The following is a 56,182-nucleotide window of genomic DNA, read 5'->3' as shown; positions in this document are numbered from 1 at the left end:
TGCGATCACTTTTCTGAATGCATCGATAGGTTTTTTATCGAAGCGTTTTACATCTACGAAGTTGTAGATCACTTCAATCTCTTTATGTATGGCAAATGACTTGTAGGTTTCTTCGCGCAGGTTCTGCGAAACGGCAGTGATGGCGTCGCTTTCATTGATCGAAAAAGTAACTACCGGCTCGTAGGTTTTGTCTTTGCCTACCAGTGTAATATCTGTTCCGTGTAATGTTGTGATAACCGGTATATTCCTGTTCGCCTTCTGTTTTACGATCTGTTTGGCCATATAGGCGGCAGATGCGTGGGGGATGGCATAATGCACATGCAGCAGGTCGAGATCGTAATTCATGATCACATCTACCATGGTGCTGGCAAGTGCTACTTCATAAGGCGGGTAATCGAACAAGGGGTAGGTTGGGACCCTTACTTCGTGATAAAAAATATTGGCATTGAAAACATTCAGTCTTACAGGCTGCTGGTAAGTGATGAAATGAACCTGGTGTCCTTCATCGGCCAGCGCTTTCCCTAACTCTGTTGCAAGAACCCCGCTACCACCGAATGTTGGATAACATACTATTCCTATTCGCATATGTTTTGTTTAACGTAATGAACAATCCTTTCCTCATTTCCAAGGGGCAAACCGGATGCAAGTAACAATTATTTCTCCATTTCACCGGCCCGCTCATAGAACTTGCAGAAATGTTACAAATGGTTAACTTTAACCGTATGAAAAAACTGCTGACCGCCGTTCTTCTCCTGCCCTTCATGGCCAATAGCCAGGTGCAGGACGATGCAACCATGATCAAGAAATTATCCGATGAGATCCTCCGTAACGGGCGTGCCCATGAACTGCTTTACCAGCTGACCAAACAGATTGGCGGCAGGCTAGCCGGTTCCCCGCAATCTTATAAAGCCGAGGAATGGGGCCGCATTACCCTCGAAAAAATGGGGGCGGATAAAGTGTACCTGCAGGAGTGTAAAGTGCCCAGGTGGGTAAGGGGCGGAAAGGATGAAGCCATCATCACTGCTGTGGATGCTACCAAAACTTCCCGCGGACTGGATGTGCTGGCTTTGGGTAATTCGCTTGGTAACGGGAAACCTGTTGAAGCTGAAGTGATTGCCATTGCTGATTTTGATGAGCTGGAGAAAAGGAAGGCGGAAGTAAAAGGCAAGATCGTTTTTTATAACGCAGGCTTTGATCCTACCAATGTAAAGCCGTTCATTTCCTACGGACAAACCGGTATTTACCGGAGAACCGGGGCGAGCCGTGCGGCTAAATACGGAGCAGTGGGCATACTGATCCGCTCAATGACAGAGTCGGTGGCCAATGACCCGCATACGGGTTCTATGTCGTACAACGATTCTTTCCCTAAAATACCGGCGCTTGCCGCAGGACCGCGTGATGCAGATCAGTTGTGGGACCTGAGCAAGCGTTCTTCGGTGAAAATGGCCATAACCACTTATGGTCATTTCCTGCCCGATACTATTGGGCATAATGTGATCGGAGAACTGAAAGGTTCGGAGTTTCCGGACCGGATCATTACCATCGGCGGCCACCTCGACAGCTGGGATGTAAATGAAGGTGCGCATGATGATGGTGCGGGTGTGGTGCATACGATAGAAGTGATGCGCGCATTAAAAGCGATTGGCTACAAGCCGCGTCATACCATCCGCTTTGTGTTGTTTGCAAACGAAGAGAATGGCATGCGTGGCGGTAATAAATATGCAGAAGAAGCAAAGGCAAAAGGAGAGAAACATGTATTTGCGCTCGAGAGCGATGAGGGCGGATTTACCCCGAGAGGATTCGGCGTTACGGCAGACAAAGCCCAGCTGGCAAAGATCAGGAGCTGGATGCCATTGCTGGAGCCTTACGGTACAGGAGAGATCAGCGAAGGCGGCGGCGGAGCCGATATCAACCCGCTGAACAAAACCTTTGGTATTCCTATCGCAGGCTTCCTGCCAGACCCGCAGCGTTATTTCGACATACACCATGCCCGCAGCGATGTATTTGAGAATGTAAATAAAAGAGAGTTGCTGCTCGGTGCTGTAAACATGGCAGGGTTGATCTACCTGATCGATAAATACGGGTTATAGTATGAATAAAAGAAAGATCATCTGGACCTTCTTTACCGTTTTAATAGTAGCGCTGGTAGTTTTTATCTACTGGCGTTACTATTTTGTGTTTGCAGAAGGCACCAAAGCGGGGCAGCTGAATACTTTTCAGCGGAAAGGCATGCTGTTCAAAACCTATGAAGGCAAGATCATTCAAAGTGGTTTCAGGGCCAATGTGCAGAGCAATGAATTCGATTTCAGCGTAACGGATGAAAGGGTAGCGCAGCAATTGCTGAACAGCTCCGGCCGTGAAGTGGAACTGCATTACAAAAGATATTTCGGTTCATTGCCGTGGCGCGGAATGCAGGGGTATATTGTAGACAGTGTTTACGAAGTACGCGGTGTTGAAGGTGAGACGATCATCAAGCCCAAATAACAGATCGGATCAAAAGGTCCGCCCCGACAACAGAGGTATTAAAATCTTTCCGAATATTGGTCAGCTTGCGTGGATCAGGAAAATAGCCAGCCGTTTATGAATATCTGTTGGCTGCTGTTTCCATTGCTTCACCGTTCTGGTACGGATATTTTCAGTTGATGCGGTAATGTCCACTGCGATGCAGATCCTGGTTTGTTCCTGGCAGCATTGCAGCAGATCGCCGGTCAGCGCATTGTTACGGTAAGGTGTTTCTATGAAGATCTGGGTGCAGTTGCGTTTGCGTGAATCGGCTTCCAGTTCCTTGATCTTCTTCTTTCTTTCAGCTGAATCGATGGGCAGGTATCCATGAAATTGAAAACCCTGGCCGTTCATGCCGCTTGCCATCAGCGCCAGCAGAATAGAACTCGGGCCAACCAGTGGTTTAATGGTAAAACCCTTTTCCTGTGCGGCTTCTGTAAGCAATTGTCCCGGATCTGCAATACCCGGGCAGCCGGCTTCGCTGATGATACCGATGTTTTTCCCGGCCGCAAGTAACCGGATGAATTCCCGGCGCACATTTTCCTCCGCTTTATGTATCGCTACCCACTGGTAATCGTCGATCACCATTTCACGCCATAGTTTTTTCAGGAAACGGCGGGCGGTCTTTTCATTTTCCACAAAGAATACCTGGCAACTTTTCACTGCATCCAGCACATAGGCGGGAATCGTTTCAATCGCTTCTTCATGTAAAACGGTCGGGATCAGAAAAACACTGCCTGCGCTCATGATTGTTTTTGTTCCTTTAATGGATAGATGCTGAGTGTGGCGGCGATCACTGCATATGCTGGTGCCAGTACCCAGCCCACAACGGGAAGCAGGTGCATGAGGTAAAATACAACCCCGTTCCCGATGGCAAGTCCTTTATGGTGACCAATATAGAAAATACTTTCAGCCGGTGTTTTGCGATGACGCTCCATACTGTAATCGAGCATGGAAAATCCATAGTAGTAACATTCTACCAGGATGGCCAGTATCGGTGTGAGCCAGCCGAATACCGGTATCAGTGAGAGGAACAGAATGGCCAGCAGGTAAACGGTTTGCCAGACGCTGTTACGTGCTGCGAGATATACGCCCCTGATCATGTCTTTTCCCAGCTGTCTGAAATTGAAAGGAAAGTCTTTGCCCTCGATGATGGCTTCGGTCTTTTCGCTCAGGTAAGCAAATAAGGGTGAACCCACAATCAGGAAAAGGTATTTGAAGAGCGAAAAATAAAACAGCATGAGCAAAAGCCAGAGCATGAGGCTTCCCATGGTGAAAACAAAACCCAGCAGGCCGTCGTTCATCCTGTCGAGCCAGCTTTTCAGGCCGGTTTTCAAGGCCATCCACTCGATAAAATCACTGGAAGTGCGGCTGAAAAAATACATGCCGATAATGAACAGGATGGTATAAATGATGCCTGGTATCAGGATCCATTTCCACAGTTTATGCTTCCGGATGAACCGGTGCGCCTGCGCGTAAGCCTGTATTGATATGATCAGCTCTTTTAGCAAATGGGGGGATATTGATCGGGTTAAAGTTAAGGGATTCAGTAAGTTTATGGTTATGAAACCTATAACGTTATATCATTCCGCAAAATTGCCTGCCGCTTTTTACAGGCGGAAAGATGTGGTGAAAATAGCCAGGGAACTGATCGGAAAAGTACTGGTAACAACCTTTGATGATACAGTAACTGCAGGCCGGATCGTGGAAACGGAAGCTTATAACGGTATTGTTGACAAAGCCTCGCATGCCTGGAACGGCCGCCGTACAGACCGCACCAGCGTGATGTACGAGGCGGGCGGACTTTCCTATGTCTATCTCTGTTATGGTATCCACCATCTCTTCAATGTAGTGACCAATACGGAAGACATACCCCATGCCGTACTGGTAAGAGCGCTGGAGCCGCTAACCGGTATAGAACAAATGCTGGCAAGAACGGGGAAGAAAAAGCCGGATCATTCCCTCACACGAGGCCCGGGAAATGTGGCAAAAGCCATGGGACTGAACAGGATCCATACGGGGCTGAGCCTGCTTGATAACACTGTTTTTATCGCTCAGGATGCGTTCAGGATCAAACCTGCTGACATTGGCGTTTCTCCGAGAATTGGTGTGGATTATGCCGCGGAAGATGCTTTATTGCCGTATCGTTTTTTTGTAAAAGGAAATCCTTATGTGAGCGGGAAAGTTATAAGTTAGCCGGCTTAAAATTTCGGACAGCTGATCGGCTTTTCCGTAGACGGTCTTCTTGTATAGATCAGCGACAATTCAATCCCGCCACGGTTTTGCGATGCGGTTTTTAAGGAAGAACTATTGTAATCATAGGTCATCCCAAACCTGAAATCACCGAACTCCAGGCCAAGGTAAGGAATGATGGCGTCTTTGAATCTTATCCAGCTGCCTGCATAAAGGCTTACAGATTTCGGTTCATCCGGATTGGCATTGAACTGTAATGCGCCGCCCAGCATGGTTTCAGACGCGCCGCCCTGCAACATCTGCATGCCACTGAGGTGAAGGGTAGTAGTAGGGCCTACCGGAAAATATCCGCCTGCATGAATAGTGGTACGCGGATCGAGCAGGTATTGTGCGCCGGAGAAATACTGTTTGGGCCTGTTGATATGATACATACTCACGCCAACGTAAAAGTTATTTCTTTCACTGGTGCTGCCGTTGTACAGAACCCCTGCGTTCACATCTACATAGCTCGATTTCAGCACGGCATTATTGAATACTTCGGAAGTTACACCTGTAAAGCCTGCATTGGTGAGCTGGTCTTCGAATTTCAGGCTGGGCACATCTATCAGCATATTGGCATAGGTAACCTGGAAACCGGCTCCCAGCTGGTGCATGCCGTCTTCATCCAATCCTTTATGATAGGCAGTGGAGACTGATGCATAGCTGAATTTTACTGCTCCATCGGAGCTTTTGTCATTATAACCCATGATTCCGACACCCCAGGTGTCATTCAGTGCAATTCGTTCCGGGAAAATCTGGAAATCGATGGAGGCAGTTGCTGTTGTATAGGCATTATTAATGCTTGGCCACTGGTTACGGTAATTGCCGGCCACACGGTAACTGCCAAAGAATTTACCTGTAAAAGCCGGATTGAGTGTAAGCGGTGATGAAAAAAACTGGGAATAATGCGGATCCTGCGCAGATACATGCACAGTACACAGTACTACAGCAAAAAAGCAGATTGATATTTTGGCCAGTTTTCTCACCACTTCAAAAGTACGTTAATCCGTTGAAGCCTGTTTTCCGTCTATCCAAATAACAGCTGTTTAACGTAACTTTCTGAAAACGCGGGAGAATGCCGCTACGACTGCATCTTACTACCAAATGCAAGGTCGCCTGCATCGCCCAGTCCGGGTACGATATAACCTTTGGCCGTTAGCTCATCATCTATATCGCCGCACCAGATCTTGATATTATTGCCACATTCGCGCCTGATGAACTCGATACCTACGGTGCAGGCGATCGCTACCACTACATGAATGTCTTTTGGAGAGCCCTCATTTTTCATGAACTGGATGGTCTTTACGAGAGATGCACCTGTTGCCAGCATCGGGTCGCTGATGATCACCATGCGTCCGTCGATGGGCGGGCAACTCATATATTCCAGGCTGATCTCGAAAGAACCGTCGCGATGATGTTTGCGGTAGGCGGAGATAAAAGCATTATCTGCCTTGTCGAAATAATTCAGCATGCCGTTATGAAGCGGAAGTCCTGCCCGCAGGATGGTGGCCAGTACCGGGTGCTGTTCCAGCACTTTACTTTCGTGCACTCCCATCGGCGTAGGAATTTCAACCGTTTTCCATGCCATTTCCTTGCTGATCTCATAAGCGGCCACTTCGCCGATTCGTTCCAGGTTGCGGCGGAACCGCATACGGTCGCCCTGAACGGAAATATCCCTCAATTCAGATACCCAGTTGCTTACAAGACTATGATGTTTGCTGAGGTTTACTATCATGGCTGAAAATGCTGGTTAAAGCCCAAAACTAAAAGCAATCGGCTGTAATAGAAAATTTATATTGAAACGGACAACGTCAGCTTAAACATTTGTTTTGCAATTATTTCATTATTTTAACCGGTAAAACCCTGAAAATGAAAAGGATCACAGGAATATTGCTGATAATATGTATAGCGCTGGCCTGTAAAGAGAAGGCCGGGGAAAAGAAATTCGATAATAACAGTTACGAACAGGTAAAGGAAACACTGGCAGACAAAGAAAAGAACAATCCTGCAAGCTTCCTGGTAGTGAACAGTCACGACAGGAAAAACCTGATCGGGCAAACGGTTGTAAAAGGTACTATTCTCAATAAGGCAACGATCAGCTGGTACAAGGATGTTGAGCTGCATCTGTCGTTCTACAGCAAAACGGGAGTTAAACTGGATGAAGGGCTGGAAACGGTTTACGATTACGTAGCACCGGGTAAGATCATCAAATTCAAAACAAAATATTTTGCGCCCAGGGGCACAGACAGTGTTGCAATCAAAGTGGTAAAAGCGGTGGGCGAGATCAGGGAATAAAACGGAACGCATCCCCATCGAACAATCCCTTATCGCTTAGTTTAAGATGTGGTATCACCAGCAAGGCCATAAAGCTCAGTGTCATGAACGGTGCCTGTAATCCGGAACCCAGCTGCTTGGCCATTTTGTCAATTGCCGTATAAGCTGTTGCTACTTCATAGCCATCCTTTGTACTCATGAGTCCGGCCACCGGCAGATCAAGTACGCTTTCTTCTGTTCCTGAAACGCAGCTCACACCACCTTTTGCAGCAATGACGAGATTGATAGCGCGTGCCAGGCTTTCATCATCCGCACCAACGGCTACAATATTGTGACTGTCGTGTGCAACGGAAGATGCAATGGCTCCCTTTGTGAAGCCGAAATTCCGGATGAAACATTTTGCGACCGGCGCCTGGTGATAACGGTTCACGACCACGAGTTTCAGAATATCATTCGCCGTATCGCTTTGCCACTGCCCGTTTTCCAGTTTGCCCGGCAGGTCGAGACGATTGGTGATCAGCTGTCCGTCGAGCGCTTCCATAACCGGGATCAGGCCTTTTTCTGAAGGATATTCATGTTCATTTACCTGCAGGTCTTTCACAGAGACCGCTTTACAATCGAAATGATTGATCGGTTTGCAATCCACAGGTTCTATCAGGCTCAGGCCTTTGTCTGCCACAAGCTGCCCTTTGATGTAGGTCTGCAGGATATTGAAATGCCGCAGGTCTTCCGCAACGATAAAGTCCGCATCATCGCCCACACGCAATAATCCAACCGGCAATGCATAATGCTCCACAGGATTTACGCAGGCAACCTGCAATACTTTAAAAAGACCGGTGCCCTGCGCTATGGCCCTTGCACAAAGCTGGTTGATATGTCCTTCGAGCAGGCTGTCGGGGTGTTTATCATCACTGCAGAACATCATCTGCCCGGCATGTTCGTTCAGTAATGGAGCAAGCGCTTCAAAGTTCCGTGCGGCGCTGCCTTCGCGGATGAGGATCTTCATGCCGTAACCGATTTTGTCGAGTGCTTCTTCGGCTGTAAAACATTCATGGTCGGTGGAGATTCCTGCTGCGATGTATTGTTTGGCCAGTTCGCCCCGGAGGCCGGGTGCATGACCGTCTACCGGTTTTCCTGCTGCATGTGCGGCGGCGATTTTTTTCATCACTTCTTCATCGCCATGTAAAACGCCCGGGAAATTCATCATTTCGCTCAGGTAACGGATCTCTTCCTTGGCCAGTAAAGCGGTCACGGCTTCGCTGTCGATAGCTGCGCCGGCCGTTTCAAAAACAGTAGCCGGAACACAGCTGGGTGCGCCGAAATTGAATTTAAAGGGTGTCTGTTTCCCGTTGGCGATCATGAATTCCACGCCTTCCACGCCGCAGACATTGGCAATCTCATGCGGGTCGCTGACGGTGGCAACGGTACCGTGTACCACAGCGAGCCGGGCAAATTCAGAGGGTATCAGCATGCTGCTTTCGATATGCACATGGCTGTCTGTAAAACCGGGCAGGATATAATGGCTTTCTTGCGCCAGGGATTCCAGTTGCTGAATAGCAGCAATTTTACCGTCTGTTACCGTGATCTCGGCCGGATATACAGAACTTGTCCATACATCTGCCAGATTTCCTTTTATTTTGAATGAAGGTCTGTTCATGGGAAAATATCAGAAAAAAAATATAAATCACCGCCGTCTATAGCGCGTATCTCTTTCAAACATTACATTTGGTAAAATTAAATATTAAATACAGCAGTTCTATGAAAAAAATAATAATGGCGAGCCTTGCCTGCTTTGTGTTCAGCTTTACGCTTATGGCGCAGACAGCTGAAGAGGTCGTTGCAAAATTTGAAGCAGCGGCCGGCGGACGCGAGAAGCTGGAAGCCATTCACAGCTTACAGGTGGAGAGCGTGATGAAAATGAGCATGATGCGCCAGGACTTCACCATCAATATCAATTCGATCAAAGAAAAAGGAAAACTTTACCGCAGGGAAATGAGTGGTATCATGGGAATCGGGAATTCTTTCTCCATGGTTACAGACACCGCAGGTTATAGCTACATACCGGCAATGCCAGGTTTTGGCGGCGGCGGTGGCAGCGAGCCTGCGCTGATAAAAATGACAGATGCCGAACTGAAAGCACAGCAGTTTGAACTGGATTGCGCCGGGATGTTTGCGCCTTTGGTGAATTATGCAGCAAAAGGGGGCAAGGTTGAACTGGCAGGCACAGACAAAGTGAACAAGCAGGAATGCTTTAAAGTGAAGCTGACACTGGCTTCCGGCGGACAGCTTACCTATTACATCAACAGCAAAGACTATTCCGTGATGCAGCTCGATGCAGCGGGAGAAATGGCGGCCAATATCACCGGTTTCGGCAGCATGATGAAAATGATGGGCAACGACAGGGTGAGAAGTATGAAAGCTTCCATCGGTTACAGCAATTACAAAGACCTGGGCGGTGTGCAGTTTCCTATGAAACAGGTGATCGCGATAGGGCCTGTTGAAACGGTGATCGAACATTCGGATATCAAGATCAACGAAGCGGTAGATCCTATCTGGTACAGGCTGAAAAAATAATGGATTTAAAATAAAAAGCGATCCTGTTGCATGTGCAGCAGGATCGCTTTTTTTATGCTATTGAACGATCAGTCATCAAGCAGGTCCGGTCTCCGGTCGCGCGTGCGTTGGAGAGATTGTTCATGACGCCAGTCGTCAACTTTTTTGGGATCGCCCTGCAAAAGGATGTCGGGTACTTTCTCGCCGCGGAAATCAGCGGGGCGCGTATAAACAGGAGGAGCCAGCAGGTTATCCTGGAAAGAATCGGTAAGGGCTGAGGTTTCATCGTTCAGTACACCCGGCAATAATCTGCCGATAGCGTCCACAACTACGGCCGCAGCCAGTTCGCCGCCACTCAGTACATAATCGCCGATGGAGATTTCCCGGGTAACGTAGAGCTGGCGTATGCGTTCGTCGATTCCCTTGTAGTGCCCGCAGATGATCAGCAGGTTGCCTTTTAAAGAAAGGCCGTTGGCGGTGCGCTGGTCAAAGGGTTTGCCGTCGGGTGTCATATAAATGATCTCATCGTACGGCTGTTCCTGCTGCAGTTCATCAATGGCGTTGGCCAGCGGTTCGCACATCATTACCATGCCGGCGCCACCGCCGTACTGGTAATCGTCGACCATGCCGTATTTGTTCACAGCCCATTTCCTCAGCTGGTGAACGCGGATCTGTAACAGGCCTTTTTCCTGAGCCCGCTTCATGATACTGTGGGTGAACGGACTTTCAAGGAGTTCCGGCAGCACGGTGAGAATATCGATCTTCATCATACTGCAAACATATTAAAACTATACGTGACGGGCTTGACGGGGAGTTGTTAACTTTGCGCCGCAAGACAAACAGTAAGCAGTATGAACCGGATCGGTACGGTTTGCCTGCAATATTCTCTTTCTCCATTCAAACAGGCACTATGCAACATGAACGGGCTTTTTTGTTCGATATGAACGGAACAATGATCAACGATATGGCATTCCATGTACGCGGATGGCATAAACTGCTCACAGAACTGGGCGTTTCAATAACCCTGAAGGAAATGCAGCTGCAGTGCTACGGCAAAAACGAAGAACTCCTCGAGAGAATGTTGCCCGGCCGTTTCTCAGATGCGGAAAAGCAGACGATGATCATGACCAAGGAAAATATCTACCAGGAAGAGTTCCGGCCGCATATGCAGCTGATCAACGGCTTGCATGATTTTCTCGGAAAAGCAAAGAACGCCGGTATCAAAATGGCAATAGGTTCCGCGGCCATCATGTATAATATCAATTATATCCTCGACGGACTTAATATCAGGCATTACTTCGATGCAATAGTCAGCGCGGACCACGTAACGATCAGTAAACCAGATCCTGAAACTTTCACCAAAGCAGCAGACCTGCTCGGTGTTCCTTATGAGAATTGTATTGTGTTTGAAGATGCGGCAAAAGGTGTTGAAGCGGCATTGAACGCAGGCATGAAATCTGTGGTGATCAAAGGGTTTCACGAACCGGAAGAATTTGATTACCTGCCCAATATCATTGCCATGATCGATGATTATACAGATCCGGCACTCGACGCGCTTTTCCCGGTGAGTCTGTAACGAATGGCGTAACTTTCGGTGGTCAATCTTTTTTATGCCTTTACAAAGCCAGCATACAGGAAGTTTTGAAGGGAAGGATATCCGGCTATATACGTTTACAAATGCAAACGGGAGCCAGGTTCAGGTTACAAATTATGGCGGCATCGTCAGTTCCTGGATCTGTGCTGATAAACAGGGCAATCATTCAGATATAGTGATCGGTCTTGGTAAACCGGAAAATTATATCCAAGGCCATCCTTATTTCGGCTGCCTGGTGGGTCGTTATGCCAACCGTATTGCAAACGGCCGGTTTTCGCTGAATGGGAAGACCTATAACCTGTCTGTTAACAATGGCCCCAATCATCTTCATGGTGGGGTGAAAGGATTCGACAAGGCCGTATGGAATGCAGAGACGGCGCATGATTCGTTGTTGCTTCGTTATGTTTCTCCGGATGGTGAAGAGGGTTATCCGGGTAATCTAACCGCCGATGTCCGTTATTCGTATTCGGATGAAAATGAACTGAAGATTCAATACCGTGTCACTACAGATGCAGATACACCGGTCTGCCTTACCAATCATTCTTATTTTAACCTTAGCGGAGATCTTGACCGGGGCATACTCGATCATTCCGTATGGATCGATGCGGATCATTATACGCCTGTAAATGAAGTGCAGATTCCTACCGGAGAAATTGCACCGGTTGCAGGAACAGCGTTTGATTTCAGAATTCCCTCAAAAACAGGTGCACGTATAGCGGCTACAGAAGGTGGTTATGATCACAATTTTGTGCTGAATAAAAGAGCTGGCAATAAAGCTGCTGAATTGAAAGACGCGCATAGCGGCAGATTGCTGGAAGTGTTTACAGATCTTCCCGGATTGCAATTCTACTCGGGGAACTTTCTTGATGGAACCCTGACAAATGCAGCGGGTAAAACGATCCGCAAACACAGCGGCGTTTGTTTTGAAAGCCAGTTCTTTCCCGATTCTCCCAACCAGCCCGGCTTTCCGGATGCAATTTTGAAAGCGGGGGAAACCTGGGAATCCGTTACTTCTTATAAAGTAAGCCTGTACGATCTTTAATCCATAAAACCTCCAAGGTCACGGCGCTGTTTCTTGGTGGGGCGGCCGATCTTACTCAGCCTTTTACCGGTCTGGTAGGTGGCGGCTTCAAAAGTAACCCTGTCGAGCTCTTCTGCCGGTGTGAGGTCAAGGTAGTTTTGTATGGCTTCGCGGTACTGCACACGATGATCCAGCAGCCCGGTAACTTTAATCACCCAGCGGCGTGCTTCGGTCTTTACATCGTATTCATCGCCGAGGTTAACGGTCTTCGATGCTTTGACTGACGTGCCGTTCAGTTTCACTTTCCCTTTATCGCATGCATCGGCGGCCTGGCTTCTTGTTTTGAAAAGACGGATCGACCAGAGATATTTATCAATGCGCAGTTTTTCTTTTGCTTCTCCCATATCCTGAAAAAGAGGGAAGGCCTGTGAAGACCTTCCTGTATTATTATTTCATTTCTGCATAGAACTTGTGGAAATAAGGAATGGTCTCAATTCCCTTATAGAAATTGAACACATCGAATTTCTCGTTCGGGCTGTGCAGGTTATCGCTGTCGAGGCCAAAGCCCATGAATACGATTTTCAGCCCGAGCTCTTTTTCAAAAAGCGAACAGATCGGAATACTTCCGCCACCGCGTACCGGGATAGGATCTTTACCAAACGTGGCATTGATCGCTTTCTCGGCAGCTTTGTAAGCATCTGAATCAATTGGTGTCATATAAGGCTCGCCACCATGATGTTCTTCTGCTTTTACAGTAACACCGGCCGGAGCAATGCTCTTGAAATAATTGAGCACTTTCTCGGTAATCTTTGCTGAAGACTGGTTAGGTACCAGGCGGCAGGAGATCTTGGCATATGCTTTCGATGGCAGTACGGTTTTTGCACCTTCCCCTGTATAACCACCCCAGATGCCATTCACTTCAAGGGTTGGCCTGGTTCCTGTTCTCTCATTGGTTGTATAACCTTTCTCGCCCCAGAGGCTGTCTACTCCCAGGTCTTTTTTATACTCTTCCTCGTCATATGGAGCCTGTGCCATTTTTGCTCTTTCTTCCGGTGTGGCTTCCACCACATCATCATAAAAACCGGGAATGGTAATATGATTGTTCTCATCATGACATGATGCGATCATTTTAGCCAGCATGGTTGCAGGATTGGCTACCGCACCGCCATACACACCACTGTGCAGGTCGCGGTTAGGACCGGTCACTTCCACTTCTATATAACTCAGTCCGCGTACACCGATATCGATGGAAGGGTTTTCCATACTCAGCATGGAAGTATCACTGATCAGGATCACGTCTGCCTTCAGCAATTCTTTATTGGCTTTTACAAAAGTGGCGAGGTTCGGGCTGCCGATCTCTTCTTCGCCTTCGATGATGAATTTCACATTGGCAGGCAGCTCACCTGTATTTACCAGTGTTTCCAGCGCTTTCACGTGCATGTAGAACTGGCCTTTATCGTCGCAGGAGCCGCGCGCAAATATTTTTCCGTCTTTGATCACCGGCTCGAAAGGGCCGCTGTGCCAGAGTTCCAGCGGATCCGGCGGCTGCACGTCGTAGTGACCGTAAACAAGTATGGTAGGTTTGGATGGATCCACATTTTTTTCTGCATAAACGATCGGGTGACCGGCAGTAGGATAGATCTCAGCTTTATCCGCACCGGCTTCAAGCAAGCGCTGCTTTACAGCATCGGCGCAACGCAGCATATCTTCTTTGTGCTCACTTCTCGCACTCACACTGGGAATTCGTAAAAGGTCGAGTAATTCGTTCAGGAAGCGGTCTTTATGCTGCTCCTGGTAATCTTTCCAAGCCTGCATGATTTCAATTTTTAAATGATGGAATAAGGCTGCAATTTACGCTTATTTACAGAACCGGGCGTTACTGCTCCATTGTTCCCGAACGATGTTTTTCGTTGGAAATAACATTGGTCAGCGTCCATTCCAGCCGTTCTGTAAAGAGATGCTGGCGAACCGGACAATCGTCCTTGATGCAGATACTGCAGCTGAATGGCAGGCAGCCATCCGTATGTACAAAGAATTCAATAGCATCGCCGAATTGCTGGCGGGTCAGTTCAACCAGGGCGTCTATTTCGCGGTGGGCTTCGTGTACGTTGAGGTACCAGGGCACGGTAAGGTGGCAGTCCACATGTAACAGGCTTCCGTATTTGATCACACGCAGGTTATGCAGATCGATCCAGTTGGGATGCCTGTGGTTGTTCAATACCCGGATGAACTTTTTCAGCAGCTCCGTATCAGCTTCATCCATGATGCCTGCAATGGACGAACGGATGATCCTGTAGCCGTTATAAATGATGAAAATGCTCATTAATAAAGCGATCACTTTATCGAGCCAGTAAAGACCGGTTACCAGTACAACAACCAGCCCGAGTATAATACCGATCGTTGAATAAGTATCTATCTGCAAATGTTTTCCGCTTGCCATGAGGGCTGCAGAATTATTCTTGCGGCCGATGCGCAGGCACATGCTTCCCGCCACATAATTTACAACAGCAGTAATGCCCACCACCCACAGACCTGTGTCGAGTCTTTGTACAGGATTAGGCTCAAGTATATTCAGGACCGTTTCATAAACGATCATGATACCTGCTGCCGTAATCAGCGCGCCTTCTGCCGCAGCTGAAAGGAATTCGGCTTTTCCATGCCCGTACGGATGATCGGTGTCCCTGGGTTTGGCAGCCACATAAAGACTGTACAAGCCGATGAAACCTGCGATCACATTTACAATACTTTCCAGCGCATCCGTCAGGATAGCCATGGAATTGGTATAATGATACGCAACGATCTTGGCACCAAAGAGCAGCAGGCTCAGTATGCTGATCCATAACTGGATGCGGTAATTCTGTTTTGCTGCGGATTGCAATAGTTAAATATTTCTGTAAGGAAAGGAATCAACAGGCTACCATAAAACATCCTGCCATTCAGGTGTTTTGTCGAATGTAGCTTTTGCAAAAGGACAAAGCGGCATTACCTTGATCTGTTTTTCCCTTACAAAAGCGACAAGCTGCTCCAGCAGTTTTTTGCCAACACCCTGGCCTTTCAGTGACTCATCAACTTCTGTATGTTCAATAATGAGCTTGGTTTCGCCGGCCATTACATAGACCATTTCACCAAGCCTTTTCCCGTCCTGCTCATATACAAATGCGCCACCCTTCTGATCTGTGATATGTTTGATCTCCGACATAACCTGTTTTTTGGTTTGATAATGAATTGACATAACGAAGATAATCAATGCAGGCAAAACACATATTATGTTACTGCTGTTCGAGGAAGGGCATTACTGTTTTGATAAATGTATTGAAGTCCTGGATATGCGGGATATGGCCTATTCCCGCCAAAGCTGCCAGCTTGCTCCCCGGTATCTGTTCCTGTGTGCGTTTGCCCAGCTGAGGATATTGCCCATGCATCAGTGCAGCCTCTTTACTCAGCCGGTTCTTTCCAACAATAGTGCGGTCTTCCTGCCCGATCACCAGTAAGGTAGGAACTGCAATTTTACCGAACTCATAACATACGGGTTGCTCATAGATCATCTGCGAACTCAGCGCATTAGCCCATGCCGCCTGTGTGAAATGGCTGCTCTTCAATATAAATGCCTGTGCTGCAACAAGTGGTTCATATTCCTCTTTCCAAACGGGATAATAGGTTTTCTGGTAATTGCGGTAAGATTCATAGGTGGCAGCCAGTTCGGTCTTATAAGCTGAATCCAGTGGCTCATACGGAACAAATGTTCTGTAATCTTCAAGGCCGATGGGGTTTTCGAGTACCAGGCTTTTCACTCTTTCAGGATACATCAGTGTAAACCTCGTGCCTAACATGCCACCCATGGAGTGGGCGATTACCTGCACTTTGTTTACCTGCAGACCATCGAGCAGCTTCCTTGTATTTTCTGCCAGCATGTGGAAACTGTAATGAATACCGGGCTTGTCAGATTTGCCCCAGCCCACCTGGTCGGGAACAACTACCCTGTAGCCTTTCGCCGAAAGAAAGCCGGTCAGCTCTTTCCAGTAAAATCCGTTGAAATTTTTTCCGTGTAACAGTAGTACTGTTTCCCCGTTCGGCTTCTCCGGCATTACATCCATGTAAGCCATTTTCACCTGCTGTTGTTCAAGTGTCAGGTTCATGTAACGAACAGGGTATCCGTAATCGATCACAGGCTCCTGTGCTTTTGAAAACAGGAAGCTGAAACAGCCCAGCAGGAGCAGGTGGATATACTTTTTCATACAAATGTTTCCCTGCTGCTGCACTTATCATGCCATACCGTTACTGCAGCTCAAATGATTTTACAGCCTGTTCTATGCCGTTGATGATCACGGAAACCTGCTGTTTACCGGGGTAGAATACGCGGGTGGTAATGAGGCGGAACGATTGCTGCCTTATGATCTGCAGGCTCTCGCCGGGCTGACAGTCTTTTTCGCTGATCTTGAATACCTTCTTCGATAAAGTATTATTCTGACGCCTGTAATAGATGGCATACTCTATCCTGATATGCTTCGCCTGGCTGCTTTTGTTCTCCAGCGTAAACGAGAAGGCTAAACTATCGCCGGTCTTTACCACCGGTGTAAGCACTTTGAATTTTGAAACCTGGATGCCATCGGTATCGAGACCATAATAATGCAGGATTTCCGGATGACCCTGTTTCAGTAATGTACGGCTCCCGTGTTTGATGATGGCATTGGTTTCCTTGTTATTGCTGCGCCATTGATGTGCTATGCCGATTACAATATGAGGATTGTCTTTCGCAATATCGTTGATATGATTGGCCACGCTTTTCCGAACCCATTCTGAAGGATCATTTTTCAGGTTCTCCAGTATCGGCAACGTAGCGGAAGGGTCTTTTTTGAGCGCGGGTATTGCCATTGCCCACGGGAGCCTGGGCCTGCTTCCTTCGCTCGCGAGCCTGCGCACGCTGTGTTCTTTATGCCTGGACCAGGCCAGCATCTGGTTCATCATCCTCTCGCCATATTTCAATATAAATGGCCTTACCGCGAATTCGCAGCTGATGAACTGTGTAACGAATTCTATGGATTGTACGGCTTCCTCAAAATCATCGATGACGTAGGTTTCGATATAGTCAGGGAAAAAAATAAATTCCAGTCCGCCTGCAATTTGCCGTTTACGCAGATGTGTGATGCTTGCTTTGATCAGCTTCGCAGCTTTTTTGTACTCTTTCGGCATAAACCTGTGCAACACGGCTGTAGTATGCTTCATCCTGTCTTTCAGTTCCTTTTCTTCCCAGTTACCCGAATAGATCTGTTTGATGAATTCCTGCTTATTAAAACCCGGAATGGTTTCGGTAAATGTGTCGCAAAGTTTGTTGTAGAAAGGCCGCGAGTACAGGTCTTTAAGAGCGCTCATTTTTTGTGATGTTTGATGGGGTGATGCTGTTATTTCTTCCCGGTCTGCCTTTGTTTCAGCTGCAGGAAGCTTACCGTCAGCAAAAGAATAGCCGGTAACATGGCAAGCAGGAAAATGACGATCACCAGGAATTTACCTGTCTGCAGTATCGGAATGGCCTGCATGGCAAGTGCCACCACAAAGAGCAGCGAACATGCAATGCTCACGATATCATCCCGCTTTGAATGGTGGCCACGGATGCCTGACAAAATCAGGTACAGCGATGCGAGTAAAAATGGTCCTGCAACAAGCAGACCCTGCATACCTTTACTGCTGAAATCGGAGAGCAGTGCGCCAAGAATAACGCCAACAGGAACCAGCGTGGTGCCGAATGGGATCAGTACCAGCATCAGCGCAAGCGGCATCAGTATTTTAATGATACGAAGAAACATGTTTTGAATTATTTCAGGTGGTTGATGGTCTAGTATAACGCAATTGCACAAGACCGGTGTCGAATGATTTTGTCTGAACCAGTTGCAGTTTCCGGGCTAAGCCTGTATCACCGAATAACTTTGTGCCGCCGCCAATTACTACGGGGATAAATGAAACGATGTAATCGTCTATCAGATCCTGCTTCATCAGCTGCTCTATCACTGAAGCCCCGCCATCCACAAAAATGGTTTTACCCGGTTTTGCACGCAGCGTTTTTATGAGTTCTTCAGGATCGCCTGTATGAAAACGGACAGAACCGGCATCCGGCTTTGGTTTATGCGTGATCACATAACATTCCCTGGTGCCGTATGGAAAAGGCATATCCATCTGCATCACTTTGTCATAGGTTTTACGGCCGAGCACTACCGTGTCTACATTGGCCATAAAATCGGCATAGCCATAATCCTCACCTTCTTTTTCAACAAGGGCGAGAAATTCGAGGTTGTCATCAGGTCCGGCTATGAACCCGTCCACGCTCGATGCAATAAAAAGCGATACTTTTCTTTGTTCCATTTCAGTTAAAAATAACAAAGTTGCAGCCAGTGCCTTCCATGGCCTGTTTCAATATAATGATATCAGGAACGAACTGTTTTTATACGAGCTCTACTCTGTAATTGATCTTGCAGTGTTTGGCCAGCATGGCAGATACACCGCAGTATTTTTCCTGTGATAAGGATACAGCCCTGTTTACTTTATCGAGCTCTTCTTCTTTTGCATCGCAACGGTAAACCATGTCGATGTATTTGAATACTTTGGGGTGATCTTCCGTCTGTTCCGCTGATGCTTCTATCTCCAGTTTGGTGAACGCTACTTTCATTTTGTGAAGGATCTCCACTACATCCATACCGCTGCAGCCCGCTACCGATGCCAGCAGCATCTTTTTAGGATTCATGCCGCTGCCGAGTCCGCCGCCTTCTACTGATGTGTCTATCCTTACTGTATGCCCGCTATCCGCCGTTGCGTCAAATGCAAGCGCTTCTACCCACTTTGTGGTTGTTGTTAACATGGTTACTGTATTGGTAAGTGAAATCTTATGCTTTTTCGAATCTTGACTGAACGAAATCCCAGTTGACTATGTTCCACCAGTTGCTGATATAATCAGGACGCTTGTTCTGGTACTTCAGGTAATAAGCATGTTCCCATACATCGAGGCCGAGTAACGGGGTTCCTTTCAGATCGCTTACATCCATTAGAGGATTGTCCTGGTTAGGTGTGGAGCCGATTGCCAGCTTTTTATCTGCGGTAAGCACCAGCCATGCCCAGCCGCTGCCGAAACGGTTTTTGCCTGCATCGGAAAACTGTGTTGTAAAGGTCTCATACGAGCCGAAGCTTTGCGTGATCGCATCTGCAAGTTTGCCCGATGGTTTGGATGCCGCGCCCGGTTTCATGCACTGCCAGAACAATTCATGATTATAATGCCCGCCACCATTATTTCGCATCTTGGCAGAATACTTCGAAATATTGCGAAGCACATCTTCCAGTTTTGCACTGCCGGTATCTACTTTTTCCGCTGCACATGCTTCAGCCAGGTTTTTGGTATAAGCAGCTGCGTGCTTAGTGTAATGGATCTCCATTGTCATCGCATCTATCACGGGTTCCAGTGCATTGTAACCGTAAGGAAGCGGCTGCTGTGTGAAACCTGCCGCTGCTGCAGGGCCGGTTCCGGCCTGTAGTACGGCTGGTAATATAGTGAACGACAGTCCTGCTGCCACACCGGCTTTACCTGTTGTTTTGATAAAGTCGCGGCGGCTTGATGTATTTTCAGACATAATAGAGGATTTTAATCGGTTTGCTTTGAGACCCTAAATTTAGACAAAAAGCGGCGTAACTGCCGGAATGTTCTGTAATAGAATTCCTGGTTGAAGAGCTGCGAATCGCCCATGGCTTTGTAAGTGAGAAAGAATCCCACCGGGATCAGGATCAGCGTAGACAGCCACATACCCATGAACGGACTCATCTGTTCGGCGCGGGCAAATTTTTCGCCAAAAGTGTTGAAGAGGTGAAAAATGACAAAAAAGATGATCGCAAAAACGAGCGGTGTTCCCAGTCCGCCTTTACGGATAATGGAACCTAACGGTGCCCCGATCAGGAATAGTACCACGCATGCTACCGAAAGCGTGAACTTACGGTGCCATTCTATTTCATGCAGTTCGAGCGACTGGTATTTCTGCGTATAATCATTGGCAAGCAGGCCAACGTTCGATTTGATGCTGCCGATCTGGCTGATTGCGCCTTCCTGGATATTCAGACGCAGGGAATCGGGAATCAGGGCATTGAACTTTTTGGGTTTTTTCAGCGTGGAGCGGTCAACCTTTGCCCAGCCGGTATCTGAATAACGGGCAAAACGGATATAGGGATTCACATCCGTAACCATTTTTTTCAGGTAATAGCGGTCCATGTCGTTGAGAGAATCGATGGCATGGTTGAGCTGGCGGAGGCTGAGCATTTTCGGATCGTAAAATGCGGAGTCGCCGGTTTTGTTCATCTGGAAACTTTTCAGGTCGAATATCTTTTTATACTCTTTGAACCCAAGCCTGATGAACTCCGTATTGGTTGTGCCGCGCGGACCTCTTTCCTGGTAGCGCCAGCCATTACGCAGGATGAATTCCAGGTATCTTTTATCCGGTGTTACACGCATGATGCCGCTTTCGGCCAGTAGCATGTTATCCTGGAGACCATAATTCTTCTCGAAAAGCACCACATCGTGAATAATGCTGTCGTTCTTTTCTTTCTTACCCAGTTTGATCACATATCCATCTATCTTATCATAAAAAACACCTTCCTTGATATCGATAGCAGGCTTCGAAACGATGATGTCATATTTTAAGGCCGATAGCTTTAACTGCGTAACAGGGATGATATTGTTGGCGAAAAGAAAAGCAAGCCCGCTGATGAAAATCGTGATCACAAGCAAAGGTCTCATGAAACGCAGCAACGGGATGCCCGCGGCTTTGATGGCAACCAGTTCAAAGGATTCGCCGAGATTACCGAAGGTCATGATGGATGAAAAAAGCAGTGCCAGCGGTAATGCCATCGGTACCCAGAAAAGTGCAACGAGGCCCACCAGTTTCAATACGGTAAAAAGATCGAGACCTTTACCAACCAGGTCATCGATATACAGCCAGAAGAACTGCATGGTCAGCACAAAAAGCGAGATCGTGAATGCCGCAAAGAAAGGGCCGACAAAGGACCGTATAATGAGTATATCTAGCTTTTTGATCAAACTATATTAATTTAAGCAACAATTTATAACAGGCTGTAATAACTATTGCATGGATGGCGCAAATGTAACATTTTCACAAGAGGAAAGAGAACTGCTCAATGATGCCGGTCTTATTTTAACAAAGAACCGCATTATCGGGAAGATAACCGGCATGCTGGGCGAAACAGCGAACCGGTTCCGGGAAATGGCGGCAGTCTTAGCCGGTGCTGCCAACGGAGAACGGATCCTTGCTGCATCTCCTAAAGTATCCAAAGGCGAATCTTACGAAGGGTTGCCCTGGGCCATGCTCGACTATCCGCGCTGTTTTACCGTAACCGATGTGTTTGCGATCCGCAGTTTTTTCTGGTGGGGTCATCACGTAAGTATCACGCTTCACCTGGCAGGGAGCTTTATTCCTGCGTTCGGTAAAAGCATTGAAGCATATTTCAGCGATCCGGCGCTGCGTGAGGGATGGTATATCAATGTTGGGCAGGATGCATGGCAGCATCATTTCCGGCAGGACAATTATATGCCATTGGGCAGTTCAGGCCTTGTTGTTCCGGAAGGAGAGGGCTTGCTCAAGCTGGCAAAAAAAATCCCCCTGGCAGAATGGAATGGTAACGCCACTTTTTTTACAGAAAATTATGCAGCCCTGTTAAAAATGCTGGGCTGCCGGCTTATGCACCCAGACGATGGAAAAGCTCTTTAACCTGGTAGCCCCATAACTGGCTCTGGTCTTTGATCTCGTTCTTCTCTGCAAAATCCTTGATCACAAGGATGGTCTGGTTAGAGATCTCTGTTTTTTCTATTTTGAATTCGAAATATTCGTTCTTGTCGCTGTGCTGCCAGTGGAAGCGGATGAATTTATCCTGCTCTTTATCCAGCACATCTGCTTTATCCGGTGTTCCGCCATTCCAGGAGAAGCTGTATACATTTTCCCATTCGTCTACCTTGTCCGCAAACCATTCCTGTAAGCCTGCAGGACTAGCCAAAAACTCATATAAAATGGTGGGAGAGCATCTTACCGGGAACTCAAGGGTAAATAATTGTTTCTTACTCATACATTCTCTTTAGCCTACAATCTTTCATAGGCCTGCAATAATATTAAATAATCCATACCGGTCAAATGTTTTTTTGATCCGGTATCGCCCTAAAAGGGTGGAAGGAAAGAGTAACCCTATTGTTTTTATTTAAACATTTGATAATCAGTTATTTATAAAAAATATTTTTTTTGACCGGATTAAAAAAAATCTTAAATTGCCTGTTAGAAATGACGTATCAAAGGATGGCTTTGCAATGCATGGCCGGGGCTTCTTCTCAAAACCAAAACAACCATACATACAATCCTAAACTGCTTTGCTATGAGCATGCGTCAATTGAAGATCACGAAATCGATTACCAATCGTGAATCACAGAGCCTCGAAAAATATTTACAGGAAATCGGAAAGGTAGATCTGATCAGTCCCGAAGAGGAAGTGCAGCTTTCTATGCGTATACGCGAAGGATGCCAGCGTTCGCTCGACCGTCTTATCAAATCGAACCTGCGTTTTGTGGTCTCGGTTGCCAAGCAGTACCAGAACCAGGGGCTTACCCTGCCCGATCTGATCAACGAAGGCAATCTCGGTCTGATCAAAGCCGCGCTGCGTTTCGATGAAACACGCGGGTTCAAATTCATTTCCTATGCAGTATGGTGGATCAGGCAGAGCATTCTGCAGGCACTGGCAGAACAAAGCCGTATCGTGCGTCTGCCGCTGAATAAAGTAGGACTGACCAACCGCATCAGCAAAGCTTATCAGCAGCTGGAACAGGAATTTGAACGCGAACCTACTCCGCAGGAACTGGCCGATATGCTGGAAATAGGAATAGATGAAGTAACCACCACCATGAATGCCGGGTTCAGGCATGTGAGCATGGATACACCGCTTTCCGAAGGGGAAGAAGGAACACTGATGGATGTAATGGAAAACCCCAACGCAGAAAAAACCGATGAGAACCTCGTACACCACGAGTCGCTGCGTATGGAAATAGACCGCAGCCTGCAGACCCTCACCGAAAGGCAGAAAGAAGTGGTCTGCTTTTTCTTCGGTATCGGCGTTGATCATCCGCTCAGTCTGGAAGATATCGGCGAGCGCTTCAACCTCACAAGGGAAAGGGTAAGGCAGATCAAAGACAAAGCCATCACCAAACTGCGCAGCACCAGCCGCTGCAAGCACCTGAAAGTGTACCTGGGCTAGCCCTGATGATATTTTAGCAAAAGGTGCAATTGTACATTATATTTGCACTCCGAAAGTGAATATAGCTTCTGTTATATTCACTTTTTGATTTATATCAAGGCGAAAAAGCAACAGTATGTTTAATTCACTCAGCGAAAAGCTTGAATCTGCGTTTAAAAACCTCAAAGGCGAGGCCAGGATCAATGATCTCAATATTGCCAATACCGTTAAGGATATCCGCAGGGCACTGATCGATGCTGACGTTAACTTCAAGATAGCAAAGGAGTTCACCGATAAAGTGAAAGACAAAGCCGTGGGTGAGAAAGTGATCAATGCGATCAGCCCGGGCCAGCTGATGGTGAAGATCGTGCAGGATGAACTGACCGAACTCATGGGTGGCAGCGAGGCAGCTTTCAATGTAACAGGTAATCCTGCCGTGATACTGATCGCCGGGCTGCAGGGTAGTGGTAAAACTACGTTTACCGGTAAACTGGCCAGCTATCTCAAAACTAAAAAGAACAAATCTCCTTTACTGGTTGCGGCAGACGTTTATCGTCCCGCGGCTATCGATCAGCTCACCGTACTCGCCGGACAGGTAGGCGTGGATATTTACAGTGAACGCGAAAACACTGATCCTGTTTCTATCGCACAGAATGCGATCAAAGAAGCGAAAGCAAAGAATAAAAATGTTGTTATCATAGATACGGCAGGGCGTCTTGCAGTGGATGAAGCCATGATGACCGAAGTGGCCAATATCAAACAGGCAGTGTCTCCGACCGAGATCCTGTTTGTAGTGGATTCCATGACCGGTCAGGATGCTGTGAATACTGCAAAAGCGTTCAATGACCGTCTTGATTTCACGGGTGTGGTACTAACCAAACTCGATGGTGATACACGCGGTGGTGCGGCTCTTTCCATCAAATACACAGTGAACAAACCGATCAAGTTTGTGAGCAGTGGCGAAAAAATGGATACGCTGGACGTGTTCTACCCGGATCGTATGGCGCAGCGTATTCTCGGTATGGGTGATATCACCACGCTCGTGGAAAAAGCCCAGGCCCAGTACGACGAAGCCGAAGCGAAAAAACTCGAAAAGAAGATCCGTAAGAACCAGTTCGATTTCCAGGACTTCCTGGACCAGCTGCAGCAGATCAAAAAAATGGGTAACCTGAAAGATCTGATGGGAATGATCCCCGGTGTGGGAAAAGCCATCAAGGACGTAGATATTAACGACGATGCATTCAAAGGCATTGAAGCGATGATCAAATCCATGACCCCTTATGAACGCTCTAACCCCGATGTGCTTAACCAGGAGCGTCGCATGCGTATCGCTAAAGGAAGCGGAAAAGACATGGCCGAAGTAAATGCTTTCATGAAGCAGTTCGAGCAGATGAAACAGATGATGAAAATGATGAATAATATGCCGATGGGCGGTCGTTTTCCGGGGATGAAAAGATAATAACCCCGTTTGTCCCATTCTGTTTCCGGTTTACAGGCCTTTGCCGTACTCTTGCGGCGAAACTATTCCTTATGAAGTCCTTGCGGATCCTTCGCAGGATGCTGGTAATCATCATCGGTATATTCCTGGCTTTGAAGGGTATTGGCCAGAAGATCGTACTGGCTACAGATATCAATACTTTTGTTGAGCTGGACCTGTCGTCCGGCTCATGTGCCATACTGCCCCTGCAGAATCCATGTATGAATCAGACATCAGGCCAGATCTTTTCCGTTGCACTGCATAAGGATACGCTTTACTATTCCACTACCGCAGGCCTTTTATACAGTACGGTGCTGAACCAGCCCGGCACCTGTAAGCTGCTGGTCAATTCCGGCATTTCAAATGCGCTCACCGCGGATAAGAACGGCCTGCTTTACTGGATGCGCGGTACGGACCTTGTTCAGTACGATCCGCATCATGGTGTGCTGAGAACAATCGGCACTGTTCCTTATCCTTCGGCGGGCGACCTCATTTTTTATAACGACAAATTATACCTCGCTTCGCAGGGGCTGGTAGAGATCAACATCAATAATCCTGCAGCAAGTGTGGTATACATGCAGACTCCCAATCATGATTTTTTCGGATTGGTAAGTATTCCCGTTTCCTGCAGTAATAATAAGATCTACGGCATAGAGCCCGACAGGTTCGGCACCGGCAGTAATCTGGTTGAAATAGACATGGACAATAAAAAAGTATTGAACACGCTCTGTTCATTACCGGAAAGTATCTGGGATGCAGCCAGTATTACAGAGTCTGGCCTGTTGCAGGGAATTCAGGTACAGAACCTGGCGGTACAGGCACAATGCGGCACCGTGCCGGGTAATGTGCTGGTGCAGGCAGCAGTGGCTTCCAACGCAGGCATTGCCTATACACTGAATAATATCACAAATGCCACAGGTTATTTCAATCCGCTTGGTCCGGGACAATATTCAATCCATATGCGCAGTGCAGACGGTTGTGCTGCAGATACAACGGTACAGGTAAAACAGTTCGATGCGCTCGACCTGACAATGGTTACTACAAAAGATACCTGTGCATCCGGCAACGGAACGCTGAAGATCACACCGCTGAAAGGCTCGTCGCCATTCAGTTTTAGTGTTCAGGGCCAGCCGGCAACAAGCAGTCCTGATATTACCGGTCTCCCTGCAGGTGCTTACCGGCTGAATGTAAAAGATGTGAACCGGTGTAACCTCGATACGACTTTTACAATTGGCGCAGTAAGTCCGCCGGTACCGCTCGACAATATCAAAATACTCGCTGCATCCTGTACACCAACGGGCGGGGAAGTAACGCTGACCTATTCATCTCCCGCACCAGGTTTGCTGGGAGCAAGCATGGATGGTGGTGCAGTGCAGGCAACACCGGTTTTCGGAGGGCTTGCAAGCGGCACGCATCGTTTGCAGATCGTAACAACATCGTGCAGGTACGATTCCATCATTACCATAGCTGTTCAGCCGCCAGTTGTGCCCGTGATCAGTTTCACTAATACCATACCGGGATGCACAGGAAGGAATGACGGCGCGTTTAAAATGAATGTAAGCAATATCACATCGCCATTTACGGTAAGCGTTAACAACAGCGCATTTTCAGCTGCAACCACTTATACCGGTCTTGCCGCAGGACAATACAAGGTGGCCGTAAAAGACGGAACCCAGTGTATCTGGAATGTGCAGCATACGCTGAATGATTTTGTGATCATACCTCCGGTTATCAGCCAGCAGATCACTCCCGCAGAATGCTGGCGTTCGCAGCCGGGTAAAGCAAAACTTACGGTTACAGGTGCGGATGCGCCCTATTCGTATGAAGTGAACGGCCGGAATTATCCTTCGGGGCAGGAATCGACCCTCCCTGCAGGGAATTACCAGGTTATTATCCGCACTGCAAGGAACTGTCCTGTAGATACGGTACCTGTCGTGATCCTGCAGCAGAACACCACGGGAGCGCCATGCGATACGGCTTATGTTCCAACGGCATTTACACCCAATAACGACGGGAAGAACGACCTGCTGAGACCTGTTGTGAACGGCGGAATCGTATCGTTCATTTTCAGGGTATACAACAGGTATGGCCAGCCGGTGTTCACCACCACTACGGCAGGTACGGGCTGGGATGGCAGGCTGAACAACCTTCCGCAGCCGGCAGGAACCTACGTATGGTATCTGGAATGCATTGATAATCAGCAGCGGAAAAGAGAGTTCAAAGGAAGCGTAGTGTTAATAAGGTAAGAGAATTATTAACGTTTTCACTAAATACTGAGTTGGAATTTTAAGCCCGAACACTTATTTTTGCCGTCCGTTAATTAATTTCCTAACGCCTTTAAATTTCTATTTAACATGGCAGTAAAAATGAGACTACAAAGACACGGCAGCAAAAAAAGGCCTTTCTACTTCATCGTAGTGGCTGATGCACGTGCACCAAGGGATGGTAAGTTTATCCAGAAGATCGGAACTTACAACCCGCTGACTGTACCGGCAACCATCCAGTTAGACCGTCAAAAAGCACTGGAATGGCTGAACAAAGGTGCTCAACCAACTGACACCGTTCGCCGGATACTCTCTTTCAAGGGAGTGTTGTACCTGAAACACCTGTTAAGGGGTGTGAAGCTGGGACTGTTTGATGATGCTACAGCTATGACCAAATTCCAGGCATGGCACAATGAGCATGAAGCAAACATTACCCGTCGTAATGATGAGCACAAAAAAGCACAAAGAGCCCGTAAAGCTTATGTACCTGTTGTTAAGAAGGTAGAAAGCAAGCAGGAAGAAGCTGCTGAAGGTGCGGCTGAAGCTTAATGGGACCATGACACATAATTCCTTTAGAAATGCCCGGACAGCAGTCCGGGTATTTTTTTATAGTTAATGACAGTAATTTGCGGCCATGAACGAATACATTCATATTGGCAGGATGGTAGCCAGCTTCGGACTGAACGGAGAACTGATCCTGAAACATGCACTGGGTAACAAAGCCTTGTTTAAAGGCGTGGAGGTGCTTTTTATCGAAGAAAGAAAAGGCAGCTATCTACCTTATTTTATCGAATCGGCGAAAGCAAAGAACGAAGAAGAGACCTATATAAAACTGGAAGGTGTGCAGACCAAAGAAACCGCTAACCGGCTTACTTCACGCAATGTATGGCTGCAGGATGCAGACTTCCGCAAGCTGGCAGGAAAAGCAGCACCGATAGCCCTGATCGGTTTTAAAGTGATCACGGATGAAGACGAAGATCTTGGTCCCGTAGAAGAAGTAATCGAACAGCCACACCAGGTACTGCTTCGTGTGAGCCTGAATGGTAATGAAGCACTCATCCCGTTACACGCTGAAACACTGGACCGGATTGACCAGGCAAAAAAAGAGATACACGTCAGTTTGCCGGATGGACTGCTCGATATTTACAGGTAGGCAGATCTAAGCCGCAAGGTTATCAAATACAAGTTCTGTCAGCTCTCTGGGTTTTTCCCCGGCAGTCACCAGTGCACGGCTGGCCTGTAACACATGTCTGAAATTATGTGCAACCAGGAAGCTGAATACATCACCAAGCTTCAGTTTGATAAAGGGAGCGATAGAAATCGGAACCCTTGCTTTATTGAGATCTGTCTGCGATGCAATACGAAGCAGGTTCAGCAGCTGTTCCTGCTGTTCTATAAATTCTGCAATCACTTTAAAACTGTCTGCATTCGTTACAGGCTGATGGTCTTTAGGTGCTTTCATTTTATTCGCTTTTACACCTTCGGGTTTGGGGAGCATCATCATTGTGAAATAATTACCCAGCCAGCCGCTGCGGAAAAATACAGCAGGAGGATTGGCCGTACTTTTCTGCAAAGCCTTACGAAGTTCAGGCAGGTAATACCGGCCGTAGCTGTTCAGGTGCTGCAGGCACTGGTTGGCACTCCATTTTTCGGGCGCCGCTTTATGTGCAAAGCGGCTATGGGGCAGCATCTGCCATTCACTTACGGCAATATCGAGGAATTGTTCGGTCTGTTCCTCCAATGCGAGGATCAGTTTTTTAGAAGAATAAACAGGCATAAGAATTGTTTTTATGACTGTAAAATTCACCTTGGAATGCTGCACAAATCTTGGTGAATACCAAGATTTTAAATTCACAGTTTTACAGAGCCGAGCAGCTTGCTGAAGTTGGTGGCATCGATGCCGAGGTAGGAAGCCAGGTATTTATGTGGGATCAGGCGCAAAACATGCGGACTCCTTTTTAATAAAGCGCGGAATTTCTGTTCTGCAGTAAAAGCCTGTAATTCTATTTGTCTTTCAAGCACACCTGCAAGCGTCATACTTACTGCTGTACGCACGAAGGTTTCAAAACTGTGATGTTTTTGCATCAGCGTGTTCATTTGCTGGAAAGATGTGCGGATAAAACTGCTTTGGGTAAGTGTTTCAAAATAAAAACGGGACGGCTGCTGCAGCAGGAAAGAATCGGCAACGCCTGAAAAAGAAAAAGGATAGCTGAATACAATGGTTGCTTCCTTGCCACTTTCTGTTGTATAGAATGCCCTTTGTACACCTTCCGTTACGAAGTACAGGTATTTTTCTGTATCACCTGCTGCGGTAAGTAAAGTTTTCCTGGCGGCGGTAAAAGGTCGCCAGCAGGCAGCAAAATCTTCCCATACCGCTTCACTGAGCGGATGAATGGAATGGGTAAATTGTCTGAGCTGTGCAATCTCGTCTGTCATTACCACCAAAATACAGAAATGAAAGGCAACCTTTAAAAGAAATATAATTTAAAAGCAGCTTACGGGCTATTCTCTAACTTGCAGTAACATGAATGCGCCGCAGCGATATATTGCCCATTTCGACCTTGATTCGTTCTTTGTGAGTGTGGAAGTGATGAATGATCCTTCGCTCAAAGGGAAAGCTGTGATCGTAGGCGGCTCGCGGGAGCGTGGCGTGGTAACATCCTGCAGCTATGAAGCGCGCAAATTCGGTGTAAGGAGCGCCATGCCCATGCACCAGGCCATGAAGCTTTGCCCGCATGCCATTGTCGTACGCGGCACAAGGGGCGAATACAGCCGTTACTCGCGCTGGGTAACCGAGATCATCGCAGCAAAAGCTCCCTTGTTCGAGAAAGCTTCCATCGATGAATTTTACCTGGATCTGACGGGGATGGACAAATACTTCGATCCCTACAAATGGACCATCGAACTACGCCAGGAGATCATCGACAGCACCGGGCTACCTATTTCCTTCGGACTGGCTACGAATAAAATGATCGCCAAGATCGCTACCGATGAAGCCAAGCCGAACGGCTATATCTTCATCCGCCCCGGCATGGAAAAACAATTTCTGGCGCCGCTGCCCGTTAATAAATTCCCGGGTGTGGGGGAACATACTTTCCAGGTACTGAAAGAAATGGGCCTGCATACCATCCGCGATATCAGCGAAACCCCGGCAGCGCTGCTCGAAAAAAAACTTGGCAAATACGGACCTGAATTATGGCGTAAATCGCAGGGTATTCATGAAGGTATTGTAAATCCTTACCACGAAGCAAAATCGATATCCACCGAAAATACATTCGAGGAAAACAGCGCAGATGTGGCTTTCCTGCTGCAGGAACTGGTACGCATGACCGAAAAAGTGGCTTATGAATTAAGGCAGGATGAAAAGCTCACAGGCTGTATTGCTGTCAAGATCCGTTATCCGGATTTTGAAACCACATCAAGGCAAACCACCATCGATTATACGCTGCGCGATGATGAACTGATACCGGTAGCGATAGACCTGTTCCACAAATTATACCGCAAAGGGAAACCGGTACGTTTACTCGGCGTACGACTGAGTGAGCTTACCAATCACCCGGTGCAGGGAAGCCTTTTTGAAGATGCCGGAAAGAAAAACCAGCTATATAAAGCGATCGATGATGTAAAAAGTAAATTCGGGAAAACTGCACTGCAGAAGGCCAGGACAGTAAACAAAGGAAAGTAGAGATAATTTTATTATTTTTAAAGTCTACTTATTTGGTAGGATATTATTACTTTTACTTTAAAATCAACAGTTATGAGCTTACGTTTAGGCGATATAGCGCCGGATTTCAGCGCCAGCACTACCGCAGGCGATATCAGGTTCCATGAATTCCTGGGCGATGGCTGGGGCGTTCTTTTTTCGCATCCCGCAGATTACACGCCGGTATGTACCACAGAGCTTGGCAAAACAGCATTGCTGCAGGGTGAATTCGAAAAACGCAATGTAAAAGTGCTGGCGCTGAGTGTAGACCCGCTTGACAAACATCATGGCTGGGTAAACGATATCAACGAAACGCAAAATGTGAACGTGGGTTTCCCGATCATTGCAGACGAGGATAAATCCATCGCGAATGCCTATGGTATGATCCATCCGAATGCTTCCGAAACTTTCACAGTGCGGTCGTTGTTCGTGATCGGTCCGGATAAAAAAATAAAACTGATGATCACTTATCCTGCATCTACCGGCAGGAACTTTTACGAAGTACTGCGTGTGATCGATTCTTTACAGCTTACCGCGCAATACAGCGTGGCCACACCTGCCGACTGGAAAGAAGGTGAAGATGTGATTGTTGTGCCTGCCATCAGTACGGAAGACGCCATCAACAAATTCCCGAAAGGGGTTAAAGTAATAAAACCATACCTGCGTTATACTCCGCAGCCGAATAAATAATAAGTACTGATGCATAGAAGGAACGTGGCTTGCAGCTGGTCTGCAGGCCACGTTTTTATTTCAGCCTCTTCCGCCATTCACAGAGTTTTCTTATCTTACCTGTATCAAAATACACTGCATGAGAAAACTCTTCTGCCTCTTAACGGCACTGGTCATTACATGTGCCATGTACGCCCAGCGCACTTATATCTACTGCGGCCGTTTCATCGATGTTAAAAAACTGGAAGTTCAGAAAGAGATCACCATAATTACGGAAGGTAACCTTATCGCTGATGTACAGAAGGGTTATGTGGCCGCTGGAACCGGTGATAAAACGATCGATCTGAAAGATGCGACCGTGATGCCGGGATTGATCGATATGCATGTACATCTTGAAACGGAAACCAACCCTAACCGTTACATGGAAACCTTTACGTTCAACCCTGCAGATTATGCATTTCAGTCTGTTGTATTTGCGGAAAGAACCTTACTCAGCGGATTTACCACGGTAAGAGATCTCGGCGGTTCGGGCGTGAACATTGCTTTGCGCAATGCGATCAATAAAGGACTGATCAAAGGTCCGCGTGTTTATACTGCTGGCAAATCCATTGCAACAACCGGCGGACATGCTGATCCTACCAATGGCTACAGGCGCGATCTCATGGGTGATCCTGGTCCTGAATACGGCGTGATCAACGGTGCGGATGAAGCTGCAAAAGCAGTACGCCAGCGCTACAAGGAAGGCAGCGATGTAATCAAGATCACAGCTTCGGGTGGTGTGCTGAGTGTTGCAAAAAGCGGCGAGAACCCCCAGTTTACCGAAGCTGAAATGAAGGCCATTGTTGCAACTGCGAAAGATTACGGATTTAAGGTAGCTGCCCATTGCCATGGTGCCGAAGCCATGAAACGTGCAGTGCGCGCAGGTGTCAGTTGCATTGAACATGGTACTTATATGGATGATGAAACCATGGAGCTGATGAAGCAGTACGGGACGTATTTTGTACCCACCATTATTGCAGGAAAATCCGTGGCCGACTCTGCCAAAAAACCGGGTTATTTTCCGCCGCTCGTAACACCCAAAGCACTCGCCATCGGTCCTAAAATACAAGGCACTTTTGCCAAAGCTTACAAAGCAGGTGTTAAGATCGCTTTTGGCACGGATGCGGGCGTTTATGCACACGGGCGCAACTGGCTTGAATTTGTCTACATGAATGAAGCAGGTATGCCTGCGCTTGAAACCATTCGTGCTGCTACTTTACATGCTGCTGATCTGCTCGGCACATCCGATATCATCGGTTGTATCGAAAAAGGAAAACTGGCCGATATTATTGCTGTAAACGGCAACCCGGCTACCGATCTCAGCAGTATGGGCAAAGTGAAATTTGTAATGAAGAACGGCGTCGTTTATAAACAGGATTAACGTGCGGCCGACCATTTTTTCAACTGCTGCAATACTGCACGCAGGTCTTTTGGGAGTGGCGCTTCCAGCTCAAAACGTTCATTGTTCAATGTAAATGAAAGTTTGTGTGAATGCAGTGCAAGCCTCGACAGGATAGGCCGTTCTTCTTCATCTGCTTTGGATAATTTGAATTTCTTCTTCAATGCAGAAAGCAGGACAGGAGAAGGGTCGCCATAGATCTCATCGCAAACAATAGAATGCCCGATATGCTGCATGTGCACCCTGATCTGGTGTGTGCGGCCGGTATGTATGCGGAACTGCAGCCAGCTGTACTGCCTGAATGTTTCCAGTACTTCGTAATCGGTTAAAGATGCTTTCCCTTTTACATGCGTGATCATCTTTGCCGTTTTGCCGGGATGCTCCATGATCGGCGCGTCGATGCTGCCGCTGCTGTTCATGAGAATGCCATGAACCAATCCTACATAATATTTTTCTACATCCCTTCCCTCAAATAATGCGGAGAGCTGTTTGTGGCTGTCTTCGTTTTTTGCAAAAACAATAATGCCGCTTGTGTCTTTATCGAGGCGGTGAATGGTATAGATCTGGCCGTATTTCTCTTTGAGGATGTCTTTCAGTGATATTTCCTCGCCTGCCCTGTCGGGAATACTGAGTAATCCTGATGGCTTATTCAGGGCAATGAACTGGTCGTTCTCTGCAATGATATCTGGTCTCATAAATGATGCTTGCTGTACAGGTGTGTAATGATGGATCAGTCTTCTGCTTCGATTTGTTTTGCGTTGCTTTTGCCCGGTGCATTTTTATTGTTGCGTACAAAAGATTTGTTCATGTATTTCAGCAGCCTTACTTCTTTTTCGGTAAGGAATCTCCATTTGCTGCGATCCACATTCTTTTTGGTAAGGTTTGCAAACATCACCCTGTCAAGCGCTTTTACATCGTAACCAAGATGTTCAAAGATGCGTCGCACGATCCTGTTCTTGCCACTGTGGATCTCAATGCCTACAATGCTTTTATCTTTCGCATCGGCATAACCCACTGCGTCGGCGGTAATCACGCCATCTTCCAGTGTTATGCCGCTGAGGATGGATTCCAGGTCTTTTTTGGTAACGGGTTTATCGAGTGTTACCTCGTAGATCTTTTTTATTTCAAAAGAAGGATGTGTCAGTTTCTGTGCCAGTTCACCGTCGTTGGTGAGCAGCAGCACTCCGGTTGTATTACGGTCGAGCCTGCCAACAGGGTAAATCCTTTCCGGTATAGCGCCTTTTACCAGGTCCAGCACCGTTTTTCTTCCCTGCGGATCATTGGATGTTGTGATGAAATCCTTGGGCTTGTTCAGCAGGATATATACGGCGTTCTTCTGCAGGAATACCTGCTTTCCTTTTACAGTTACTTTATCTTTTGCGGAAACTTTATAGCCCGGTTCGAATACCTTGTCGCCGTTCACGACCACTTTTCCTTCCTTCACCAGTTCGGCTGCTTCCCTTCTTCCGCAGACACCGGCATGTGCAATGAATTTGTTCAGCGGCATCTGTTCGCTGCTGATATGCTCATTCTTCTTATCGGGCTGATGATCTGTTTTCATCCTGTTGTCCGTTCTTTGCTGACGGCGTGGTTCTTTGGATGATGCAGCAGGTCTTTCGGTTCTGCCTTCCGGACGTGCTGCTGATTTTTTGTAACCGGCAGGACCGGCTTTTGAACTGTCTGCTTTTCTGTTAAAGGGTTTATCGGTTGTTCTGCCTTTGCCATGGGCCGGCTTGCGTGATGGTTCCTGCTCCTGGCGGATCCCTCTCATCTTTTCGATCTTCTTCTGACGCATTTCCTCACCCGCGGCACGGGCTTCAGCCTTTATCTTTTTCTTTTCCTGGCGGATGGCTTCTTTGATGGCACTTCCTTTCTTCTTATTGGCAAACTTGCCAAAATTGTCGGTTCTTTTTTGCATGTGTTCTTTTTTGCTGTTTTTCAACAGGAGTACAAAGGTACTGTATAAAAAATAAACCCCTCCTCACAGGGTGAGAAGGGGTTACCGGGGGGTATATTCAAATCACGGTCTATCTGGTTCTTTTGTCAAAACGCCTGTCGCCGCCTTTCCTGCCATTCATTGAAAATTCTTTCAGCTTTGCTTTCTGTTCTTCTGTAAGAACGGAAGATGTGGTTTCCTGCTGTGTTTTCAGCAAGGCTTTCATCTGCTCTCTTTTCTGCTCGCGGCCGAGAGATGTATTTTCATGCAGTGCCTTTAATTTCTCCTGCGTACTTGCCTGGCTGGCTTTAATCTTATTCACCTGTTCGTCGCTGAGCCCCGCAGCCAGCTTCATTTTTTCCAGTCGCGCCGCGCCCTGGGCCTGTGCATTGATCTGCATGCGTTTACGGTGATCAGCTATTTGTTTTTTCTGCTGGTCCGTATAAATACCCTGGAGTTCATCGTGCTGTTTTTTCTGCAACGCGCCTGCCTTTGCCCTGTATTCGGCGAGGGTTTGTTTGTCGTTCTTTTTCAAGTCGTCAAACTGTTTCCTGTACGACTGCCTGATCTTACCTGCCTGCTCACGCTGTGCAGGTGAGAGTGCAACGGGTGGTATTCCCTTGCCACGAAAACCGTGTCTTCCACCTGCGAACTCATGCCTTCCGCCTGGTTTGCGTTTGTCGAAACGGGGACCTGGTTTACCGTCACGTTTGTGCATCGGCATTACATGTGTTGAATCCTGTCCGGGTTTTCCCTGTCGTGCGGGCGGACGCTGTGCTGTTGCAAATAATGCGAAAACAAGTAAACTGCTGCTGAGTAAAACTATTTTTTTCATGGTTTCATTGCTTTGTTTCAATGTATCTGACGCATGCTGACAGTACGGGTTTAACGCGGAAACTGCGCAATACATATCTTAACGAAGCATTATAGGCGAATGCCGCAACTGTGCCGGTAATCGCTTATCAGGCAGGAATAGACTCTTTATTTGCAAGCTGACCACAGGCAGCATCGATGTCTTTGCCCCTGCTTCTGCGAAGTCTTGCATTCACACGGTTAGATTCCAGTACCTGCATGAAATGCTGTATGCTGTCCTCGTCCGGTTTGGTGAACTTGAATGCATCTATCGGGTTGTATTCGATAATATTGACAAGATCGGCCGGAACCTGGCGGTATATTTTAACAAGTTCTTCCGCATCCTTTTCTCCATCGTTCAGGTCTTTGAAGAGAATGTATTCGAGTGTGATCTCGTTACCGGTCTGCTTGTAGAAGTAATTGAGTGCTTCGATCAATACTTTGATATTGTTCGATTCATTGATCGGCATGATCTGGTTCCGTTTCTCATCATTTGCAGCGTGCAGCGACAATGCCAGTTTGAAACGCACTTTATCATCGCCCAGTTTTTTGATCTGCTTGGCAACACCTGCTGTAGATACCGTAATCCTTTTAGGGCTCATGAAAAGCCCGTCTTCAGAAGATATTTTCTCTATTGCCTTCATCACATTGCTATAATTGAGCAATGGCTCGCCCATGCCCATGAAAACAATATTGGTCAGTTTCTGTTCGTATACCTTTTCACTTTGCTGGTTGATGAGTACAACCTGATCATAGATCTCATCGAAGCCCAGGTTGCGTTTACGGTCCATATAACCCGTTGCACAGAATTTACAGCTCAGGCTGCAGCCTATCTGCGATGAAACGCAGGCTGTTTTCCGGTCTTCTGTAGGGATCAGCACACCTTCCACCAGGTGATCATCGTAAGTTTTGAAGCGGCTTTTAACGGTACCGTCCGCACTGTATTGTGTGGCATCAACCCGTAATGCAGGCAGGGAGAAGCTGCTGCTCAGCCTGTTACGCAGTTCCTTGCTGAGATTGGTCATGGCCTCGAAGCTGTGTGCATGCTTTTGCCAGAGCCATTCCTCCACCTGTTTGAGGCGGAATTTTTTCTCACCTGCTTTTTCAAACCAGGCGCCAAGCTCTTCGGCAGACAAGTGCCTTATATTCGGTAACTGCGTATTCATACTGCAAAGATAGCATCATCAGGGTATTTTACTGTTTTATACTGTTCATATGAAATCCTAATAAACTTATCTTGCAGCGCAATTCACCATACCTGTTCGCCAGGAAACGATTAAGCATATGAAAACCTGTTATGTTATAGATGCGGTAAGAACACCAATCGGCCGTTACGGCGGGAAGTTAAGCACCATCAGGCCCGATGACCTGCTTGCTCATGTGATCAGTGCTATTTTAAAGCGTAATCCCGACGTAGACCCTGCTGCCATTGAAGACGTGATCGCAGGTGCCGCTAACCAGGCCGGCGAAGACAACCGTGACGTGGCAAGAATGGCAGCATTGCTTGCAGGCTTACCGGTAACAACAGGCGGCAATACCGTGAACAGGTTATGTGCCAGCGGCTTACAGGCCGTAATGGATGCATCGCGCGCCATCATGTGCGGAGAAGGTATGTTTTATATTGCAGGCGGAGTGGAAAGCATGACCAGGGCTCCCTTCGTAACAGCAAAAAGCGAAGCAGCCTGGAGCAGGAAAACAGAAACATTCGATACAACCATCGGCTGGCGCTTTGTAAATAAAAAGCTGGCAGAAATGTACCATCCGTACAGCATGGGTGAAACAGCTGAGAACGTGGCCAAACAATGGCACGTAAGCAGGGAGGAGCAGGACCGTTTCGCACTTGCTTCGCAGGAAAAATATGCAGCTGCATTGAAGGCAGGAAAATGGGACGATGAGATCATTCCTGTGGAAATGATCAACGACAGGCTGATCAGCTGGTTTGCGCAGGATGAACATCCGCGCGAAACATCACTTGAAAAACTGGCATCGCTGCGTCCTGCTTTTGCAAAAGACGGTACCGTAACAGCAGGAAATGCATCCGGCATCAACGATGGCGCAGCAGCCATGCTGCTGGCCAGCGAAGAAGCGGTGAAACAATTCAACCTGCAGCCGCTGGCGCGGGTAGTGAGCATGGGTATCGCAGGCGTGGATCCTTCCATCATGGGCGTTGGTCCCATTCCCGCAAGCCGCAAAGCTTTACAGCGCGGCGGATTAACAGTAAAAGACCTTAACCTTGTAGAGTTGAACGAAGCGTTTGCATCGCAGAGCATTGCGTGTATGCGCGATCTTGAACTGGATCCTGCCACAGTGAATGTAAATGGCGGATCCATTGCGATCGGTCACCCGCTGGGCTGCAGCGGAGTGCGCATCTCGGCAACTTTATTGCATGAAATGAAACGTGGCCGTCATAAATACGGACTCGCCACAATGTGCGTAGGTGTAGGCCAGGGCGCTGCTGTGATTTACGAAGGACTTTAATTATTTGTAATAAGTTTCGTCGAGGTAAAAAAGACCATCGGATTTCTGCCAGTACCAGAATTTCTTCCGGTATACGCAGTATTTCCCTTTCGCGCTTTTGGAAACGTATTCTTCCGGCACATACAATACTTTGGGAGGGATCATCTTGAAACGATAGATGAGATTCTTCTTCTGCACGGGCGTAAATGAACGAGCGATGATCCTGTAGTTGGCTTTTGATGCAATGGATGCAGGCAGCTTATCTTTTGAGGTAATGACCTTTCCATCCCCATCGATCACGATCATCGGGCTCGCAGCAGTACTTACTTCGGCATCTGCAGAATCAACCACAGGCGGCGTTGGCGGAACCGGAGATACCTGCGTTGGCGGAAGGATCACTGTAACCGGCGGCTCTTTTTTTTGTGTTGATTTGGACGGAGTTGTTTTTTTAGAACAACTGGCTATGAGCAGAATAACCGGAAGATATAAGTAAAGGAGTCGCTTCATACCTGTTTTTCTCCCAAACAACCCAATATTGTGCCAGAGGTTCAGATAACAGGCATAAAATACCGGCAGCAAAGCATTTATCTTAAATAATGAATGATATGCTGCCGGTAGAATGCGGGGTGTTTTTTCCCCAACTTTTGGAAAGTTTTAAAACTTTCCAAAAGTTTAAAAGTTAAATGCTGACTTTTTCATACAGCGAGGCCTGCGCCACTGTTTCCTGTTTGCCTTCTTTCAGGTTCTTGATCACACAGGTATTTTCTGCGAGCTCGGTACTGCCGATAATTACAACAAAGGGGATCTGTTTTTTCTCCGCGTATTTGAATTGCTTGTCGAACTTGCTGTTCTCATGATAGAGTTCGCAGGCAATCCCTGATCCGCGTAACTGCTGCATCAGTTCAAAAGCTTTTTTACTTTCTGCATCGCCAAGATTAAAGAAAAGGACTTTACTGCCGGTCTGTACTGCTTCCGGGAATAAGTTCAGTTCTTCCATCACATCATAAATACGGTCCACGCCAAAGCTGATACCTACACCGGGTACATTCGGAACGCCGAAAAGACCGGTAAGGTCATCATAACGGCCGCCGCCGCCGATGCTTCCCATCTGCACATCCAATGCTTTTACTTCGAAGATGATGCCGGTATAATAATTAAGGCCGCGGGCAAGCGTAAGGTCTGCCACCAGGTTATGCTGCTGACCGGTGTAGCCCAGCACGAATTCGATCTCTGCAATACCTGCGAGGCCTGTGGCATTGTTGCCGATAAGCTGGCGGAGCTGCTGCAGTTTTTCTTCGTTGCTGCCGCTGATGGAAAGGTATTGTTCGATCCTGGTCACCTGTTCTGCAAGCAGGCCTCTTTGTAATAATTCTTCTTTTACTTTCTCCAGCCCGATCTTGTCGATCTTGTCGATAGCGATGGTAATATCAACCATTTTATCACTACCACCGCAGAGTTCAGCAAGTGCAGCCAGTATTTTACGGCTGTTGATCCTGATCTCAACACGCACACCGAGTTTTTCAAAAACGGTAGCGTAAATATTTGAAAGTTCTACTTCATTCAGCAAACTGTTACTGCCTACCACATCTGCATCGCACTGGTAGAATTCGCGGTAACGGCCTTTCTGCGGGCGGTCTGCGCGCCATACAGGTTGCACCTGGTATCTTTTGAACGGCAGTGTAAGCTGACCGTAATTCATCGCTACATAACGGGCAAAAGGAATGGTAAGATCATAACGTAACGCCCTTTCGGTAATACCTTTTGTGTTTTTTCCATCGAGCACTTTTTCGAAATCGGCGCGCGCCTGCTCGTGTTTGGCGGAATTGTCGAGCCCGTTGTTGAGTATTTTGAAGATCAGTTTATCACCTTCTTCGCCGTATTTACCCATCAGGGTATCAAGGTTTTCCATGGCCGGTGTTTCCAGTGGCTGGAAGCCGTACAGTTCAAAAACAGAACGAATGGTATTAAAGATATGGTTTCGTTTACGAACCACAGCTACGCTGAAATCCCTTGTGCCCTGTGGTAATGACGGTTTGCTCATATAGTACAATTAATAATTGGTGAGGAATATTTGGCGATCACCTGCTGGCAGGCTTTATCCAGCATATCATAAACAAGATGATAATCTTTTTCGGTGCCATACCACGGATCAGGAACATTCCTGTTTTCGCCCGGGTATGATTCGTTGAGCAGTAAAGAAACTTTTTTATCATTCCACCTGCTGCCACAGATCTTTTTTACATCCTGGTAGTTGCTGGAATCCATCACATAGATATGGTCAAAATTGTCTATATCTTCTGCACGGAACTGTCTGGAACGCTGCAGAGCTATATCCACGCCATTGAGCGAGGCGATTTTCTGCGACAGCACATGCGGGGCTTCCCCGTTGTGGTAACCGGAAGTACCAGCGCTGTCTACTTCCCAGCCCAGCCCCAGCTTCAGGGCTTTATGATGCAGAATGCCTTCTGCCAGCGGGCTGCGGCAGATATTACCCAGGCAAACCATAAGTATCCTCATAACCGCAAAGATAATAGCACACAGGGAGTTTTGAAGGGAGAACACTAAAGAGCTGTTAAACACGGGAAGCTGCCGTATTCACCCGTACATGGATTTATGGAAAAAAATCATATAAGCATCTCTACTTTGGAAACAGGTTGATTTGTTTGAAATTGGGTTGCAAATTCTACGAACCGAATACAATTATTAACTAAATTGCCCACCCGGGTTTTAACAAATTGTAAAATGGCGAACGATTTTAGAGAGAAACAGCAGAAAAGTTATACTTTGATGCGCAGGGTATATGACTTTGCAATGGCGTTGTTGATCCTTGGAATGGCTGTTGTTATGTTATTTGCAGAACAGCTCCGGATTGAGCAGCTGAGCGGCATCGATAATATGTTCCGTTACCTGTTTGGAGGCATTTGTGTATTGTATGGCGGATTCAGGTTATACAGGGGATTCAAGAGCGATTATTAAGATGAGAAAAGCTGGTTTGTTATATGGAATTGTGCTGGGAGGGATGCTGTTGATCTTCAACGCATGCAAAACGACCCCGGATAAAGCTGATAAAAGGGATACCCCGCAGGAAGGCAGTATTCGGATTAGTGTGGATGAAAGTTTTAAACCGGTGATTGAAGAGCAGCTGCACGTGCATCATTCTTCTTTTCCCAACACCAATATCCATGTAACCTATACGTCTGAAGCAACGTGTTTCCGCGATCTGCAGTCAGACAGCACCCGCATGATCATTGTGGCACGCGGGCTGAACAAACAGGAGAGCTCTTTTTATAAGGATAAGTTATCATATACACCGCAGTATGCCGTGCTGGCATACGATGCTGTAGCTGTAATTATAAATAAGGACGCAAAGGACAGTCTGTTCACCATGGAGCGGCTGAAAGCGATCCTTTCCGGAAAGGAAAAAATTACAGCAGTGATGGATGGCCAGAATGCAACCAGTACCGTACGTTTCCTGAAAGACAGCGTTTTGCGCGGCGGTAATTTCGGAAGTAATGTTGTGGCAGAACAGAACAGTCTCGGTGTGATCAACCAGGTATCGCAGCGAACAGATGTGATAGGCTTTGTAGGCCTCAGCTGGGTAGGCGACAGCTACGATCCGGCACAGCAGGAGTATATGAAAAAAATAAGACTGGGTCTTGTAGAATGTGTTAATTGTACCGAGAAAGGCTTCTTTGCAAAGCCTTCACAGGCAACTATAACATATATGCAATACCCTTTGGCACGTCCCTTGTACTACGTGCTGAAAGAAAACACAGCCGGGCTTGGTACAGGATTCATGAACTTCATGAGCCTGGAAAGAGGACAGCTGATATTCAGAAGCGCCTTTCTTGCCCCGGCAATAATGGCCCTGGATAAAAGAACAAGTAGTATTAAAGATTCAGATTAATAGAACAACTATAAAAACAGACAAATGAAGAAGATCGTTTTATTGATGATGGCTGCGCTGATGCTGGGAAAGTCGCTGATGGCACAACTCGCTGATGGGATCAAGAACCTGAGTTACGAGAAGTACAACACGGCAAAAGACCTCCTGAAGAAAGCGTATGATGCCAATCCAAAGGATCCGCAGACCATATACTGGTATGGACAATCACTGGTAGCCAGTGATCTGGCTCCTACCAAAGATGCTATTAAAGCAGCAAAAGATGTATATCAGAAAGCTATGCAGGAACTGGGCAGCGATGCCTGGCTGCTCGTAGGTATGGGCCATATGGAAATCCTGGAAGGCGGCGATATCAATGCTGCCAAACAGAAATTTGAGCAGGCAATCACTGCAACAACAGAAACAAAAGGTAAAAATAAAGGCAAGCCGAATCCTTCTATCCTGAATGCGATCGGTCGTGCGAATGCAGATGGCGACAGCAAACAGGGAGATCCTGCCTATGCGATCGACAAACTGAAACAGGCCGGCGCTATCGACCTCACCAATGCTGATATCTTTATCAATATGGGTATCAACTACCAGAAAATGGGTGGTGAATACGGTGGTGAAGCGGTAAAAGCTTATACAGAAGCAATTGCACGTGATCCTAAGAACGCCAGAGCGAAATACCGTATCGGCCGTATTTACCTGAGCCAGAATAACAAGGAATTGTTTGAGCAGTTCTTTAACGACGCGATCGCTGCTGACCCGGCTTTCCCGCCAGTATACTATGCATTGTATAACTACTATTCTGACAAGGATATCAACAAGGCAAAAGAATACCTGGATAAATATGTAGCAGCAGCAGATAAAGATCCGCAGAACGATCTGTTCCTGGCAGATTACCTGTTCCGCGCGGGCCGTTACAGTGAGAGTATTGCAAAAGCGAAGGAAATAGAAGCCAGCGCCGGAGCAACACCGATCCCTGCACTGCAACTGGTATATGCATATAACTACGACAGGAGCGGAGATTCCGTACAGGCGAAAGCAAACATCGAGAAATATTTTGCAACCATTCCTCAGGAAAAGATCAAACCTGCAGACTATGAGCTGGCGGTAAAGATCCTGTCTAAATTCCCCGGAAGCGAAGATGCAGCGGTAGGATATATCGAGAAAGCAATGGCCAATGATACATCAACCGAGAACCGTCTGAACTACACCAAACTGGCAGCAGGCCTGTATGCGAAAGCAAACAATCCCAAAAGTCAGCTGGTATGGCTGAAGAAAAATGCAGCACTGAAGAAAGAAATGAGCAATACGGATTACTATTACCTGGTTGACGCAACCGTTAAGGCGGGCGAACTGGACGAAGCCGCTAAACTGAGCGCTGAGTACATCCAGAAATTCCCTGACCAGATCTATGGATACCGTTTTGCAGCCCAGGTAGCAATGGCACAGGATGTAGACAGCACCAAGGGAACAGCAGTACCTTTTGTAGAGCAGTATATCACATTCCTGTCTAAAGACCAGGCGAAAAATGCGAACCTGATCAAAAGGCAGTATTATTATATCGCAGTATTATATGCAGATAAAATAAAAGATTATACAAAAGCACTTGAAACTGTAGACAAAATCCTGGCGATCGATCCGGAGGACAGTTTTGCCAAGCCGGCAAAAGAGCAGCTGACAAAAGCACTGTCTAAACCACCTGCCCCTGCCAAACCTGGCCCTAAATCAGGCGCAACCAGCGGCACCAGCTCCAATGCAAAAGCAAATGGCACTGAAAAATAAATTGATAAAAAACTCCCCAAAAACGGGGAGTTTTTCATTTATATGCCTCGCTGGCTTACATTTGCGTGACAATTAATGTTTTAACATGAACTGGCCATTTTTGTTGTTAGATGCGGCTGATAATAATTCAGTTGCAAATTATTTCCCGATCGGTATCCAGTTGATCTTTGCCGCAGGCTTTGTGGCAACGATGATTGGTGTATCACAGTTGCTGGGTCCGAAGAGGAAAACTGCCGATAAACTTGAAACTTTTGCGAGTGGTATCGAGAATCATGGCGATGCAAGGCAACCGGTAGCGATCAAGTATTTCCTTGTAGCGATCCTGTTCGTATTGTTCGATGTGGAAGTGATCTTCTTTTATCCGTATGCAGTAAACTTCCGCGAGCTGGGCTGGAGTGGTTTTGGAGCAGTTCTGATGTTTGTTTCTTTCTTCCTGATAGGCTTTATCTATATCATCAAGAAAGGTGCCCTTAAGTGGGAGGATTAACAATATGATTAACAGTTGGCAGCCGGCAGGGCATGATCGTTGTGCGATTGTAAGTGATAACCGGTTTGCTGAATTAATATAAAAGATTATGGCACGTCCTGTAAGATTTAATATTCATCCGAAAGAAGGAGACATCAACAGCGCTGTTGCAGTGGCGGAAGCCCCTGCAGGCTATTCCGGTGATGGCTTCTTTACAACCAAGCTGAGCGATGTGGTTGGCCTTGCGCGTAAGAACTCGATCTGGCCGCTGCCTTTCGCTACGTCCTGCTGTGGTATCGAATTCATGGCTACCATGGGTTCGCATTATGATATCTCGCGTTTTGGTTCCGAACGTGTGGGCTTTTCACCACGTCAGTGCGACCTGCTGATGGTGATGGGTACCATCGCCAAGAAAATGGCACCGGTACTGCGTCAGGTATACCTGCAGATGGCTGAGCCACGCTGGGTACTGGCAGTAGGAGCCTGCGCATCGAGCGGCGGTATCTTCGATACTTACAGCGTACTGCAGGGTATTGACCAGGTAATACCGGTAGACGTTTATGTTCCTGGATGCCCGCCAAGACCCGAAGCGATCCTGGATGGTTTTATGAAGATCCAGGAACTGGTAGGTCAGGAAAGCATCCGGCGCAGGAACAGTCCGCAATACCAGGCATTGATGGACAGCTACGGAATTCAGTAATCTTTTGTTTCCCCTGAGAAACGGAGGGAAATAAAAGTCATTCATAAAAAACAAGTATCCCTGCGGGGTTTGGGTATGGAATTAAGCAACCAATATATTCAACAGCGACTGACAGAGAAGTTTGGCGAACAGGTCTTCAACTTTGAAGATACCTACGGTATGCTCAGCTTTGAAGCGCCCAAAGATCAGAACCTGAAAGTAATGCAGTTCCTGTACGATGATGCAGAACTGCAGTTTCGTTTTATGACAGATCTCTGCGCCGTAAACTACCCGGATCAGCCGGGCCGGGAACTGGCAGTAGTGTACCATCTGCATAACCTGCGCGACAATGTACGTATCCGTTTCAAAGTATTCACAAGTGTGGCGGAGCCGGATGTGTATACTGCATCCCAACTCTTCTCCACAGCCAACTGGATGGAGCGCGAAACCTATGATTTCTACGGAGTGAATTTTGTAGGGCACCCGAACCTGAAGCGGATCCTGAATGTAGATGAGATGGATTATTTCCCTATGCGCAAGGAATATCCGCTGGAAGACCAGACCAGGATCGACAAGGATGACGAAATGTTCGGAAGGGGATAATAAATGCGGTGATAGCTGAAGAGCAGATAACCGCTGAAGTGAGTGACACAACAAAGTTGAACAGATATTTTTAAGCTGGTAACACAATAAATGATGTTAACACAGGATCAACATATTAAGCTGCCGGAAGGCTCTATAGAAACACAGACCACAACGCTGAACGTAGGGCCAACGCACCCTGCAACACATGGTGTGTTTCAGAATATCATGGAACTGGACGGCGAACGTATTGTTTCTACAGAACAGACCGTGGGTTATATCCACCGTGCTTTTGAGAAACTGGCAGAACGCAGGCCGCTTTACCAGATCACGCCGCTGACAGACAGGCTGAACTATTGCAGCAGCCCGATCAACAACATGGGCTGGCACCTTACCTGTGAAAAATTGCTGGGTGTTAAAACACCAAAGCGAGTAGACTATCTCCGTGTGATCATCATGGAGCTGGCGCGTATCTCGGATCACCTGATCTGTAATTCAATTGTAGGCGTGGATACCGGTGCGTATACGGGCTTCCTGTATGTAATGCAGTACCGCGAGCTGATCTATGAGATCTATGAAGAAGTGTGCGGCTCGCGCCTCACAACCAATATAGGCCGTATCGGGGGCTTTGAAAGAAACTTCAACAATACCGCGTTTACAAAACTGGAAAAATTCCTGAAAGAGTATCCGAAAGTGCTGAAGGAGTTCGAGAACCTGTTCTCCCGCAACCGCATCTTCATGGAGCGTACGCAGGGCGGCGGTGCCATCAGTGCGGAAAGAGCATTGAATTATGGTTTTACAGGTCCGAACCTCAGGGCCGCAGGTGTAGATTACGATGTGCGTGTGCATGCACCATACAGCAGCTACGAAGATTTTGAGTTTACGGTTCCGGTGGGTACTACGGGCGACAACTATGATCGCTTCCTGGTGCGTAATGCAGAAATGTGGCAGAGCCTTTCCATCATAGAACAGGCATATCAGAAAATACAATCATTCACCGGCGCGGAAGCGGAAGTATACCATGCAGATGTGCCGGAATATTATCTTCCTAAAAAAGAAGATGTATATACGAAAATGGAAGCGCTGATCTGGCATTTCAAGATTATCATGGGTGAAGTGGATATGCCGAAAGGCGAAGTATACCAGTCAGTAGAAGGCGGTAACGGTGAACTGGGTTTTTACCTGATCAGCGATGGCGGAAGAACGCCGTTCAGGCTGCATTTCAGGAGGCCCTGCTTTATCTATTACCAGGCTTATCCCGAACTGGTTACAGGCAGCATGCTGAGCGACGCGATCGTGACCATGAGTAGCCTGAACCTGATTGCAGGTGAACTGGATGCATAAGAAGAACCAAGAGAAACACATAAACGAACAACAAATAATTAACCAGCAATGGTGAAATTTTCAGAAGAACAACTGGCAGAATTCAATCGCCTGGTAAGCCGCTATCCGGAAGGAAAACAAAAAAGCGCCCTGCTGCCGGTATTGCATCTTGCACAGGACAGCTTTGGTGGCTGGCTGAGCGCCGAGACAATGGATTATGTGGCAGAAATGCTGCAGATCTCTTCCATAGAAGTGTATGAAGTAGCTACTTTCTACAGCATGTACAACCTGAAACCGGTAGGCAAATACATGTTTGAAGTATGCCAGACCGGCCCGTGCATGCTGCGTGGAAGCGATGATATCATTGCCTATATCGGCGAGAAGCTGGGTATCAAACCGGGAGAAACTACCAGCGATGGTATGTTTACGCTGAAAACCGTAGAATGCCTTGGTGCCTGTGGTTATGCACCGATGATGCAGCTCGGCAAACATTACCGCGAACACCTGACCAGAGAAAAGGTAGACGCGATCATTGAAGAGTGCAGAAGCAAGGCTGCGAACATGAACTAAAGCAATAAAATGAAACAACTTTTAACCTTTATACTGATGCTCGCAACCGCCGGTGCCGTGTTGGCCCAGGGCGGTAAGGAGCAGAAAGTGATGAATAAAATAAAGGCACTGAACAAAGCTGTTTTTGCAGATAAGGACAGCGTGGCGCTGAACGCGCTTTTGTCGGATAAAGTGAGTTTCGGTCATTCTACCGGTAAGCTGGAAGACAAACAGGAAATGATCAGGAACGCTGTAGCGAACACCATGACCTATGAGGATTTTAAAATGGACAGCGCTACGGTATTCATAGAAGGCAATACCGCCATTGCAAGGCATATTTTAAAAGCCAGGACAATGGACAAAGGAAAAGAAGGCGTTTTACGTTTGGGAATATTGCAGACCTGGGTAAAGAAGAAAGACAAGGATTGGGAACTGGTAGCAAGACAAGCCGTAAAACTGCCATAATTATTCGGGTGATAAATAAGATTCAGTCAGGTTATGAGTATAAAACTATTATTAGAGAAAGCACACGTAGAAGGCATCCGCTATTTTGATGTCTATCGCCGTGAAGGTGGCTACCGCAGCGTGGAGAAAGCGCTGAAGGAAATGGGTCCTGAAGCGATTGTGGAAGAGGTGAAGAAGAGTGGCCTCCGCGGACGTGGCGGTGCAGGTTTTCCTGCGGGCATGAAATGGAGTTTCATTGCCAAGCCCGAGGGTGTTCCGCGTCACCTGGTATGTAATGCCGATGAGAGTGAGCCCGGTACTTTCAAAGACCGCTACCTCATGGAATTCATTCCGCACCTGCTGATCGAAGGCCTGATCGTATCTTCTTTTGCGCTCGGCTCCAATGATACTTATATCTACATCCGCGGCGAATATGCCTGGATCGTGGATATCCTTGAGCAGGCGATCAGCGAAGCAAAGAACAACGGGTTCCTGGGTAACAATATCCTGGGTACCGGTTTCAATTGTAACATACATGTACAACGCGGTGCAGGTGCTTATATCTGTGGCGAAGAAACCGCGCTGATCGAATCACTCGAAGGTAAACGTGGTAACCCGCGTATCAAACCTCCGTTCCCTGCCGTACAGGGCGTATGGATGCGTCCCACAGTGGTGAATAACGTGGAAACACTTGCGGCGGTTGTGCCTATCATCAATATGGGTGGTGAGGAATACGCCAAGATCGGCGTAGGCCGTTCTACCGGAACCAAGCTGATCTCTGCCTGCGGCAATATCAACAAACCCGGTGTTTACGAGATCGACATGACGATATCTGTAGAAGAATTTATTTATTCAGATGAATATTGCGGTGGTATCGCCAACGGTAAAAAACTGAAAGCATGTATTCCGGGTGGTTCATCGGTGCCGATTTTACCAGCAAACCTTCTGCTCAAAACAGCCAAAGGTGAAACCCGTTACATGAACTATGAAAGCCTGAGCGACGGCGGTTTTGCCACAGGCTCCATGATGGGTTCGGGCGGTTTTATTGTGCTGGATGAAGACCAGTGCGTGGTACGCCATACACTGAGCCTTGCGCGTTTCTATCGTCATGAAAGCTGCGGACAGTGTTCGCCATGCAGGGAAGGAACCGGCTGGATGGAAAAGATCCTGAAGAACATCGAATACGGAAAAGGAAAACTGAGCGATATCGATCTGTTATGGGATATCCAGCGCAAGATCGAAGGAAATACGATCTGTCCGCTGGGTGATGCAGCAGCATGGCCTGTAGCCGCTGCGATCAGGCATTTCCGTGATGAATTTGAATGGCATGTGCTGCATCCGGAAGAAGCGCAGCAAAGGAATTACGGACTGGCGCATTATGCCGACCCGATCCATGTGCCAGCAACAGCGTAGTGAAAAAAGAATAATCAATGGATACACTGCTTTTGAAAAGGGCAGTAAGAAATAAAAGAATATGTCGGAACAGCAACTCTTTAAAGTAACCATCGACAACATCACCATCGAAGTACCGGCAGGAACAACCATCCTGAATGCGGCACGCCAGATCGGTGGTGAAGTAGCGCCACCGGCCATGTGCTATTACAGCAAGCTGGCAGGCAGTGGCGGTAAATGCCGTACCTGCCTGGTGGAAGTAAGCAAAGGCTCAGAGAAAGATCCGCGCCCGATGCCCAAGCTGGTAGCTTCCTGCCGTACCACCGTTATGGATGGAATGGAAGTGAAGAACATCACCAGCGAAAAAGTAGTGGATGCAAGAGCAGGTGTAGTAGAGTTCCTGTTGCTGAATCACCCGCTCGACTGCCCGATCTGCGACCAGGCCGGCGAATGTCACCTGCAGGATCTGAGTTACGAACATGGCAAAGAAGGTACCCGCTACGAGTTCCAGCGCAGAACATTTAAAAAGCACGATATCGGACCTTATATCCAGCTGCACATGACGCGTTGCATTCTTTGCTACCGCTGTGTATTCACTGCAGACCAGCTCACCAGCAAAAGAGAGCATGGTGTGCTCGACAGGGGCGATCATGCGGAAATTGCAACATTCATCGAAAAGAGCCTCGACAACGAATTCATCGGCAATGTGATCGATGTTTGCCCTGTGGGTGCGCTCACCGATAAAACATTCAGGTTCAAGAACCGCGTATGGTTCCTGAAACCTGTTGAAGCACACCGTGATTGTCCTACCTGCAGCGGTAAAGTAACCTTGTGGAACAGGGGCGATGAAGTATACCGTGTAACGGCAAGAAAAGACCAGTGGGGCGAAGTGGAAGAATGGATCTGTAATACCTGCCGTTTCGAAAAGAAACAGACAAGCGACTGGGTGATCGAAGGCCCGCGTCTTGTAGACAGGCATTCTGTGATATCTCAGGGACACTATGCAGGTTCGGTAGGTATGCATAAACCTGCTGAAACGTTCGCAGCGGTGAACGATGGCCGCAGTCCGAAGCTGATGATGGACATCCATGATGTGAGTAAAGTGAACAGGAACGAAATAACGCTGAGCCTGATCAACGGCCCTGCGCATTCAACAAACTTTAATTCTACCAAAGACTAATTGTAAAATAACTCATGACACTACTTGCTATTGATTGGGGATTATTGATTGAAAAGCTGGTGCTGATCGCAGTGGTTGTTTTCGGCAGCCTTGGCATTGCGTTGTATACCACTTTTGCAGAACGTAAAGTGGCAGCTGTGCTGCAGGACAGGCCAGGTCCAAACCGTGCCGGTCCGTTCGGGTTGCTGCAGCCGTTTGCGGATGGCCTCAAGCTTATCATGAAAGAAGAGATCATTCCCAATACATCCAACAGGGTACTGTTTATTCTCGGCCCCGGGCTGGCCATGACGGCAGCGCTGATGACCTGTGCGGTGATTCCGTGGAGCAGCCATGTGGAGATGTTCGGCAGGAAAATAGAACTACAGATCGCAGATATCAATATCGGGATCCTGTACATCTTCGGTGTGGTGAGCATGGGTGTTTATGGTATTATGATCGGAGGTTGGGCATCTAACAATAAATTCTCGCTGATGGCGGCTTTGCGCGGCGCATCACAGGCAATCAGTTACGAACTGGCTATGGGGCTTTCGCTGATCGCAGTGCTGATGCTTTCCGGTTCGCTGAGTCTGAAAACAATAGTGGAAGAGCAGATGGCACAGGGCGGACTGTGGAATATCGCCTACCAGCCGCTGGGCTTCCTGATCTTCTTTGTGTGTGCGCTGGCAGAATGTAACCGTACGCCATTCGATCTGCCGGAAGCGGAGAATGAACTGAACTTCGGTTACCACCAGGAATATTCGTCAATGAAACTTGGTTTTTATCTTTTTGCCGAATATGTGAATATGATCATGAGCAGCGCGGTGATGGCCTGCCTGTTTTTCGGAGGCTACGATGTACCGTTCCTCGATGAAAGCACGCTGGCACCGAATATCGCGGCTATAATAGGAGTAGCGGCATTGCTTACCAAGATCGTGATATTTATATTTGTGTTCATGTGGATCCGCTGGACAATCCCGCGTTTCCGTTATGATCAGCTGATGAACCTGGGCTGGAAAACAATGATCCCGCTGGCATTGGTGAATATGCTGATCACAGGGGCAGCGATACTCTGGAAAGCAGGTGTATAGGAGCCAGATAAAATTGGTATCAATAGGCGATAAAAATATTTTTGCAATCATTTAAATTCCCATGAGGAACAGGTTATGCAGGCATTAACAAACAGGGCACAGGCAGTTAACAGGAAACCCATGACGATCATGGAAAAACTCTACCTGCCTTCTATTGCCAAGGGAATGGGCATCACGTTCAGTCATATATTCAAGAAGCAGCCTACTATTCAGTATCCCGAAGAAAAACGCCCGTTCAGCCCGGTATTCCGCGGCTTGCATGTGCTGAACCGCGACGAAGAGGGAAGGGAGCGTTGTACGGCCTGTGGTTTATGTGCTGTAGCCTGCCCGGCAGAAGCCATCACCATGGAAGCGGCAGAGCGTTTACCGGGAGAAGAAAACCTGTACCGTGAAGAGAAATACGCGGCGAGGTATGAGATCAATATGCTGCGTTGCATTTTCTGCGGACTTTGCGAAGAAGCTTGTCCGAAAGATGCGATTTATCTCAGTGAAACATTTGCACCGGCCAATTTTGCAAGAAAAGGATTTATATACGGTAAGGATGATCTGCTGATCCCCGATCCCACAAAAGATCCGGCAGGATTCGCCGCGGCAAAAGGAGAAGGTCAGTAATCCAGGAACCGGACATGTAGATCAATACATATTTATAACAACTTACAGACCGAAGCTAATTGCTATAAAATGAGTACGATTCAAATATTATTCTTTTTTCTTACAGCGCTGGCGCTCTTCAGTGCGATCATGGTGTTGGTAAGCAAGAACCCGGTGCACAGTGTATTGTGGCTGATTGTGGTATTTTTTGCCATATCGGGTCATTATGTATTGCTGAATGCGCAGTTCCTGGCCATTGTAAACCTGATCGTATACGCAGGGGCCATCATGGTATTGTTCCTTTTTGTGATCATGCTGATGAACCTGAACAGTGAAGCTGAACCCCGTAAACATATCTGGATGAAAATGGCAGGCGTTATCTCAGGCGGCTGTTTCCTGATGGTACTGGTATCGCTGGTACGCCAGGCAACTGATATGCAGCAGCGCACGGCACTGATGGGCAGCGGAAATGTAGGCCTGATCAAAAACCTGGGTAAAGCATTGTTCAGTGATTATGTGGTGCCTTTTGAAATCAGCAGCGTATTGTTCCTGAGTGCTATGGTAGGAGCGATCGTGATCGGTAAAAAATAAAAACCCGGCAAGTCCGGATAAGAATATTAACAGGCGCTTAAATGCGTTGCAATCAATAACGGAGGAAGCAGAATATGCCAATACAATATTATATCTACCTGTGTCTCGCACTGTTCAGCATCGGTATCATCGGCGTACTGACGCGCCGTAATGCGATCGTTGTTTTCATGTGCATAGAACTGATGCTGAATGCCGTGAACCTGCTGCTTGTCGCTTTTTCAAAAATGCACCACGGTGCGGCACTGGCCATCGATTCAACTACAAAAGCGGGTATCGACGGGCAGTTGTTTGTATTTTTTATCATGGTAGTGGCAGCGGCGGAAGTAAGTGTGGGACTGGCCATTATTGTAATGATGTACCGGAATACGCATTCGGTGGACATCAATTTTCTCAACAGGTTAAAGAATTGATCCTGTGCCCTGCACAAGATCTGAGAATAGTAACTTAAAGTTTAATCAAGCATCTTAACAGGTGCATTAAAAGTCCCTCCGGGGATTTAGGGTATGAGCAAACTTGTTTATTTAGTTCCTTTATTTCCCCTGCTGGGGTTCCTCATCAATGGATTGGGAAGAAAGTCACTTTCCAAGACCATGGTAGGCATTGTGGGCAGTGGTGCCATACTGGCGTCGTTCATTGTGAGTCTGTGCATCTTTTTCGATGTGAAAGAACATGGCGCTACGGTAGTGAACCTGTTCAGCTTTATCCGTACCGAAAGTTTCAGTATTCCGTTCGCTTTCCAGGTAGACCAGCTGTCTTCTGTTTTCCTGCTGATCATCACCGGCATCGGTTTCCTGATCCACCTGTATTCTTCGGCATATATGCATGAGGAACCGAATGAGCATTTTGGAAGATTCTTTGCTTACCTGAATCTTTTCGTTTTCTCCATGCTCCTGCTGGTGCTCGGCGCGAACTATGTGATCATGTTCATTGGCTGGGAAGGTGTGGGGCTCTGCTCTTATCTCCTGATCGGTTTCTGGTTCAAAAACGATAATTACAACTACGCGGCCAAAAAGGCATTCGTGATGAACCGGATCGGTGATCTCGGCTTCCTGCTGGCTGTATTCTGGCTGCTCTTCAAATTAGGTACCGTAACCTATGGCGATGTGTTTGCCAATGTTGCGCAGCTCAGTACTTTCGATATCACTGCCATCACTATGCTCCTGTTTGTAGGTGCAATGGGTAAGAGTGCGCAGCTGCCGCTTTATACCTGGCTGCCGGATGCGATGGCGGGTCCTACACCCGTATCTGCGCTGATCCACGCTGCAACCATGGTAACAGCCGGTATCTACATGATCGCGAGAAGCAATATCCTTTATACCCTCGCACCTGCCACACAAACTGTGATAGCTGTGGTAGGCCTGGCAACGGCGATTTTTGCCGCAACCATCGCACTGAAACAAAACGATATTAAAAAAGTACTGGCTTATTCAACGGTGAGTCAGCTGGGTTATATGTTCCTGGGTCTTGGTGTAGGCGCTTATACAGGCGCGGTATTCCACGTAATGACACACGCTTTCTTCAAAGCCCTGTTATTCCTCGGTGCCGGTTCTGTGATCCACGCGATGCACCACGAGCAGGATATCCGCAAAATGGGTGGATTGAAAAAATACATGCCGGTTACCCATATTACTTTTTTACTGGCCTGTCTTGCCATCGCAGGTATTCCTCCGTTTTCCGGATTCTTTTCGAAAGATGAAATACTCATGGCAGCTTATGGCAAGAACCCGCTGTATTATTATATCGGACTTGGCGGCGCACTGATGACCGCATTTTATATGTTCCGTTTATACACCATGACTTTCCTCGGTAATTTCCGCGGAACGCATGAGCAGCAGCATCACCTGCATGAGAGCCCGTCGGCAATGACCATTCCGCTCATCGTACTGGCGATCCTTTCTGTAGCCGGCGGCTGGATCGGCATTCCGGATGTGATGATCGAACACGGGCACCAGCTGGAACATTTCCTCGCACCGGTCTTTGCTGAGTCTGCAAAACTGGCGGAACACCATCACCTCGAAGCATCAACTGAATATATGTTCATGGGTGTATCAACCGTAGCGATCATCATCGTGATCATCCTGGCGGTGAATGCATACCGTAAATACCAGGATAACGGTGCAGAAAACACAGGTCTTGGCAAAGTGCTGGAAAATAAATGGTATATCGATGAACTCTATGATGCCGTGATCGTGAACCCGCTGAACGCACTGGCAGGTTTCCTGAAAAATGTGGTAGAGAAAAGCGGTATCGATGGCGTTGTGAACGGGGTAGGCCGGCTGGTAGGTTATGGATCGAGGCAATTGCGCCTGCTGCAGAGCGGACAGGTAGGCAATTACATCCTGGTGATGGTACTGGCCATGGTTGTGTTTGTACTGATATGGTTCAATGACCAAACGATCATGGATTTCCTTAGTAAAATATTTTAAACTGCTTAGGCTAGATAAAGAAAAGATATGATTCCTGTTTTACTGATATCGGTTCCGTTGGTAGGAGGCCTTGCCAATTTTTTCCTGAAAGAGGGAAGCCTGGCAAAAACCTGGGCTCTGCTCGCGTCTGTAATTACGCTGGCTGTAGCTGTGGCAGGCGTTTGTTGTTATCCTGCGCAACAGAGTTTCGATGCAAGCTGGATACAACCGCTGGGAGCCCGCTTCTCGCTCAGCCTCGATGGTATGTCGAAAATGCTGACGCTGCTTACTGCCGTATCCTTCCCGCTCATTTTCGGCGCCACTTTTAAGAACAACTACCAGAAGCCTGCCAGTTTCTACGGACTGATGCTGCTTGCACAGGCGGGTCTGATGGGCGTATTCCTGGCTACTGATGCACTACTGTTCTACTTCTTCTGGGAGCTCGCGCTGATCCCCGTTTACTTCCTCTGTTCGATCTGGGGCGGAGAAAGAAGGATCCAGGTAACATTCAAATTCTTCGTATACACATTCGTAGGCTCTTTGCTGATGCTGATAGGAATACTCGTGATCTATTTCCAGACACCGGATCATTCCTTCGCACTGCAATCTTTTTATAGTGTTAAACTGCAGGGAGCTTCACAGCAGTTTGTATTCTGGTTGTTCTTCCTGGCATTCGCCATCAAGATGCCGGTATTTCCTTTTCACACCTGGCAGCCCGACGCTTACGAGCAGTCGCCAACGGCAACCACTATGGTACTGAGCGGTATCATGGTGAAAATGGGAATCTTCGCAGTGATCCGCTGGCTGCTGCCGGTATTCCCGGATGCTGCTGCACATTACAGCAAACTGATCATTATATTATCTGTAACCGGTATGCTGTATGCATCGCTGATCGCTATCAGGCAGGATGACATCAAACGAATGATCGCTTATTCATCTATCGCGCATATCGGTCTGATGTGTGCAGCCATATTCGCAATGAACAAACCAGGCCTCGAAGGCGTGATGATA

At 47.4% G+C, this 56,182-nt stretch carries 62 protein-coding genes (2 of these 62 running past the window's edge); 34 read left to right on the top strand and 28 right to left on the bottom strand.

What is annotated here, in order from left to right; genetic code table 11:
- Positions 1 to 585, bottom strand: partial view of an N-acetyl-alpha-D-glucosaminyl L-malate synthase BshA gene (gene bshA / locus B5D42_RS09220; RefSeq protein WP_078831188.1) — the 5' portion only. Its footprint begins 570 nt before the window's first position; the window shows 585 of its 1,155 coding nt (coding positions 1–585); its start codon is at positions 583 to 585; its stop codon lies off the left edge, out of view.
- A gap of 137 nt (positions 586 to 722) precedes the next feature.
- Here bshA and B5D42_RS09215 point away from each other — a divergent pair, with 137 nt between their 5' ends.
- Both B5D42_RS09215 and B5D42_RS09210 read left to right on the top strand, forming a co-directional pair.
- Positions 723 to 2,090: a M20/M25/M40 family metallo-hydrolase gene (locus B5D42_RS09215; RefSeq protein ID WP_078831323.1), complete on the top strand. Its 1,368-nt coding sequence runs from the start codon at positions 723 to 725 to the stop codon at positions 2,088 to 2,090.
- A gap of 1 nt (position 2,091) precedes the next feature.
- Positions 2,092 to 2,484 (top strand): DUF8785 domain-containing protein, encoded by a 393-nt coding sequence (locus B5D42_RS09210; RefSeq protein ID WP_078831187.1) that lies wholly within the window; start codon positions 2,092 to 2,094, stop codon positions 2,482 to 2,484.
- Between the two features lie 60 nt (positions 2,485 to 2,544).
- Here B5D42_RS09210 and B5D42_RS09205 read toward each other — a convergent pair whose 3' ends face one another.
- On the bottom strand, positions 2,545 to 3,249 hold the full coding sequence (locus B5D42_RS09205; RefSeq protein WP_078831186.1) for an SAM-dependent methyltransferase: 705 nt from the start codon (positions 3,247 to 3,249) through the stop codon (positions 2,545 to 2,547).
- A complete protein-coding gene (locus B5D42_RS09200; protein WP_078831185.1) occupies positions 3,246 to 4,013 on the bottom strand; it encodes an EI24 domain-containing protein in 768 nt (255 codons plus the stop codon). The genes B5D42_RS09205 and B5D42_RS09200 overlap by 4 nt, the downstream gene beginning before the upstream one ends.
- A gap of 52 nt (positions 4,014 to 4,065) precedes the next feature.
- Between B5D42_RS09200 and B5D42_RS09195 the strand changes: the two genes are divergently transcribed.
- The gene (locus tag B5D42_RS09195) at positions 4,066 to 4,698 is read left to right on the top strand and encodes a DNA-3-methyladenine glycosylase (protein ID WP_078831322.1); all 633 of its coding nucleotides are present in this window, start codon (positions 4,066 to 4,068) and stop codon (positions 4,696 to 4,698) included.
- Positions 4,699 to 4,703: 5 nt separating this feature from the next.
- On the opposite strand, the gene B5D42_RS09190 is transcribed toward B5D42_RS09195, so the two are convergent.
- Together B5D42_RS09190 and upp are read right to left on the bottom strand one after the other, a co-directional pair.
- Positions 4,704 to 5,720, bottom strand: a complete 1,017-nt coding sequence (locus B5D42_RS09190; RefSeq protein WP_262507784.1) for a PorP/SprF family type IX secretion system membrane protein — start codon at positions 5,718 to 5,720, stop codon at positions 4,704 to 4,706.
- A gap of 95 nt (positions 5,721 to 5,815) precedes the next feature.
- Positions 5,816 to 6,469 (bottom strand): uracil phosphoribosyltransferase, encoded by a 654-nt coding sequence (gene upp, locus B5D42_RS09185; RefSeq protein ID WP_078831184.1) that lies wholly within the window; start codon positions 6,467 to 6,469, stop codon positions 5,816 to 5,818.
- Positions 6,470 to 6,603: 134 nt separating this feature from the next.
- Here upp and B5D42_RS09180 point away from each other — a divergent pair, with 134 nt between their 5' ends.
- Positions 6,604 to 7,029 (top strand): hypothetical protein, encoded by a 426-nt coding sequence (locus B5D42_RS09180; RefSeq protein WP_078831183.1) that lies wholly within the window; start codon positions 6,604 to 6,606, stop codon positions 7,027 to 7,029.
- Here B5D42_RS09180 and ade read toward each other — a convergent pair.
- Complete coding sequence (ade, locus tag B5D42_RS09175) at positions 7,019 to 8,665, bottom strand: adenine deaminase (RefSeq protein WP_078831182.1); 1,647 nt, start codon at positions 8,663 to 8,665, stop codon at positions 7,019 to 7,021. The two genes, B5D42_RS09180 and ade, sit on opposite strands and share 11 nt — an antisense overlap.
- A gap of 101 nt (positions 8,666 to 8,766) precedes the next feature.
- Here ade and B5D42_RS09170 point away from each other — a divergent pair, with 101 nt between their 5' ends.
- Positions 8,767 to 9,582: a hypothetical protein gene (locus B5D42_RS09170; RefSeq protein ID WP_139367073.1), complete on the top strand. Its 816-nt coding sequence runs from the start codon at positions 8,767 to 8,769 to the stop codon at positions 9,580 to 9,582.
- 68 nt (positions 9,583 to 9,650) lie between these two features.
- Here B5D42_RS09170 and trmD read toward each other — a convergent pair whose 3' ends face one another.
- Positions 9,651 to 10,331, bottom strand: a complete 681-nt coding sequence (gene trmD, locus B5D42_RS09165) for a tRNA (guanosine(37)-N1)-methyltransferase TrmD (RefSeq protein ID WP_245825623.1) — start codon at positions 10,329 to 10,331, stop codon at positions 9,651 to 9,653.
- Positions 10,332 to 10,471: 140 nt separating this feature from the next.
- On the opposite strand from trmD, the gene B5D42_RS09160 reads away from it, so the two are divergent.
- Positions 10,472 to 11,137, top strand: a complete 666-nt coding sequence (locus B5D42_RS09160; RefSeq protein ID WP_078831180.1) for an HAD family hydrolase — start codon at positions 10,472 to 10,474, stop codon at positions 11,135 to 11,137.
- A gap of 34 nt (positions 11,138 to 11,171) precedes the next feature.
- Entirely contained in the window at positions 11,172 to 12,197 is a 1,026-nt protein-coding gene (locus B5D42_RS09155) for an aldose epimerase family protein (RefSeq protein WP_078831179.1), read from the top strand.
- Here the strand turns inward: B5D42_RS09155 and B5D42_RS09150 are convergent.
- The 11 genes from B5D42_RS09150 to B5D42_RS09100 form a co-directional block, all read right to left on the bottom strand.
- Positions 12,194 to 12,580, bottom strand: coding sequence for an RNA-binding S4 domain-containing protein (locus B5D42_RS09150; protein ID WP_078831178.1), 387 nt, complete (start codon positions 12,578 to 12,580; stop codon positions 12,194 to 12,196). The two genes, B5D42_RS09155 and B5D42_RS09150, sit on opposite strands and share 4 nt — an antisense overlap.
- 43 nt (positions 12,581 to 12,623) lie before the next feature.
- The gene (locus B5D42_RS09145; RefSeq protein ID WP_078831177.1) at positions 12,624 to 13,991 is read right to left on the bottom strand and encodes a dipeptidase; all 1,368 of its coding nucleotides are present in this window, start codon (positions 13,989 to 13,991) and stop codon (positions 12,624 to 12,626) included.
- A gap of 61 nt (positions 13,992 to 14,052) precedes the next feature.
- Positions 14,053 to 15,054, bottom strand: coding sequence for a cation diffusion facilitator family transporter (locus B5D42_RS09140; protein ID WP_078831176.1), 1,002 nt, complete (start codon positions 15,052 to 15,054; stop codon positions 14,053 to 14,055).
- 36 nt (positions 15,055 to 15,090) lie between these two features.
- On the bottom strand, positions 15,091 to 15,375 hold the full coding sequence (locus B5D42_RS09135; protein ID WP_078831319.1) for a GNAT family N-acetyltransferase: 285 nt from the start codon (positions 15,373 to 15,375) through the stop codon (positions 15,091 to 15,093).
- Between the two features lie 70 nt (positions 15,376 to 15,445).
- Entirely contained in the window at positions 15,446 to 16,411 is a 966-nt protein-coding gene (locus B5D42_RS09130; protein ID WP_078831175.1) for an alpha/beta fold hydrolase, read from the bottom strand.
- 40 nt (positions 16,412 to 16,451) lie between these two features.
- Positions 16,452 to 17,546 carry a DNA alkylation repair protein gene (locus tag B5D42_RS09125; RefSeq protein ID WP_078831174.1) on the bottom strand — a complete coding sequence of 365 codons (1,095 nt, stop codon included), beginning with the start codon at positions 17,544 to 17,546 and terminating at the stop codon, positions 16,452 to 16,454.
- 29 nt (positions 17,547 to 17,575) lie between these two features.
- Positions 17,576 to 17,977, bottom strand: a complete 402-nt coding sequence (locus tag B5D42_RS09120; RefSeq protein ID WP_078831173.1) for a hypothetical protein — start codon at positions 17,975 to 17,977, stop codon at positions 17,576 to 17,578.
- Between the two features lie 13 nt (positions 17,978 to 17,990).
- Positions 17,991 to 18,530, bottom strand: coding sequence for a dihydrofolate reductase family protein (locus B5D42_RS09115; RefSeq protein WP_078831172.1), 540 nt, complete (start codon positions 18,528 to 18,530; stop codon positions 17,991 to 17,993).
- A 79-nt stretch (positions 18,531 to 18,609) separates the two neighbouring features.
- A complete protein-coding gene (locus tag B5D42_RS09110; protein ID WP_078831171.1) occupies positions 18,610 to 19,023 on the bottom strand; it encodes an OsmC family protein in 414 nt (137 codons plus the stop codon).
- A 25-nt stretch (positions 19,024 to 19,048) separates the two neighbouring features.
- Complete coding sequence (locus tag B5D42_RS09105; RefSeq protein WP_078831170.1) at positions 19,049 to 19,786, bottom strand: superoxide dismutase; 738 nt, start codon at positions 19,784 to 19,786, stop codon at positions 19,049 to 19,051.
- Positions 19,787 to 19,797: 11 nt separating this feature from the next.
- Positions 19,798 to 21,240: an LptF/LptG family permease gene (locus tag B5D42_RS09100; protein WP_078831169.1), complete on the bottom strand. Its 1,443-nt coding sequence runs from the start codon at positions 21,238 to 21,240 to the stop codon at positions 19,798 to 19,800.
- A gap of 49 nt (positions 21,241 to 21,289) precedes the next feature.
- Here B5D42_RS09100 and B5D42_RS09095 point away from each other — a divergent pair, with 49 nt between their 5' ends.
- Positions 21,290 to 21,928 (top strand): hypothetical protein, encoded by a 639-nt coding sequence (locus B5D42_RS09095; RefSeq protein WP_078831168.1) that lies wholly within the window; start codon positions 21,290 to 21,292, stop codon positions 21,926 to 21,928.
- Here B5D42_RS09095 and B5D42_RS09090 read toward each other — a convergent pair.
- The gene (locus B5D42_RS09090; RefSeq protein ID WP_078831167.1) at positions 21,897 to 22,280 is read right to left on the bottom strand and encodes an START-like domain-containing protein; all 384 of its coding nucleotides are present in this window, start codon (positions 22,278 to 22,280) and stop codon (positions 21,897 to 21,899) included. The genes B5D42_RS09095 and B5D42_RS09090 overlap by 32 nt on opposite strands.
- A 300-nt stretch (positions 22,281 to 22,580) precedes the next feature.
- Here B5D42_RS09090 and B5D42_RS09085 point away from each other — a divergent pair, with 300 nt between their 5' ends.
- From B5D42_RS09085 to rimM, 5 genes are all read left to right on the top strand, one after another.
- Complete coding sequence (locus tag B5D42_RS09085) at positions 22,581 to 23,453, top strand: sigma-70 family RNA polymerase sigma factor (protein ID WP_217698805.1); 873 nt, start codon at positions 22,581 to 22,583, stop codon at positions 23,451 to 23,453.
- A 115-nt stretch (positions 23,454 to 23,568) separates the two neighbouring features.
- Positions 23,569 to 24,891 (top strand): signal recognition particle protein, encoded by a 1,323-nt coding sequence (gene ffh / locus B5D42_RS09080; protein WP_078831166.1) that lies wholly within the window; start codon positions 23,569 to 23,571, stop codon positions 24,889 to 24,891.
- A 71-nt stretch (positions 24,892 to 24,962) separates the two neighbouring features.
- On the top strand, positions 24,963 to 27,155 hold the full coding sequence (locus B5D42_RS09075; protein ID WP_078831165.1) for a T9SS type B sorting domain-containing protein: 2,193 nt from the start codon (positions 24,963 to 24,965) through the stop codon (positions 27,153 to 27,155).
- Positions 27,156 to 27,263: 108 nt separating this feature from the next.
- Positions 27,264 to 27,722 carry a 30S ribosomal protein S16 gene (gene rpsP / locus B5D42_RS18245; RefSeq protein ID WP_078831164.1) on the top strand — a complete coding sequence of 153 codons (459 nt, stop codon included), beginning with the start codon at positions 27,264 to 27,266 and terminating at the stop codon, positions 27,720 to 27,722.
- An 85-nt stretch (positions 27,723 to 27,807) separates the two neighbouring features.
- Positions 27,808 to 28,326 carry a ribosome maturation factor RimM gene (gene rimM, locus B5D42_RS09065; protein ID WP_078831163.1) on the top strand — a complete coding sequence of 173 codons (519 nt, stop codon included), beginning with the start codon at positions 27,808 to 27,810 and terminating at the stop codon, positions 28,324 to 28,326.
- Between the two features lie 6 nt (positions 28,327 to 28,332).
- On the opposite strand, the gene B5D42_RS09060 is transcribed toward rimM, so the two are convergent.
- Together B5D42_RS09060 and B5D42_RS09055 are read right to left on the bottom strand one after the other, a co-directional pair.
- Positions 28,333 to 28,950 carry a DinB family protein gene (locus tag B5D42_RS09060; RefSeq protein ID WP_078831162.1) on the bottom strand — a complete coding sequence of 206 codons (618 nt, stop codon included), beginning with the start codon at positions 28,948 to 28,950 and terminating at the stop codon, positions 28,333 to 28,335.
- A 74-nt stretch (positions 28,951 to 29,024) separates the two neighbouring features.
- Positions 29,025 to 29,609, bottom strand: coding sequence for a Crp/Fnr family transcriptional regulator (locus B5D42_RS09055; protein ID WP_078831161.1), 585 nt, complete (start codon positions 29,607 to 29,609; stop codon positions 29,025 to 29,027).
- Positions 29,610 to 29,697: 88 nt separating this feature from the next.
- On the opposite strand from B5D42_RS09055, the gene dinB reads away from it, so the two are divergent.
- The 3 genes from dinB (at position 29,698) to B5D42_RS09040 (ending at position 32,965) form a co-directional block, all read left to right on the top strand.
- Positions 29,698 to 30,858 (top strand): DNA polymerase IV, encoded by a 1,161-nt coding sequence (gene dinB, locus B5D42_RS09050; RefSeq protein WP_078831160.1) that lies wholly within the window; start codon positions 29,698 to 29,700, stop codon positions 30,856 to 30,858.
- 72 nt (positions 30,859 to 30,930) lie between these two features.
- Positions 30,931 to 31,566, top strand: coding sequence for a peroxiredoxin (locus B5D42_RS09045; protein ID WP_078831159.1), 636 nt, complete (start codon positions 30,931 to 30,933; stop codon positions 31,564 to 31,566).
- Between the two features lie 118 nt (positions 31,567 to 31,684).
- Positions 31,685 to 32,965, top strand: a complete 1,281-nt coding sequence (locus tag B5D42_RS09040) for a metal-dependent hydrolase family protein (protein WP_078831158.1) — start codon at positions 31,685 to 31,687, stop codon at positions 32,963 to 32,965.
- Here the strand turns inward: B5D42_RS09040 and B5D42_RS09035 are convergent.
- The 4 genes from B5D42_RS09035 to rlmN all read right to left on the bottom strand — a co-directional run bounded on the left by B5D42_RS09035 (position 32,962) and on the right by rlmN (position 36,937).
- Positions 32,962 to 33,714: an RluA family pseudouridine synthase gene (locus B5D42_RS09035; protein ID WP_262507782.1), complete on the bottom strand. Its 753-nt coding sequence runs from the start codon at positions 33,712 to 33,714 to the stop codon at positions 32,962 to 32,964. The two genes, B5D42_RS09040 and B5D42_RS09035, sit on opposite strands and share 4 nt — an antisense overlap.
- Positions 33,714 to 34,901 carry a pseudouridine synthase gene (locus B5D42_RS09030; protein WP_078831317.1) on the bottom strand — a complete coding sequence of 396 codons (1,188 nt, stop codon included), beginning with the start codon at positions 34,899 to 34,901 and terminating at the stop codon, positions 33,714 to 33,716. The genes B5D42_RS09035 and B5D42_RS09030 overlap by 1 nt, the downstream gene beginning before the upstream one ends.
- Before the next feature lie 109 nt (positions 34,902 to 35,010).
- The gene (locus B5D42_RS09025; protein WP_139367072.1) at positions 35,011 to 35,754 is read right to left on the bottom strand and encodes an ANIS5 family metal-binding protein; all 744 of its coding nucleotides are present in this window, start codon (positions 35,752 to 35,754) and stop codon (positions 35,011 to 35,013) included.
- 127 nt (positions 35,755 to 35,881) lie between these two features.
- A complete protein-coding gene (gene rlmN, locus B5D42_RS09020) occupies positions 35,882 to 36,937 on the bottom strand; it encodes a dual-specificity RNA methyltransferase RlmN (RefSeq protein WP_078831155.1) in 1,056 nt (351 codons plus the stop codon).
- A 118-nt stretch (positions 36,938 to 37,055) separates the two neighbouring features.
- Here rlmN and B5D42_RS09015 point away from each other — a divergent pair, with 118 nt between their 5' ends.
- Positions 37,056 to 38,249 carry a thiolase family protein gene (locus tag B5D42_RS09015; protein ID WP_078831154.1) on the top strand — a complete coding sequence of 398 codons (1,194 nt, stop codon included), beginning with the start codon at positions 37,056 to 37,058 and terminating at the stop codon, positions 38,247 to 38,249.
- Here B5D42_RS09015 and B5D42_RS09010 read toward each other — a convergent pair whose 3' ends face one another.
- The 3 genes from B5D42_RS09010 to B5D42_RS09000 all read right to left on the bottom strand — a co-directional run bounded on the left by B5D42_RS09010 (position 38,250) and on the right by B5D42_RS09000 (position 40,745).
- Entirely contained in the window at positions 38,250 to 38,735 is a 486-nt protein-coding gene (locus B5D42_RS09010) for a hypothetical protein (RefSeq protein ID WP_139367071.1), read from the bottom strand. It abuts the gene before it with no gap.
- Positions 38,736 to 38,907: 172 nt separating this feature from the next.
- Positions 38,908 to 40,269 carry a histidine--tRNA ligase gene (gene hisS / locus B5D42_RS09005; RefSeq protein ID WP_078831152.1) on the bottom strand — a complete coding sequence of 454 codons (1,362 nt, stop codon included), beginning with the start codon at positions 40,267 to 40,269 and terminating at the stop codon, positions 38,908 to 38,910.
- Positions 40,266 to 40,745, bottom strand: a complete 480-nt coding sequence (locus B5D42_RS09000) for a low molecular weight protein-tyrosine-phosphatase (RefSeq protein WP_078831151.1) — start codon at positions 40,743 to 40,745, stop codon at positions 40,266 to 40,268. Before B5D42_RS09000 ends, hisS begins: the two co-directional genes overlap by 4 nt.
- A gap of 225 nt (positions 40,746 to 40,970) precedes the next feature.
- On the opposite strand from B5D42_RS09000, the gene B5D42_RS08995 reads away from it, so the two are divergent.
- From B5D42_RS08995 to B5D42_RS08915, 17 genes are all read left to right on the top strand, one after another.
- Positions 40,971 to 41,204, top strand: coding sequence for a hypothetical protein (locus B5D42_RS08995; protein WP_078831150.1), 234 nt, complete (start codon positions 40,971 to 40,973; stop codon positions 41,202 to 41,204).
- Between the two features lies 1 nt (position 41,205).
- Positions 41,206 to 42,135: a PstS family phosphate ABC transporter substrate-binding protein gene (locus tag B5D42_RS08990; protein ID WP_176112956.1), complete on the top strand. Its 930-nt coding sequence runs from the start codon at positions 41,206 to 41,208 to the stop codon at positions 42,133 to 42,135.
- 24 nt (positions 42,136 to 42,159) lie between these two features.
- Positions 42,160 to 43,902, top strand: coding sequence for a tetratricopeptide repeat protein (locus tag B5D42_RS08985; protein ID WP_078831148.1), 1,743 nt, complete (start codon positions 42,160 to 42,162; stop codon positions 43,900 to 43,902).
- An 85-nt stretch (positions 43,903 to 43,987) separates the two neighbouring features.
- Positions 43,988 to 44,389, top strand: a complete 402-nt coding sequence (locus tag B5D42_RS08980; protein ID WP_078831147.1) for an NADH-quinone oxidoreductase subunit A — start codon at positions 43,988 to 43,990, stop codon at positions 44,387 to 44,389.
- 88 nt (positions 44,390 to 44,477) lie between these two features.
- Positions 44,478 to 45,068 carry an NADH-quinone oxidoreductase subunit B gene (locus tag B5D42_RS08975; RefSeq protein WP_078831146.1) on the top strand — a complete coding sequence of 197 codons (591 nt, stop codon included), beginning with the start codon at positions 44,478 to 44,480 and terminating at the stop codon, positions 45,066 to 45,068.
- Between the two features lie 75 nt (positions 45,069 to 45,143).
- Entirely contained in the window at positions 45,144 to 45,650 is a 507-nt protein-coding gene (locus B5D42_RS08970; RefSeq protein ID WP_078831145.1) for an NADH-quinone oxidoreductase subunit C, read from the top strand.
- A gap of 90 nt (positions 45,651 to 45,740) precedes the next feature.
- Positions 45,741 to 46,973 (top strand): NADH-quinone oxidoreductase subunit D, encoded by a 1,233-nt coding sequence (locus tag B5D42_RS08965; protein WP_078831144.1) that lies wholly within the window; start codon positions 45,741 to 45,743, stop codon positions 46,971 to 46,973.
- A 48-nt stretch (positions 46,974 to 47,021) separates the two neighbouring features.
- Positions 47,022 to 47,522 (top strand): NADH-quinone oxidoreductase subunit NuoE family protein, encoded by a 501-nt coding sequence (locus tag B5D42_RS08960; RefSeq protein WP_078831143.1) that lies wholly within the window; start codon positions 47,022 to 47,024, stop codon positions 47,520 to 47,522.
- 9 nt (positions 47,523 to 47,531) lie between these two features.
- Complete coding sequence (locus tag B5D42_RS08955) at positions 47,532 to 47,966, top strand: nuclear transport factor 2 family protein (protein ID WP_078831142.1); 435 nt, start codon at positions 47,532 to 47,534, stop codon at positions 47,964 to 47,966.
- Positions 47,967 to 47,999: 33 nt separating this feature from the next.
- The gene (gene nuoF, locus B5D42_RS08950) at positions 48,000 to 49,358 is read left to right on the top strand and encodes an NADH-quinone oxidoreductase subunit NuoF (protein ID WP_078831141.1); all 1,359 of its coding nucleotides are present in this window, start codon (positions 48,000 to 48,002) and stop codon (positions 49,356 to 49,358) included.
- 61 nt (positions 49,359 to 49,419) lie between these two features.
- Positions 49,420 to 50,517, top strand: a complete 1,098-nt coding sequence (locus B5D42_RS08945) for an NADH-quinone oxidoreductase subunit G (RefSeq protein ID WP_078831140.1) — start codon at positions 49,420 to 49,422, stop codon at positions 50,515 to 50,517.
- Between the two features lie 14 nt (positions 50,518 to 50,531).
- Positions 50,532 to 51,584, top strand: a complete 1,053-nt coding sequence (gene nuoH / locus B5D42_RS08940) for an NADH-quinone oxidoreductase subunit NuoH (RefSeq protein WP_078831139.1) — start codon at positions 50,532 to 50,534, stop codon at positions 51,582 to 51,584.
- A 75-nt stretch (positions 51,585 to 51,659) separates the two neighbouring features.
- Positions 51,660 to 52,196, top strand: a complete 537-nt coding sequence (nuoI, locus tag B5D42_RS08935; protein WP_078831138.1) for an NADH-quinone oxidoreductase subunit NuoI — start codon at positions 51,660 to 51,662, stop codon at positions 52,194 to 52,196.
- A 69-nt stretch (positions 52,197 to 52,265) separates the two neighbouring features.
- Complete coding sequence (locus B5D42_RS08930) at positions 52,266 to 52,766, top strand: NADH-quinone oxidoreductase subunit J family protein (RefSeq protein ID WP_078831137.1); 501 nt, start codon at positions 52,266 to 52,268, stop codon at positions 52,764 to 52,766.
- Between the two features lie 74 nt (positions 52,767 to 52,840).
- Entirely contained in the window at positions 52,841 to 53,176 is a 336-nt protein-coding gene (gene nuoK, locus B5D42_RS08925; protein WP_078831136.1) for an NADH-quinone oxidoreductase subunit NuoK, read from the top strand.
- 93 nt (positions 53,177 to 53,269) lie between these two features.
- Positions 53,270 to 55,192: an NADH-quinone oxidoreductase subunit L gene (gene nuoL, locus B5D42_RS08920; protein ID WP_078831135.1), complete on the top strand. Its 1,923-nt coding sequence runs from the start codon at positions 53,270 to 53,272 to the stop codon at positions 55,190 to 55,192.
- A 27-nt stretch (positions 55,193 to 55,219) separates the two neighbouring features.
- Positions 55,220 to 56,182 carry the 5' portion of a complex I subunit 4 family protein gene (locus B5D42_RS08915; RefSeq protein ID WP_078831134.1) on the top strand. It continues 468 nt past the right edge of the window, so the window shows 963 of its 1,431 coding nt (coding positions 1–963); the start codon lies at positions 55,220 to 55,222; its stop codon lies beyond the right edge, outside the window.

This window comes from Sediminibacterium ginsengisoli (assembly GCF_900167075.1).
Lineage (GTDB): Bacteria > Bacteroidota > Bacteroidia > Chitinophagales > Chitinophagaceae > Sediminibacterium > Sediminibacterium ginsengisoli.
Note: the sequence above shows the minus strand (reverse complement) of the source record. Positions and strands in the feature narration are given on the sequence as shown.

Coding starts and splice junctions, on each gene's coding strand:
- B5D42_RS09215 (WP_078831323.1), top strand. CDS start 723: ATGAAAAAACTGCTGACCGCCGTTCTTCTCCTGCCCTTCATGGCCAAT.
- B5D42_RS09210 (WP_078831187.1), top strand. CDS start 2,092: ATGAATAAAAGAAAGATCATCTGGACCTTCTTTACCGTTTTAATAGTA.
- B5D42_RS09205 (WP_078831186.1), bottom strand. CDS start 3,249: ATGAGCGCAGGCAGTGTTTTTCTGATCCCGACCGTTTTACATGAAGAA.
- B5D42_RS09195 (WP_078831322.1), top strand. CDS start 4,066: ATGAAACCTATAACGTTATATCATTCCGCAAAATTGCCTGCCGCTTTT.
- upp (WP_078831184.1), bottom strand. CDS start 6,469: ATGATAGTAAACCTCAGCAAACATCATAGTCTTGTAAGCAACTGGGTA.
- B5D42_RS09180 (WP_078831183.1), top strand. CDS start 6,604: ATGAAAAGGATCACAGGAATATTGCTGATAATATGTATAGCGCTGGCC.
- ade (WP_078831182.1), bottom strand. CDS start 8,665: ATGAACAGACCTTCATTCAAAATAAAAGGAAATCTGGCAGATGTATGG.
- B5D42_RS09170 (WP_139367073.1), top strand. CDS start 8,767: ATGAAAAAAATAATAATGGCGAGCCTTGCCTGCTTTGTGTTCAGCTTT.
- trmD (WP_245825623.1), bottom strand. CDS start 10,331: ATGATGAAGATCGATATTCTCACCGTGCTGCCGGAACTCCTTGAAAGT.
- B5D42_RS09160 (WP_078831180.1), top strand. CDS start 10,472: ATGCAACATGAACGGGCTTTTTTGTTCGATATGAACGGAACAATGATC.
- B5D42_RS09155 (WP_078831179.1), top strand. CDS start 11,172: ATGCCTTTACAAAGCCAGCATACAGGAAGTTTTGAAGGGAAGGATATC.
- B5D42_RS09150 (WP_078831178.1), bottom strand. CDS start 12,580: ATGGGAGAAGCAAAAGAAAAACTGCGCATTGATAAATATCTCTGGTCG.
- B5D42_RS09145 (WP_078831177.1), bottom strand. CDS start 13,991: ATGCAGGCTTGGAAAGATTACCAGGAGCAGCATAAAGACCGCTTCCTG.
- B5D42_RS09135 (WP_078831319.1), bottom strand. CDS start 15,375: ATGTCGGAGATCAAACATATCACAGATCAGAAGGGTGGCGCATTTGTA.
- B5D42_RS09130 (WP_078831175.1), bottom strand. CDS start 16,411: ATGAAAAAGTATATCCACCTGCTCCTGCTGGGCTGTTTCAGCTTCCTG.
- B5D42_RS09125 (WP_078831174.1), bottom strand. CDS start 17,546: ATGAGCGCTCTTAAAGACCTGTACTCGCGGCCTTTCTACAACAAACTT.
- B5D42_RS09120 (WP_078831173.1), bottom strand. CDS start 17,977: ATGTTTCTTCGTATCATTAAAATACTGATGCCGCTTGCGCTGATGCTG.
- B5D42_RS09115 (WP_078831172.1), bottom strand. CDS start 18,530: ATGGAACAAAGAAAAGTATCGCTTTTTATTGCATCGAGCGTGGACGGG.
- B5D42_RS09110 (WP_078831171.1), bottom strand. CDS start 19,023: ATGTTAACAACAACCACAAAGTGGGTAGAAGCGCTTGCATTTGACGCA.
- B5D42_RS09105 (WP_078831170.1), bottom strand. CDS start 19,786: ATGTCTGAAAATACATCAAGCCGCCGCGACTTTATCAAAACAACAGGT.
- B5D42_RS09095 (WP_078831168.1), top strand. CDS start 21,290: ATGGATGGCGCAAATGTAACATTTTCACAAGAGGAAAGAGAACTGCTC.
- B5D42_RS09090 (WP_078831167.1), bottom strand. CDS start 22,280: ATGAGTAAGAAACAATTATTTACCCTTGAGTTCCCGGTAAGATGCTCT.
- B5D42_RS09085 (WP_217698805.1), top strand. CDS start 22,581: ATGAGCATGCGTCAATTGAAGATCACGAAATCGATTACCAATCGTGAA.
- ffh (WP_078831166.1), top strand. CDS start 23,569: ATGTTTAATTCACTCAGCGAAAAGCTTGAATCTGCGTTTAAAAACCTC.
- B5D42_RS09075 (WP_078831165.1), top strand. CDS start 24,963: ATGAAGTCCTTGCGGATCCTTCGCAGGATGCTGGTAATCATCATCGGT.
- rpsP (WP_078831164.1), top strand. CDS start 27,264: ATGGCAGTAAAAATGAGACTACAAAGACACGGCAGCAAAAAAAGGCCT.
- rimM (WP_078831163.1), top strand. CDS start 27,808: ATGAACGAATACATTCATATTGGCAGGATGGTAGCCAGCTTCGGACTG.
- B5D42_RS09060 (WP_078831162.1), bottom strand. CDS start 28,950: ATGCCTGTTTATTCTTCTAAAAAACTGATCCTCGCATTGGAGGAACAG.
- B5D42_RS09055 (WP_078831161.1), bottom strand. CDS start 29,609: ATGACAGACGAGATTGCACAGCTCAGACAATTTACCCATTCCATTCAT.
- dinB (WP_078831160.1), top strand. CDS start 29,698: ATGAATGCGCCGCAGCGATATATTGCCCATTTCGACCTTGATTCGTTC.
- B5D42_RS09045 (WP_078831159.1), top strand. CDS start 30,931: ATGAGCTTACGTTTAGGCGATATAGCGCCGGATTTCAGCGCCAGCACT.
- B5D42_RS09040 (WP_078831158.1), top strand. CDS start 31,685: ATGAGAAAACTCTTCTGCCTCTTAACGGCACTGGTCATTACATGTGCC.
- B5D42_RS09030 (WP_078831317.1), bottom strand. CDS start 34,901: ATGCAAAAAAGAACCGACAATTTTGGCAAGTTTGCCAATAAGAAGAAA.
- B5D42_RS09025 (WP_139367072.1), bottom strand. CDS start 35,754: ATGAAAAAAATAGTTTTACTCAGCAGCAGTTTACTTGTTTTCGCATTA.
- rlmN (WP_078831155.1), bottom strand. CDS start 36,937: ATGAATACGCAGTTACCGAATATAAGGCACTTGTCTGCCGAAGAGCTT.
- B5D42_RS09015 (WP_078831154.1), top strand. CDS start 37,056: ATGAAAACCTGTTATGTTATAGATGCGGTAAGAACACCAATCGGCCGT.
- B5D42_RS09010 (WP_139367071.1), bottom strand. CDS start 38,735: ATGAAGCGACTCCTTTACTTATATCTTCCGGTTATTCTGCTCATAGCC.
- hisS (WP_078831152.1), bottom strand. CDS start 40,269: ATGAGCAAACCGTCATTACCACAGGGCACAAGGGATTTCAGCGTAGCT.
- B5D42_RS09000 (WP_078831151.1), bottom strand. CDS start 40,745: ATGAGGATACTTATGGTTTGCCTGGGTAATATCTGCCGCAGCCCGCTG.
- B5D42_RS08995 (WP_078831150.1), top strand. CDS start 40,971: ATGGCGAACGATTTTAGAGAGAAACAGCAGAAAAGTTATACTTTGATG.
- B5D42_RS08990 (WP_176112956.1), top strand. CDS start 41,206: ATGAGAAAAGCTGGTTTGTTATATGGAATTGTGCTGGGAGGGATGCTG.
- B5D42_RS08985 (WP_078831148.1), top strand. CDS start 42,160: ATGAAGAAGATCGTTTTATTGATGATGGCTGCGCTGATGCTGGGAAAG.
- B5D42_RS08980 (WP_078831147.1), top strand. CDS start 43,988: ATGAACTGGCCATTTTTGTTGTTAGATGCGGCTGATAATAATTCAGTT.
- B5D42_RS08975 (WP_078831146.1), top strand. CDS start 44,478: ATGGCACGTCCTGTAAGATTTAATATTCATCCGAAAGAAGGAGACATC.
- B5D42_RS08970 (WP_078831145.1), top strand. CDS start 45,144: ATGGAATTAAGCAACCAATATATTCAACAGCGACTGACAGAGAAGTTT.
- B5D42_RS08965 (WP_078831144.1), top strand. CDS start 45,741: ATGATGTTAACACAGGATCAACATATTAAGCTGCCGGAAGGCTCTATA.
- B5D42_RS08960 (WP_078831143.1), top strand. CDS start 47,022: ATGGTGAAATTTTCAGAAGAACAACTGGCAGAATTCAATCGCCTGGTA.
- B5D42_RS08955 (WP_078831142.1), top strand. CDS start 47,532: ATGAAACAACTTTTAACCTTTATACTGATGCTCGCAACCGCCGGTGCC.
- nuoF (WP_078831141.1), top strand. CDS start 48,000: ATGAGTATAAAACTATTATTAGAGAAAGCACACGTAGAAGGCATCCGC.
- B5D42_RS08945 (WP_078831140.1), top strand. CDS start 49,420: ATGTCGGAACAGCAACTCTTTAAAGTAACCATCGACAACATCACCATC.
- nuoH (WP_078831139.1), top strand. CDS start 50,532: ATGACACTACTTGCTATTGATTGGGGATTATTGATTGAAAAGCTGGTG.
- nuoI (WP_078831138.1), top strand. CDS start 51,660: ATGCAGGCATTAACAAACAGGGCACAGGCAGTTAACAGGAAACCCATG.
- B5D42_RS08930 (WP_078831137.1), top strand. CDS start 52,266: ATGAGTACGATTCAAATATTATTCTTTTTTCTTACAGCGCTGGCGCTC.
- nuoK (WP_078831136.1), top strand. CDS start 52,841: ATGCCAATACAATATTATATCTACCTGTGTCTCGCACTGTTCAGCATC.
- nuoL (WP_078831135.1), top strand. CDS start 53,270: ATGAGCAAACTTGTTTATTTAGTTCCTTTATTTCCCCTGCTGGGGTTC.